The organism is Gammaproteobacteria bacterium, from assembly GCA_035501935.1.
Classification (GTDB): domain Bacteria; phylum Pseudomonadota; class Gammaproteobacteria; order JAJPIJ01; family JAJPIJ01; genus JAJPIJ01.
This window is the reverse complement of the sequence record DATJVC010000017.1, coordinates 57,672-114,926: the sequence shown is the minus strand read 5'-3', so window position 1 is coordinate 114,926 and position 57,255 is coordinate 57,672. Positions and strand designations below refer to the sequence as shown.

Sequence of the window (57,255 nt, the reverse complement as noted above, 5' to 3'; positions counted from 1 at the left end):
ACTCTCCGCTTCCGGCTGGTCGTACAATTCCCTGACTTTCTTGAGAAACTGCTCGGGTTCCTTCAATTGATCCAGGACAAAGGCCAGTGCCTGGTTATCGTCGCGCAAATCAATAACGGCGGCGGAGAGCCGCCACATTTCCACAAACTGCTGGTTGAAGCTGATGATGCGGCCTTCATGGTTCACCACCAGAATGCCGTCGGCGGTCGATTCCAGGGTGGAATGCAGCAGCGAGACCGAGCGCTCCAGTTCCTCAACCGCGCGCCTGCGCTCGGTGATGTCCTGGGACTGGGCGATGAAACCGCACGGCCTGCCCCGGGCATCGCGCACCACGGCGACGCTGGCATGAACCCAGACCGGATGCCCTTGCTTGTGGAGGTAGCGCTTTTCGACAAAAAAAGATTCCATCTCACCAGCCATCAATTGCTTGACTGCCGGCAGATTCTTCTCCAAGTCCTCGGGATGGGTGATCTCCAGGAAGGTTTTGGCGCGCAATTCATCTTCCGAATAACCCACGAGTGCGCAGAACGCCTGATTCACACGCTGAAACCGGCCGCCGGCATCGATCATCATCATGCCCACCGCGGTGTTCTCAAATGCGCTTCTGAAGCGGGCCTCGCTTGCCTTGAGCGCCTCTTCCGTCCGCTTCCGTTCGGTGATGTCGCGCACTATGGCGAGAGCATAATCACGATCAAGATGGATGTTGACGCAGTTGACTTCGACCGGGAAAGCCGAGCCATCCTTGCGCCGGTGCAGACTTTCGAGGACGATGGAACCGGAGCCCGACATGTCCTTTTTGATTTGCTCCCAAGATTTGTCGGCCACCACAGGGTCGAGGTCGGCAACAGTGAGAGCCAAGTATTCCTCACGGGTATAACCATGGGCAAGGCAGGCCTGGTTATTCACATCAAGAAAGCGCCCGGTTTCCGGATCTATGACTTCGATAATATCGTTTGCGTGATCAATAAGTGTACGGAAGAGCGTCAATGCCTCCTGTGCCCGCTTCTGTTCGGTTATATCGTGAACCTGGGCGATGTGTATCGCATGATCGCCCACGGTGATGAACTGGCATAAAACCTCGACCGGAAATTCACTGCCGTCCTTGCGACGATGACGGCTTTCCACGCGTACGACGGAATCGTGTTTTGTACGTTCGTATTCCTCCCAGCGCTTGTTCCACTGCTCCCTGGGATAGACCGGATCGATATCCCACAACTGCAGGCGCATCAACTCTTCACGATCGTAGCCGAGCGAGCGGCAGGCGGCTTCGTTGACGTAGGTGAATCCGCCCCGGTGGTCGATCCAGAAGACGGCGACGAAGGCCTGCTCGATCGAATGCCGGAACAGTGCCAGTTGCTCATCGGCACGTTTGCGCTCGGTGATGTCGATGCTGGCGCCCACGGTGCGCTCCGGGCGGCGCGCGGCCCCTTCAGCCTTGAAAAATGTTTGTGACCGGGTGGAGACCCACCGGGTCTCGCCGTCCCGGCGCACGATGCGGTGCTCCTGATCGAAAGCGCCGGCACCGGCCGGGTCATGGGCCCGCAAGATTTCCGCCCCGATCCGCTCCAGATCGTCCGGGTGCACACTGGCGAGAAACGTCGGCGGTGACGCCGGTTCATCCGCGCTGTAACCGTAGATTTCCCGGTACTTCGGCGACCAGTAGACGGCGCCGGTGAGATGGTCGTGATCGAAGATGCCGAACTGCGCGACCCGGACGGCCTGCAGCAACTGATCATCGCTGCGGCGTAATTCCTCCTCTGCGCGCCTGCGATCGAAGATCGTCGCGTTGTTTTGAACCGGGTTCGTCGACAATTTTTTCATCTTTAGGGCGAATCCCGTAACTACCAGCAAACAAGAATAAATATAAGGTTATGGTTTTTCTGTGAATTACTTCCATAACCTATACATATATATTAGGTGAGAAACGGGGTTATTGCGGGTCTTTCCCGACGTCATGGGTCCATCCTGATGAACTGGGCGGCGGGAAAAGGGCGGCCGGAGACGCCGGCGGTGACGGCATATCCTCATGAAATACAGGGAATTTTTCCTGAATTACCGTGCCAGGGGCCCATTGCACTCGCCGAAATCGCCCCGGATAACCGTCCTCCGGTTAGGCAGGCTGTTCCTGCGTCTGGGTTTTGGGGCGGAAAGGCTGATAGCGCGGAGTCCACATTCGCGAGTCGATGACCTGCTCCAGGTTGCCGGCAGGCGGGCGTGTGGCGAGTCCCTGCGCGATGGCCTGTGCGGCCACGGCCAGGGCTATCCGCTTGGCGACCGAACGGATTTGCGAGAGCGGTGGCAGAATGCCGGCGCCATTGGCCCAGAACCCGCCGGCGCACTCCGCCAGCGCCTCCGATGCCGCCATGAACATCTCGTCGGTCACCCGTCGCGCGCCCACCGCCAGTATGCCCAGCCCCATTGCCGGGAACATATAGTGATTGTTGCATTGGGAAATGACGCAGGTCCGGCCGTTGTACGCCACGGGCCTGAACGGGCTGCCGGTCGCGATCACTGCCCTGCCGTCCGTCCATTGGATCAGATCTTCCGGCGTCGCCTCACAGCGCGTGGTGGGATTGGACAGCGGAAAGATGATGGGATGACCGACCTGGTTCGCCATCAACCGCACAATGGGCTCGCTGAACAGGCCGGGCTGGCCGCTGACGCCGAGCAGGATGGTCGGCCGCGCGCCGCGGACGACGTCGATTAACTGGATCGTCCCCGTTTGCGTCACATCCCAGTTGACCACGCGATCTCGCGGCTGTACGAAACGGCGCTGCGCAGGCGTGAAACCGGTCAGGCCGTCATGCAACAAACCGGGTTTGTCCACAAGGTAGAACCGCAACCGGGCCTCGTCCTCGGCCAGGCCTTGCTTCATCATCGTGACCAGAATTTGTTCGGCGATCCCGCAACCGGCCGAGCCTGCGCCGACGACGATAACGTGTTGATCCGCGAGCCGCTGTCCGACTGCGTGGGTGGCCGCAAGCAGCGCGCCCACGGTGACGGCGGCGGTTCCCTGGATGTCGTCGTTGAAAGTGCACAGCGAGTCCCGGTAACGTCCGAGCAGGCGGGCGGCGTTGTCGCGCGCAAAGTCCTCCCATTGCAGGAGGACATTTGGGAATTTTTTGTTCACTGCTTGGATGAAAAGCTCGATAAAATCGTCGTACTCCTGGCCGCGAATGCGTTCATGCCGCCAGCCCAGATACAGCGGATCGCCCAGATAGTCGGAGTTGTCGGTGCCGACGTCAAGCATGATTGGCAGTGTGGTCGCGGGATGGATGCCGGCGCAGGCTGTGTAGAGCGACAGTTTGCCGACGGGCACGGCCATGCCGCCCGCACCCTGGTCGCCCAGGCCCAGCACCCGCTCGCCATCGGTCACGACGATCACCTCCACCCGCGGCACCGGCGAATGGTCAAGGATCTCCTCGATGCGGTGACGGTTGGGATGGGACACAAACAACCCGCGCGGCCGCCGGTAAATATGGCTGAACTGCTGGCAGGCGGCGCCCACCACCGGTGTATAGATGATGGGCATCGTCTCCTCCAGATGTTCCACCAGCAACCGGTAGAACAGGACCTCGTTGGCGTCCTGCAACTGGCGGAGATAGATGTGCTTGTCGAGGTCGCTGACCCGCGAGGCATAAGCCTCAAAGGCCCGCGCCAGTTGCTGCTCCAGGGTCTCGACCTGTGCCGGCAGCAGTCCATGCAAACCGAATTCGTCGCGCTCCCGCTCGGAAAAGGCGGTGCCCTTGTTCCACAGCGGCTGCGACAGCAGCGCCTGCCCCGTGAGCGAGGCATCAGGCTGTATATCTTCAGACATGAATCAACCGCGTCGTTCCTTATGTTGAACTATGTCGCCATTTTCACCTGCCAGTCAACAATTGACATATCCGGGTGAGGCATAATACGAACCATGAATCCCAACGCACGGCGCTTTTTTTATTTCGGCGCCACACGCATCGACGGCGGCCGGGACATGCGGGCGCAACTCGGCGGCAAGGGCGCCGATCTCGCCGAGATGGCCGCGCTCGGACTGCCGGTGCCCCCCGGTTTCACCATCAGCGCACAGACCTGTGCTGATTTTTACGCCAACGGCAAACGATTGCCCGCCGACCTGCGCGCCGGCCTGCGCGCGCGCATCACGATGCTGGAAAAGGAAACCGGCAAGCGCTTCGGCGGCGAGGACCGGCCGCTGCTCCTTTCGGTGCGCAGCGGTGCGGCCGTCAGCATGCCGGGCATGATGGACACCATCCTGAACCTGGGCATGAACGATCGCGTGGTTGCGGGTCTGGCGCGGGCGACGGCGAACCGCCGTTTCGCGCTGGACGCCTACCGCCGGCTCATCGACATGTTCGGCGGCGTGGTCATGGGCATGGCGCATGCCCGTTTCGAAAACGCCCTGCAACGCATCAAACGCCGGCATGGCGCCGCGCAGGATACGGATTTGGACGAGCACGGCCTGGAAGAAGTGATCGCGGCCTACAAGGCCGTGTACCGCCGCCATGCCGGCCGCCACTTCCCGCAGAATCCGGAAACGCAACTGACGCTGGCCATCGCTGCGGTGTTCCGCAGCTGGGAGTCCCCGCGCGCGCTTGAATACCGCCGCATCCACGCCATCTCCGGCCTGCCCGGCACGGCGGTCAACGTGCAGAGCATGGTGTTCGGCAACATGGGCGGGGATTCCGGCACGGGGGTCGCCTTCACCCGCGATCCCGCCACCGGCCGCAACGCGCTCTATGGCGAATTTCTCGTCAACGCACAGGGCGAGGACGTGGTCGCCGGCATACGCACGCCGAGACCGGTGTCGGAAATCAAGCGCTGGCGCCCCGATCTGCACGCGCAACTGCTGGCGATCAAGGACAAACTCGAACAACACTATCTTGACATGCAGGACATTGAATTCACCATCGAACGCGGCAAATTATGGATGTTGCAGACCCGCACCGGCAAACGCACCGGCGCCGCCGCCGTCCGCGTCGCGGTGGAGATGGTGCGCGAGAAATTGATCGACGAGCGGACGGCGCTGCTGCGCGTGGCTCCCTCTGATCTCAACCAGTTGCTGCTGCCCTCCTTCGATCCGAAGGCGAAACGCGTGGTGCTGACACGCGGCCTGCCGGCATCGCCCGGCGCCGCGTGCGGCCGGCTCGCGTTCAGCGCCGAGGAGGCGGTGGCGCGCGCGGGACGCGGGGAGCAGGTGATCCTCGTGCGCCGCGAGACCAGCCCCGAGGACATCCACGGCATGCACGTGGCGCAGGGCATCCTGACGGCAACCGGCGGCACCACCAGCCATGCCGCGGTCGTGGCGCGGGGCTGGGGCAAATGCTGCATCGCCGGCGCTCCGCATACCGACATCGATGAACACCGGAAAGCCGTCACCATCAACGGGCGGCGCTACACCACCCGCGATGTCTTCAGCCTGGACGGCGCCACCGGCGAGGTCATGCTGGGGGAATTGCCGCGGGTCGAGCCCAAGTTGTCCGCCGAATTCGGCACGCTGTTGCGCTGGGCGGACCGGCACCGGCGCCTGGGCGTGCGCGCCAACGCCGACACCCCCGTGGATACCGCGCGGGCCCGCGCCTTCGGCGCCGGGGGCGTGGGGCTGTGCCGGACCGAGCACATGTTTTTCAACCCCAACCGCATCTCGATCATGCGCCAGATGATCATCGCCGAGACCGAGCCTGCGCGCCGGCGCGCCTTGCGCCGGCTGTTGCCTCACCAGCGGCGCGATTTCGAGGAGATCTTCCGCGCCATGCACGGACTGCCGGTGATCATCCGGCTGCTGGACCCGCCATTGCATGAATTTCTCCCGCAGGATGCCCGGGCCCAGTCGGCGCTGGCCCGCGAACTCAAGGTGTCGATCGCGCGCGTCCGTCGGCGGGTGGCGGAGCTGCACGAAGCCAACCCGATGCTGGGGCACCGCGGCTGCCGCGTCACCATCACCTATCCGGAGGTGCTGGAGATGCAGGTCACCGCGATCACCGAGGCCGCCATCCGCTGCCGTCGCCGGCGCATCGCGGTTCGGCCTCAGATCATGATTCCGTTGGTCGGCATCGACCGGGAACTCGCCACGCTCCGCGCGCAGGTCGAGCGCACCATTGCCGAGGTCCGCAGACGTCTGAAATTCACCGGCCGGCTGCACATCGGCATCGGCACCATGATCGAAGTCCCGCGCGCGGCGCTGACCGCCGATCAGATCGCAAAATACGCCGATTTCTTCAGCTTCGGCACCAACGATCTCACCCAGATGACACTGGGATACAGCCGCGACGACGTCAACACCTTTCTGCCCGATTATCTCAAGCAGGGAATTCTGGATCGCAGTCCCTTCCAGACCATCGATGCGACCGGCGTCGGCCAGCTGGTGAAAATGGCGGTTGAGAGGGGCCGTATGGCAAAGCCCGACCTGGAGTGCGGCATCTGCGGCGAGCACGGCGGCGATCCCGCCTCCATCGCTTTTTTCGCGGCCGCCGGATTGGATTACGTGTCCTGCTCACCGTTCCGCGTGCCGCTGGCCCGTCTCGCCGCGGCCCAGTCGGCGCTTCGTGATCATTAGAAGTTCCTAACCGCGGCAGGACAGTCCGGTTCAGGTCGTGAGCAGTTTTTTGATCAGTTCCAGGAACATGTTGGCGTTCATCGGCTTGCTCACCACGTGGAGATCCTTGTCGCGCTGCAGATGCCTTATCGCCGACGAGGTATCCCCAGTGAGCAGGATGGTCTTGAAATCGGGGCCGATGATCGGACGCAGGGAGTCGATGACCTGCGTGCCGGTTTCTTCGCCCCCGAGGTGATAATCGGTCACCAGCAGATTGATGTCGCCCTGTTCTTCCGCCAGCCGCAGCGCCTCACCCAGCGAGCCGACGGCGCTCACCCGGTAGCCCGCGATCTTCAGCAGCACGCGGGTCGCCTTGCGCACGGCGTCATCGTCCTCGACTATCAGGATGTGCGGCATTGATACCTGCCGGCTTGCGTCGACGTCCGACTGCGGCGTCGAGCGCGAGGTATCTGCATGCCTGTCGCTCACCGGCAGCTCGAGCGAAAATGTCGACCCCTTGCCCAGCTCCGACTGCACTTCGAGCTTCAGATTGAGCAAATTCGTGATCCGCTTGACGATGCTCAAGCCCAGACCGTATCCCTCGCGCGAAGTATTGGCCGGGACTCCAATCTGATAAAACTCGTCGTAGATGTAGGGGATATGGTCCACCTTGATACCCACGCCGGTGTCCAGAACCTCGATGCGTATGCAGGCCCGCTCATGCATGCAGCGCAGACCCACCCAGCCCTTGTGCGTATATTTGATGGCATTGGAAACGAGATTCCTGAGCACCTGGCCGACCAGTGAGGGATCGGTGCGGACCCATTCATTGCATGGCTGGACGGTCAGTTGCAGGCCCTTGCTGGCGGCGATGCCGGCAAATTCATTACGCATTTCCTCGAACAGGTTGGCCACCGTGATATCGGTAATTTCGGGCCGTATGGCGCCGGACTCGAGTTTGCTGATGTCGAGCAGGGCATTCAGCAGCCGTGACATCGCCCCGATGGCTTGCTCCTGTTGGGCCAGGATTTCCTGTACATTCCGACCCTGCGCCATGTGTTGCAATGTCCCGTTCAGCAGGGAGAGGGTTTGCAGCGGCTGGCGCAAATCATGGCTTGCAGTGGCAAGAAACCGGCTCTTGGCCTGATTGGCGCGATCGGCTTCATCTAGTGCCACCTTGAGTTCCATCTCAATGCGCCTGCGGTCGGTCACATCGCGAATTGCCGCGGCCACGAGCCTCCTCTCACCATCGCGGATGGGACTCAGGCTGATTTCAACGGGGAATTCCGTGCCGTTCTTGCGCAAGGCAAAGAGATCAAGGCCGATGCCCATGGGGCGCAACTGGCCGCCATCCATGTAACGTTCCCGATGAGCAACATGGCGGCCGCGGAAACGTTGCGGCAGCAACAACTCCACGCTCTGGCCGATGACCTCCTCCTGCTCGTAGCCGAACAAGGCGGAAACCTGGTGATTGGCAAACTGGATCGAACCAGACTCGTCGATGATTAACATCGCATCCGGCGCGGAATCGAGCACACTGCGAACCAGATCGGAAGAAAGTAACGTCGTTTCCCGCATAAGAGGCCTCTACTCCAGCCTGTGCATTAAGGGCTCGGGAAATTCTTGATATTATTTAATCATGATATCACGCTTTATAATTAAGCGTGCCCAATAGACTGACGGTGAGATCGATATCGATGTCTCAACAGTATCTCAACAGTTCGCAGCAGGTAACTCGCTAATTTTCATCAGATAGTGTCCCTGCCCATGATGGAAAACGCCATCAACGCCTTCATCCTGCTGTTCGTGGTCGTCGACCCGGTCGGGGTGGCGCCCATGTTCGCGGCGATGACCCGTAATTACCCGCGCGCCGCCTCCCGCGGCACGGCTTTGCGCGGCGTGACAGTGGCGCTGGTGATTCTTGTTTTCTTCGCCCTGGGCGGCCACGCACTGCTGCGTTATCTCGGCATCGGCATGCCGGCGTTCACGATTGCCGGCGGCATCCTCCTGTTTCTGCTGGCGGTCGACATGGTGCTGGTGCGGCAGACGGGTTTGCGCACGGCCATCCCCAGCGAACAACTGGAGGCGGAACACCGGGATGACATCAGCGTGTTCCCGCTGGCGATCCCGATGATCGCCGGCCCGGGTTCGCTTACCACCGTCCTGCTGCTGACCGGCATCCACGGCTGGCAGTCGGCGCAGACCTGGATGGTGCTGGGCGTCGTGACCGTGATCCTGTTCATCACCCTGCTTATGCTGCTCGCGGCGCAACACATCAGCCGGGTGCTGGGCGAGACCGGGGTCAACGTGGTGGCGCGCCTATTCGGCATCGTGCTGGCGGCACTGGCGGTGCAATACGTGAGCAACGGCCTGCATGCCATCACGCAACCCTAGCGAATGGTTTCGAAAACCGGTCGTGCGCCGGGGAAATCCCGCGATACCACCGGTGAACCCGAGTTGATCCAGGTCAAAAACCTGCTGTCACATTTCGGCTATTTTGAAGCAAGGACACAATCAGGAGATAGCCATCATGACCATGTTGAAAGTGATAGAGGTACTGGCCGAATCGGACAAAAATTGGGAAGACGCCGCTCAAAATGCGGTCAAGCAGGCGGCGAAATCGGTGCGGAACGTCAAATCCATCTACATCAAGGACATCGAGGCGACCGTACAGGGCGACAAGATCGCGAAATACCGGATCAATGCGAACATTTCCTTTGTCCTCGAATAGGGCAACCGCGAACATCAGTCGGGCGTTACCGTCATTGATGGATGAATGAAGCATGACGCACAAGCAGGTGCTCTTTCGCAACGCCGCCCGTGAGAAGGTGCTGCGCGGCACCTCGCAGTTGGCGGATGCCGTGCGCATTACGCTTGGTCCCAAGTCCAAGTCTGTGCTGATCCAGAAGAAATGGGGCACGCCGATCGTCTGCAACGATGGCGTGACCATTGCCAAGGAATTTGAACTGAAGGACCTGGAGGAAAATCTTGGGGCGCAAATGCTGCGCCAGGCGGCGGAGAAAACCGGCGAGGCGGTCGGCGACGGCACCAGCACTTCGACCATACTCGCCCATGCCATTTTTTCCGACGGTGCGCGCAACGTGGTCGCGGGCGCCAGCGCCATTGATCTCAAGCGGGGGCTCGATCACGGCCTCAAGACCGTCATTGATTCGCTGCGCGGACAGTCCCGGACGGTGAAAACGCGGCTGGAGAAGGCGCAGGTCGCCACCATCTCGGCGCACAACGACGCTGTGATCGGTGAACTCGTGGCCGAGGCCATGGAAAAGGTGGGCGGCGACGGCGTCATCACGGTCGAGGAATCGAAGACCACCGAGACCGTGCTGGAAGTCGTGGAAGGCATGCAGTTCGATCGCGGCTATCTTTCCCCTTATTTCGTCACCGCGCCCGAGAAAATGGAGGCGGTGCTGGAAGACGCCTACGTCCTGCTCGTCGATCGCAAGATCAGCCTGCTCAAGGACATCATTCCCCTGCTCGAACAGGTGGCCAAGGCCGGCAAACCCGTCCTGGTCGTCGCCGAGGACGTGGAGGGCGAGGTGCTCGCCACGCTGATCGTCAACCAAATCCGCGGGATCCTGCACAGCATCGCAGTCAAGGCGCCGGGCTTCGGCGATCGGCGCAAGGAGATGCTGCAGGACATGGCGGTGCTGACCGGCGGCCAGGTAATCGCCGAGGAGGTCGGCCTCGAGCTTGAGAACGTCAAACTCGCCCAACTTGGACGTGTGAAGCGTGTGGTCAGCAACCGTGACACCACCACGCTGATCGGCGGCGCCGGCAAGCACGATGCCATCGAAGGCCGCATGCAGCAGATCAAGAAACAAATCGAAACCACCACCAGCAGCTATGACAAGGAAAAACTGGAGGAGCGCCTGGCCAAGCTTTCGGGCGGCGTGGCGGTGATCAAGGTGGGCGCGCCTTCCGAATCCGAGATGAAATCAAAAAAGGAGGCGCTGGATGACGCCATCTCGGCCACCAAGGCCGCCGTCGCCGAAGGCATCGTGCCGGGTGGCGGTCTAGCACTACTGCGCGCCATCGGTCCTTTGATGAGCGAAGAGGCCAAGACCGAGGGCGATGAGAAGACCGGCCTGCAAATCCTGCGCCGGGCCTTGGAGGCGCCGGCACGCACCATCGCCAGAAACTCCGAGATGGATGACGGTGTGGTGGTGGCGCGCATGCTGGCGGAGGGGGGTAATATTGGCTTTGACGCCGCCGCGAAGCGCTACGTGGACATGTACGAAGCCGGCATCATCGATCCCACCAAGGTGGTGCGCATCGCGCTGGAGAACGCCGTTTCCGTGGCGAGCATATTGTTGCTCACCGAGGCCACATTGACGGAAGTTCCGGAGAAAACCAACGAGAAAGAACCTCCCCTGCCATCGATGTAATCTTTGTCATTGAAACATCGCCTTCAGCATCGGGCGCAGAACGGACAGTGGACGGCTATTGAGCACGTCCTTCTTCTCCAGCCAGCCGCGCCGCGCCTGGCCGATGCCGAAGCGCAGGTTGGCGAATCCAAGGGTACTGTGCGCGTCGGAGTTGACGCTGAGCAAGACACCCGCCTCCTTCGCCTCCCGGCAATAAATATCGTTCAGATCGAGACGCTCCGGCCGGGCGTTCAATTCCAGACAGCAGCCGCGCCGGGCGGCCGCCCTGATGACCGCGCTCATATCCACATCGATGGGATTGCGCTTGTTGACCAAACGACAGGAGGGATGCGCCAGGATGCTGAAGTAGCGGTGTTCCACGGCGCGCAGGATGCGCCTCGTCTGCCGGGCGCGCGGCAGGTCGAAGCGGCTGTGGATCGCGCCCACGACAAGGTCCAGCCTTGATAACACACGATCGGGCAGATCCAGCTCCCCGGATTCGAGAATGTCGACTTCGATCCCCTTGAGCAGCGTGACGTCGCGCAGTTTCTCATGGAGCCTGTCCATCGCGTCGATGTGCCGCAGCAATCCATCCTCATCCAGGCCGTGCGCCACGGTGAGATGGCGGGAATGATCGGTGATGGCCAGGTATTCCAGCCCGGCACCGCGGGCCGCCACGGCCATCTCCTCCATGCTGTTCAGGCCGTCGGTGGCGCTCGTGTGCGCATGCAGATCGCCGCGTAAATCGCCAAGCTCAATCAGGCGCGGCAGGCGGCGGGACCGGGCGGCTTCGATCTCGCCGTTGTTCTCGCGCAACTCCGGCGGGATCACCGGCAGGCCGAGAACGTCATACACCGAGGATTCCGTATCACCGGCGATGCGCCGATCGCGGCGGAAGACACCGTACTCGCTGATCTTGAGCCCCTTCCGCTGGGCCAGCCGGCGGATGGCGATGTTATGGGCCTTCGAGCCCGTGAAATACACCAGCGCGGCCCCGCTCGCCTCCTCCCCCATCACGCGCAAGTCGGCCTGCAGGCCGGATCTCAGAACCACGCTGGCGCGCGTCGGCCCGCTGGCGATCACCTCCGTGACATCCTCATAGTCGAGGAAGTGATTCACGACCGAATTCTGTTTCTTGGCAATCGCCAGGATGTCCAGATCGCCGATCGTGTCGCGCATGCGGCGCAGGCTCCCTGCGATCCTGACCTCGCTCACGCCCGGCGCGCGCCGCAGGTAGGGCACGAGGCCCTCCGCCGCCGCGGTGGCGACGGCGATGGACACGCGCGGCTTGCTCTGCAAGCGGGATTCCACCGCAGCCAGCAGTTTTCTCTCGGTCTTCTCGCCGAAGCCGTGCAGCCGGCGTATTTTCCCCCCGCGCGCCGCCTTGAGCAGTTGCGTCGGGGTCTCGATGCCGAGGTCGTGGTAAAGCAATTTGACACGCTTGGGCCCCAAACCGCCGATCTGGAGCAGAGTGACGATGGCCGGCGGAACCTCGTGGTGCAGTCTTTCCAGCAACGGGCAGGTGCCGGTGTCAGCGATCTCGTGGATTTTGCCAAGCAGGTCGTCACCGATGCCCGGCAGTTTCGGCAGTTCCCCGCCGTCCTTGATGATGCAGGCGATGTCCCGGCCGAAGGCCTCCACCGCGCGCGCGCCGTTGCGGTAGGCGCGGATGCGGTAGGGATTGGCGCCCTCGATTTCGAGTATGTCCGCTATTTCATTGAAGACGCCCGCAATATCCACGTTGCGCACCTTTGCCGGTTTTTTTGAGGCGAGTGGGGGTGCCACGGAACGCGTTCTTCTGGAGGGAGGCATGAGTTTTGCCGGTCCGCTTTTTACCACCTCACTGGCGGGACCTGCGATCATCCGACGGCGATTCTTTTCCACGCTGCCTGCAAGCGGCAAGTTCGCGCAGCACGTCATCGTCGGAAAGCTGCTGGAAGTCCCGATAATACGCCCCCACCGAACCGCCGAAATATTCCGGTAAATGGGCGATGACGCAGTCGTCCGTTTCGCGGGCCAGTGTTCCCACCGTTTCCCGCGGCGCCACGGGGACGGCGACGATCAATTTCGACGGTCCGTCCGCGCGCACCTCCCTGATCGCGGCCAGCATGGTCAAACCGGTGGCCAGCCCGTCATCCACGAGCACGGCGCATTTGCCGGCGGCGGACAGACGCGGTCTGCCGCCGCAGTACAACTCGCGGCGGCGGCGTGATTCCTGCCGCTGTGATTCGATTTCCGCCGCCAGCCACCTTTGATCCAGCCTGCGGCATTCCCTTTCATTGCACACGGCCCCGCCCTGCTCCGTGACCGCGCCGATGGCGTATTCCGGATGCCCGGGGTGGCCAATCTTGCGCGGTATCACCAGATCGAGCGGCAGATTGAAGGTCATGGCGATTTCGGCAGCCACCGGCACGCCGCCGCGCGGCAGCGCATAGACGACGGCCGGATTGGAGATGCGGGTCCTCAGGACCTGGGCCAATTCCCTGCCGGCATGATGACGATCGGTGAACATCATGACTCTGCCTCCTTGGAATAGAATAGCCCCGGCATGGCGGGTAATATTGATCCAAATCAACGCCGATTACCTGGATTTCACGTAATTTTACTCATTAGAATTACAGTGACAAAATTGAGGATATGACATGCCAATCCCGCTGGAAATCGATTTTCGCAACATTGAACGCACGGAGGCGCTGGAAAGCGCATTGCGGAAAAAAGTCGACAAACTCGAGCATTTTTGCGACCGCATCACCAGTTGCCATGTGACTCTGGAAGCACCGCATCAACATCACCACAAGGGCAAACGATATCAGGTTCACATCCGTCTCTCGGTGCCGGGAAAGCTGCTGGCGGTGAGCCATGAAAGCGGCGAACAGTCGCACGAGGATGCCTACGTGGCGATCCGCGACGCCTTTTCGGCCGCGCGGCGCCAGCTTGAGGACCACGTCAGGATCATGCGCGGAGACACCAAAGCAGCGCGCCGCCGTGCGCGTCGCGGGGAAAATGAGGGATGACCGGAGTCGTCGACTGAATCCATGCCCTTGCCGCAAGAACAGGAGATTTGCCGCCAAACCCTGCTTGAAAAATACGCCACGGCCGGGGAACGGTCGATGGGGGAAATACGCCGGCGTGTCGCCAGGGCACTGGCTGCGATTGAACCTTCCAAAAAGCGCGCTTACTGGGAAAAAAAGTTTTTCGAGGCGATGGAGTCGGGTTTCGTGCCAGCCGGACGGATCAATTCCGCGGCCGGCACGCAATTGCACGCAACCTTCATCAACTGTTTTGTCCAGCCGGTGGGAGATTCGATTTCCGGCAGGTGCGACGGCAGGCCGGGCATTTACGTCGCCCTGATGGAATCCGCCGAAACCATGCGGCGGGGTGGCGGCGTGGGGTATGACTTCTCCGCGATCCGCCCGAGGGGCGCGCTGGTCAGGGGCACCCGCTCGCGCGCAAGCGGCCCGCTTTCCTACATGCGGGTGTTCGACATCTCCTGCGAGACGGTCGAGGCCGCCGGCACGCGGCGCGGGGCCCAGATGGGCGTCCTGCGTTGCGACCATCCCGACATCGGGGAATTCATCCACGCCAAGGACGCCGGCGGCCTGGCCAATTTCAATCTTTCCGTCGGGGTGACGGACGCGTTCATGGCCGCGGTGGAGAGTGATTCGGAAATCGAACTGGTCCACAAGGCGCAGCCGCATCCTGATTTTGCCGCGGCAAATATCCACCGGCGTAGTGACAAGCTGTGGGTGTACCGCAAGGTCCGGGCGCGCGAACTGTGGGACCAGATCATGCGTTCGACCTACGATCATGCCGAACCCGGGGTGCTGTTTCTGGACAGCATCAACCGTGACAACAACCTTCACTACTGCGAAACGATCGCCGCCACCAATCCCTGCGCGGAACAGCCCCTGCCACCCTACGGTTGTTGTTGCCTGGGTTCCATCAATCTCACCCGCTTCGTGCGCGCACCCTTCACTGAAGCGGCAAGTCTTGATTTTGCCGCGCTGGCGGACGTCGCCAGGGTGGCGGTGCGGATGCTGGACAATGTCCTTGACGCAAGCACCTGGCCGCTGGCGGCGCAGCGCCGGGAGGCCATGAATAAACGCCGCGTGGGGCTCGGCTTTCTCGGACTCGGTGACGCGCTCATCATGTTGCGACTGCGCTACGATTCCGCGGCGGCGCGCGCCATTGCGGTGAAAATCGCCGAATGCCTGCGCGATGCCGCCTACCGGGCTTCCGCCGCGCTCGCGCGCGAGCGCGGCTCGTTTCCCTCGTTCAAGGCCGGCAAGTATCTGTCCGGCGCGAGTTTTGCCTCGCGCCTGCCGGCGGAGATCAAGGCGCTGATCCGCAGACAAGGGCTGCGCAACAGCCACTTGTTGTCCATTGCGCCGACCGGCACCATCAGCCTGGCATTCGCGGACAACGCCTCCAGCGGCATCGAACCACCGTTTGCCTGGACCTACCGGCGTAAAAAACGCATGGCGGAAGGCTCGACAAAAGAATTTGAGCTCGAGGATTATGCCCACCGCGCGTACCGCCTTGCCGGCGGCGATGTGAAAAACCTGCCCGGCTACTTCGTCACGGCGCTGGAGCTCTCCGCATCCGCGCATCGTGAAATGGTCGCGGCCGTCGCGCCCTGCATCGATTCCAGCATCTCCAAGACCGTTAATGTCCCGGAGAATTATCCCTTCGAAGATTTTCAGGATTTGTATTTCGCCGCCTGGAAATCGGGATTAAAGGGGCTGGCCACCTACCGGCCCAACGTGATTACCGGCGCGGTGCTGACGCCGGACGCGGCCCTGAGGGGCGCGCGGTTCTGCCAGCTCAACCTGTAAGACCAGACCGCCGCATGAATCGACCCGCCGCCTAATCGATCATCGCCGCCTGGATCGCATCGTCGACCGATTCCAGCCAGACGAATCCAATCCGGTCGCGCGCATCCTGGGGTATCTCTTCGAGATCCTTTTGATTGCGCGCCGGCAACAATACGGTCTTGATGCCCGCACGCAGTGCGGCCAGCACCTTCTCCTTGATGCCGCCCACCGGGAGCACCAGGCCGCGCAGGCTGATTTCTCCGGTCATCGCACAGTCGCTTCGAACCACCCTGTTTGTCGCCATCGACGCCAGGGCAGCAAACATCGCCACGCCGGCGCTGGGGCCGTCCTTGGGAATGGCGCCGGCAGGGACATGGATGTGAACATCGCTCTTTTCGAATATCGCCGGATCAACTTTCAACGGTTCGCTGCGCGCCTTCAACAGCGTCAACGCGGCCTGCGCGCTTTCCTTCATCACGTCGCCCAACTGACCCGTCAATATCAGCTTTCCGCTGCCGGGTGTACGGCTGGCCTCGATGAAAAGGATGTCGCCGCCCACGGGCGTCCATGCCAGACCGGTGGCCACGCCCGGAACGTTGGTTCGCATTGCCAGTTCGCTCTCGAACTTCCGGGGCCCCAGGATGGGGGCGACCTCCGGGCTGTCGATCTGCGCATGTATGGCCTTGCCTTCCGCCACCTGCATGGCCACATGGCGGAACAGCGTGCCGATGTTTCTTTCCAGATTGCGCACGCCGGCTTCGCGGGTGTAGTCCTCAATGACGGTCCGGATCGCGGCATCGGTAATTCCGCATTGCTCAATGGTCAGTCCATTGGCCTCCAGTTGCCGCGGGACGAGATAACGCCGGCCGATCTGGACCTTCTCCTCTTCGGTATAGCCCGGCAACTCGATCATTTCCATGCGATCGCGCAACGGGCCGGGAATATGATCCAGGACATTGGCGGTGCCGATGAACATGACCTTGGATAGATCGAACGGCACGCCGAGATAATTGTCGCGAAACGCGGCATTCTGCTCCGGGTCGAGCACTTCCAGAAGGGCCGCCGAGGGGTCGCCCTGTATGCCGGCGCCCAGCTTGTCCATCTCATCCAGCATCATCACGCAATTGCGCACGCCAGCCTTGCGGATCGCCTGGATGATGTTGCCCGGCAGCGCGCCGATGTAGGTCCGCCGGTGGCCTCGGATCTCGGCCTCGTCATGGGTTCCGCCCAGACTCAGGCGCACGAACTTCCGCCCCGTCGCCCTGGCGATGCTCTGGCCCAATGACGTCTTGCCGACGCCGGGCGGGCCGACGAAACATAAAATAGGACTCTTGCCCTGCGGGCGCAGCTTGCGCACCGCCAGATATTCGAGAATCCGCCGCTTGACCTTCTCCAGCCCGAAATGGTCGGCATCCAGGATCCGGCGCGCCTCGGAGATATCGATGCGATCTTCGCCCGGCGCCGCCCACGGCAGTTCCACAAGCCAGTCGAGGTAGGTGCGCAGCATCGAATATTCACCTGACATGTCCGGCATCCGCTCCAGGCGCTTGAGCTCCTTCCTGGCCTGGTTCTCCACCTCCTCCGGCATCTGCGCCTTGCCGATGGCGCGGGCGAGTTCGGCGAGTTCCTCGGAGGTGCCCTCCGTTTCCCCGAGTTCCTTCTGCAGGGTCTTGATCTGTTCGCGCAGTAGTAGGTCACGTTGATGTTTTTCAAGACGTGTCTGCGTCTGCTGGCTGATTTCCTGCGACAACCGCAGTACCTCCAGCCGCGCCGAAAGAAAGCGCAACACCCTGTCCAGCCGGTCGCGCAGATCGAAGGTTTCCAGGATATCCTGCTTCTCCTGCGGCTTCAGATCCATCAATCCTGCGACAAAATCAGCGAGCGTGGACGCGGAGGTGATTTGTTCGAGGGATCCGATGAGATCAACCGGCACTTGCGGCACCAGTTGCAGCAGCTCTGCCGCACGCTCTTTGACTTGCATGACCCGCGCCTCGATTTCCGCCGAATCGACCTCGGTTTCCGTCACCAGATTGATCCGCGCAACGTCAAAGGGGAATCCGTCGAGAAATTCAACGACCTGAAAGCGCTGTTCGCCCCGGCAGATGACGTTGTGGGCCCCGTCCGGCGTGGTCACATATCGCAGAATCGCCGCCACTGTGCCGACCGAATGAAGATCCTGAGAGGACGGAATGTCCGCCTCGGGATTGCGTTGCAAAAGTATGCCGATGCGCAGGGAGCGACGCGCGGCCTGTTGGGCGCCGGCGATGGAGCGCTCCCGGCCGATGCTGAGCGGCACGACCAAACCGGGAAAAAGAACGATATTGCGCACCGGAATAATGATCAATGAATCCGGCGGGAGTTCGGGAATCCCCGACGGCGCCGGGGATTTCTGAACGCGTTCCCCGCCTTCAGGCGCTTTGTTTTTCAATTCGTCGTTCACGGATGCCCGACCTTGAACTCAAATCAGCTTGGCCAGCGTCAATACCAGGCATCCGTTTGCAATCTCGCTCCCGGCCACGTCATAACGGCCGGGCGGCAATTCGATGCGACGCTCAAAGCGGCCCTGTGGAATCTCAATGCGATGGATGAAATCCTCGGGGCCGGCGGGCATATGGCGCTCGGCCACGATGCGCACACTGGCGCCATCAGTCACTACCTTGACCGCGTCCGGCGCCACGCCGGGCAGGGCCACCAGGATGATGATGGCCCGCTCGTTCTCAATGATATCGATCGGGGGTTCCCAGCAGGGACCGCCGCCGGCGGCCTGGTGGAGATCGCAAAATTGCCGGTGCAGTCGATCGGCCTGCCTCAGAAGCTCCAGGGCCTCCGCCAGCATTTCTGTGCCGGGATTACGCGAAGTCATGCCTTATATTCCTAACATTTCCCGCAGGTTTGGCGGGATTTCCAATTTTCTTCCAATTTTTAGAGTTTAGGTCAAATTGCGAAGGCTGTCCCCCGGGATTTGGCTCGAACTTGATCCACGTCAGGTGAAGATATAGAACCAAACGACATGGTGATCTAGCATTATTTTCATGCACACCGTTAAAAAATCCATCCGGACGCGGCGATCAATATGGCGGCCGATCATCGAGTTGACAACATCGGAGAATACTTATGCCCAAGTCTCCAAAAGCCCCCAGCCTTGAGGACGCCATACAGCAACGACGTTCAGTCCGTTCCTACACCGCCGATAAACTCGACCGGGATACCATCGATGCCCTGCTCAAGGCCGCCGTGCGCGCCCCCACGGCCGTGCATCAGGAACCATGGTCCTTTGTCGTCGTTCAGAATCCAAAAACCCTCCGACGCCTGTCGGATCGTTCAAAGGCGCTTTTTTTGGAAGAGGCGCATCGCACCCATCTCGACCGCGGAGGCCATGCTCTCGACGTCTTCGAGAAGCCGGATTTCAACATCTTCTACAACGCCGGTACGCTCATCGTCATCTGCGGACCGGAGTCGGGACCATTTGTGGTCGCGGATTGCTGGCTGGCGGCGGAGAACATGATGCTGGCCGCGTGCGCGATGGGACTCGGAACCTGTGTCATCGGCTCGGCGGTCACCGGCCTGAATACGCCGGAAATCCGGGCGGAACTCGGCATCCCGGCCGGAATGCGGGCGGTGGCCCCGATCATCGTCGGTGTGCCTGGTGACAAGGGTTCCGCGACGTCCCGAAAAGAACCCAGAATCCTTGCCTGGAAGTGACGGCCCCGTGTTCGATTGGACAATGAACATCCCAGATCGGCAGCCGTTGATGAACCGGCCGCAATGACGCGCATGAAAAAAACATTTCCCCTGTCGCGGGTCTATCGCCTGCTCGAGCCGGGACCGGTCGTGATGGTGACCACGGCCCACAAGGGACGCACCAACATCATGACGATGTCATGGCATACGATGATCGATTTCGAACCGCCGATTGTCGGTTGTGTCATCAGCAACCGGAACCATACCTTCCGGGCATTAATGGCGACCAAAGAATGCGTGATCAACATTCCCACGGAGGAACTGGCGAAAGCGGCGGTCGGCTGCGGCAACACATCGGGGAGGAAAATCGATAAATTCAAAACCTTTGGCCTGACCGCAACAGCGGCTTCCCGCGTCTCTGCGCCACTCATCGCTCAGTGTTACGCCAATCTCGAAGCCAGGGTCATCGATGCGCGGCTGGCAAACAAGTACAATTTCTTCATCATGGAAATCGTCAGGGCTTGGATCGACCCCACAAGAAAGCGCCCGCGGACGATTCATCACCTCGGCGGTGGCACCTTCATGGTCGCCGGCAGGACGATCAAGCTGCCTTCCAAAATGAAATAGCCGCTACTTGCCCTGGAAAACGTCATGTCCGACCCTGTAATTTTCGCGCTGCAAGCATCCCATGATTTTGGTGCCCGCGTGGCGCAGCGGCTGGGCCTGCCCTTGGGCGCGCATGAAGAACGCGAATTCGAGGATGGCGAACACAAATCGCGGCCGTTGATCAATGTCCGCAACCGCGACGTATATGTCATTCAATCGCTCTACGGCGACCGCAGCCAGACCGTCAATGACAAGCTGTGCCGGCTGCTATTCTTCATCGGCGCGTTGCGCGATGCCTCGGCGGCATCGGTGACGGCCGTCGTCCCCTATCTCTGCTACGCCCGCAAGGACATCAGAACCCAACCGCGGGATCCGATCACGACCCGTTACGTGGCCACGCTGTTCGAGGCGGCAGGTATCAATCGGCTCGTTGCGCTCGATGTACATAATCTGGGCGCCTTCCAGAATGCCTTCCGCTGCCCGGTCGAACACCTTGACACGTCCGTGCTGTTTGCCCGGCATTTTGCCTCGGCCCTGGCGGATGTTCGGCAGATTGCCGTCGTGTCGCCTGATGCGGGTGGCATGAAACGCGCCGAACGACTGCGGCGAAGACTCATACGGGCGCTGCAATGCGATGTGCCCATCGCGGTCATGGAAAAGACGCGTGGCAAGGGAGTGATGACCACCGGGAGACTGGTCGGTGACGTCGGCAACGGCTGCGCCATCATCGTTGACGACATTGTGAGCACCGGCGGCACGCTGGCCCATGCCGCGCGGGCATGCCGCTCGCAGGGCGCCGCGCGCGTGATCGCCGCGGCCGCACATGGACTGTTCGTGGGGAAGGCTGCGGAAATTCTACGCGGCGGCGATCTGGATCAGGTCATCGTCACGGACTCCGTGCCGTCGTTTCGTCTATCCGCCGAGGCAGCAGTGAGGGTGACGGTTCTGTCGTTGGCGGAATTGTTCGCGGAAGCCATCCGCCGGCTGCACGATGGCGGTTCACTGGTCGAATTGCTCGAAAATTAGCGATTGCGGTGCTCCATCCGCCGTCAGCAGGATGCTTCAGCCTGTATTTCAATAAGGTGAATATTTATGAATGCACCACGAGCCACGGTCGTTGAAGTGGAAGAGGCTTTGTCCGGACGCTACGTTCAGACCGCGAAAACCGGTCGCCATACGCTGACCGTGGACGAACCACAAGCACTGGGCGGGGATGATGCCGGGCCCGGGCCCTACGAGTATCTGCTGATTGGCCTGGGCGCCTGCACCGGCATGACCTTGCGCATGTACGCGACGTTGAAACAACTGCCACTGACCCGCGTACGCGTGCGCCTGTCCCATCACAGGATACATGCGCGGGATTGCGCCGATTGCACGTCAAAGGACGGCAAGGTGGACGAAATCACCCGTGAAATCATACTTGAGGGCGATTTGAATGCGCAGCAGCGCCAGCGGTTGCTTGAAATCGCCAACCGTTGTCCGGTACATCAAACACTGACGTCGGAAACGGTGATCCGCTCTAATCTGAAAGAATGAATGTACGACGGTGATCCATCCCGTTTTCAGAGATTGCCGGGAAATGTGAGGCTGCTGCGCGGCTGGTTTCGGCGGCACGTTGTTGGGTGGCAGCGAACAAGGGTGCCGGTCCGTGGTCTTAATGAAGGCGGCGATCACGTTCGATTCCCGGAAACATTCCTGAATACGGAGGAGTCATCATGAAACGACTGCAAGGAAAAGTGGCACTGGTTACCGGCGGTCGCCGGGGGATCGGCAAGGCCGTCGCCATCCTCCTGGCCGGCGAAGGCGCCAAGGTGGTGATTACCGATCGCAAGCCGGAAGGGTCGGAGGCCGTGATCGAAACAATTGAGAAAGGTGGCGGCGAGGTCATCTTCATCGAGCATGATGTCGCGAAGGAAGAAGACTGGAAACGGGTGATCGAGAAAACGCTGGAACGCTTCGGTCGTCTCGATGTGCTGGTGAACAATGCCGGCGTCGGCGCTGGCAAGAACATTGAAGAGATTACCCTGAAGGACTGGCGTTGGGTCTTGAGCGTCAACCTCGATGGTGTGTTTCTCGGCACGCAGTACGCCATCAAGGCCATGAAACCGGGAGGCGGCGGCTCGATTATCAACATGTCGTCCATCGAGGGCCTGGTGGGTGACCGCCGCCTGCCGGCCTATGACGCCAGCAAGGGTGGCGTGCGGCTGCTCACCAAGTCGGCGGCGCTGCACTGCGCGCTTGCCCGCTACAACATCCGCATCAACAGCGTCTGTCCCGGCTTTCTCGACTCCCGCATGGTGGATGGTTTCCTCGGTGCACAGAAGGATCCCGAGCAGGCCCGTCGTGAACTTGTGGCGATGCATCCCCTCGGCCATCTGGGCACGCCCGAGGATGCCGCCTATGCGGTTCTTTATCTCGCCTCGGACGAATCAAAATTCGCGACGGGAACCGAACTGGTGGTTGATGGCGGTTACACCGCACGCTGATTGCCGGGAAGGCGGGCAGATGATGGAGATGAGTCGTCGAGATTACGTGCGCATCATCTCGGCATTCAACATGATGACTTCGATCTCCTCGGTGATTTCCTCCTGATGCAGGCTGTTTCGTTTTCGCTGGAATTCCGAGGATTTTTGTTCGATGCGCCGCACGGCGGAATCCATGTGCTGTATGCGCCGCTGGTTCTCCGCCATCAATGAACTGTAGAAAATCTCATGCAGCGTCGCGAACAGATAATGATCGGCCAGTTGCGTGAGGAAAACCCGAGGATCGAGATTCAGCAACGGCGCATGCCCGGGACGCGGCTTCTGCGCCGCCCAATGGGTGAAAGGGTTCAACAGTGTGGTTTTCACCCCGGCATCTCCGGGCTGGTTGTGAAAAACGGTCAGGCGCAGCAGGCACGGCGCAGCCTGCATCGCCTGCCAATGCCCAAGCGCCTCCACGAGTTTCCTTAGCACGGGTTGCACTTCTTCCAGCGTGGCGGGTCCCTCCACCTGCATCACCACTCGCCGATCGTCCGCCAGTTTGGACGATAATTTGCTTCCGACAACAATGAGCGCGGGGGCGCCGATCCCCGGCGAATGGCCGTTCAGGTAACGCCGCATGGCATCATTGAAATCGCCGCAAAATCCCCGCTCGCTGCCGATGAGCAAAAAGACGTCGCGGGTTATTTTGTTTTCTGAAAAAAACTGCGCGTGGAAAGACAGAAAATCCTCGGCGGCCGCACGGATATCCTCGACTACGCGATGCTGAGTGGCGAGGAATCTCGTAAGCTTGTGCGTCTCCATGAGGGCGAGATTTTTCATCGCATTCATGATTTCCTTGATTTCGCCCAAGCCGTGAATGCGTCGTTCGAGATCCCGGCGTTTGCTCATGTCAATCTGTCCGGCTCGAAGGAGACACCCATCTTGTCACCGCCTGCAGCCACGCCCCATGGCTGTCGCCAAGCGTAAGGCCGCTGTCCCGCACCCGATCCGGGAATCGGGAAAGAGCGGCCGCAATGCCGGTGCTGTCCAGATTGTCGAAGAGCCCGGCGTTGAACGCGACCAACCATGCCATCTGGGTTTCGATCGTCAACGGAGAAAGACGATCCTGCTTCAGCAGTTCGCGCAAGACCCGCCCGCGCTTGATCCGGGCCTCGATGGAAGCCTCCAGGCGCGCGCCAAAGCGGGTAAAAACCTCCAATTCAAGAAATTGCAGGTAATCGAGCTTCATGCGCCCCGCTTCTTCCCTCATGCGCGGGTGCTGCGCCTTGCCGCCGATGCGGGAAACCGATCGAGTGACGTCGATCGCGGGCAACTGCCCGGCCGCGAACAGATTCGGGTCGAAATAAATCTGTCCGTCCGTGATTGATATCAGGTTGGTCGGAATGTAAGCGGCAATCTCGCCTTCCCTGGTTTCCACGATGGGCAGCGCCGTCATGCTGCCGCCGCCGTGACCTGCCGCCAGACGCGTGGAACGTTCGAGCAGCCGCGAATGAAGATAAAAAATGTCGCCGGGATAGGCCTCGCGTCCGGGTGGGCGCCGCAGCAGCAGCGACAGTTCGCGATAGGCCTGCGCGTGGGTTGTGAGATCGTCATAGACGATCAGGGTGTCCCGGCCCTGTCCCATCCAGAACTCCGCCACCGCGCAACCGGCGAACGGCGCCAGATATTTGAGGCCGGGCGTCGTCGTAGCCTCCGCCACCACCAGCACGGTGTGATCCATTGCGCCGGCCCTGCGCAGGGTTTCGATGGTACTCGCGACAGTCGATCGTTTCTGGCCAATCAATACATAAATGCACAGTACGTTCTTGTCCCGCTGGTTGATTACCGCATCGATGGCGAGCGCGCTCTTCCCGAGCCCATTATCGCCGATGAGCAGTTGCCGCTGTCCCTTGCCGATGGGGATCAGGGCATCGACGATCTTGTTGCCCGTATACAGTGGTGCATTGACAAAATCGCGCGCCAGGATGGGCGGCGACAATATGTCCAGATCGCGCCGACCGGTGGACTTCGGCGGCGACCCGCCGTCAAGCGCGGAACCCAGCGGGTCGACCACGCGTCCAAGCAGCGCATCCCCCACGGGAACACCGAGACGCCGACCGGACAGATGCGCGGTGGAACCTGCGGTCAGCGCCGCGCCCTGTTCCAGAAGAATCGCACCGAGCGCGTCCGCGTTGAGTGAAAAAACCAGCGCCCGGCTGCCGTCCTCGAAGTGAAGCACTTCGTCCATGGCCGCGGACGGCAGACCATGGATTTGCGCTATGCCGTCGCCGATAGACAGGATGGAGCCCTGTTCGGTCACCCGCAGACCGAAACGATACCGCCGCAGCCACTCCGGACCCCCGGCGCCTGCGTTTCGCTTTTCAGGCGACATGACGTTCCGCTGTGGCGAAGAATTTCAGCTCGTCCTGGAGGTTGGCGTGCAATACCCAGGGGCCGATGCTGATGCGCAGTCCCGCCATCAATCCCTTGTCTTCATCAAATTCCGCCGCGACGTCGGCATTGGCGACGCTGCGAACTCCCCGGATAATGGCCTGGCGCTGCAGTTCCGAAAGCGGAAAGGCGCTGGTGATTTTCATCGCGTGGCCCGCGTTCTGACAGGCGGCGCGTATGGACTGCAGCCGGTCCTGGGAAAGGGCGGTCAGATCCTCCAGTGCCATTTCCACCAGCCGCGTTTCCAGTCCGGGGGTCGCGACGCGCGTCAGTAATCGTGCGGCAAATTGCGCCCCGTGAGAGACGGCTTCCTCCTCCGACTGATTCCGGAGCTCTTCCCGTTGCCGTTCCTCCACGACGCGGCGTTTCTCGCGTTCCTGGTCCAGTGCCTGCTGCAATGCCGCCATCCTGTGCATACGTTCAGTCTCGATCTCCTGGAGCGCCTGCATACGAAGCCTTTCCTTTTCCCGCTCCCACTCGGAAAGCCGCTCTCGATATTTTCGCTCCAGTCCCCGGGCATCGGTCTGTTTGGCGTTGGCATCGGCCAGTGTTTTCTCTATGGCCGCCTTGCGCCGGGCGATGGCCTGCAATACCGGTTTGTACAGAAAGTGCTGAAGGATCCAGATCAGGACCAGGAAGTTGATGATCTCGAGGATGAAGGTAAGCCAGTCGAGTTGCATGGCGGGCACCTACTTGAGCATGTATTCCAGCAGCGGATTGCGGAAAAGAATGATCAGCGCGATGACCAGCACGTAGATCGCCAGCGATTCAATCATCGCCAGACCGATGAACAGCGTGCGCGTTATCGACTTTTCCGCCTCGGGCTGGCGCGCCAGCGCGTCCAACGCTTGGGAGATGGAGCGTCCCATCGCCAGTGCCGGGCCGATCGCGCCGATGGCGATGGCCAGGGCGGCGACTACCGTGGAAAGAATCGTAAACAAGGCCATATCGCTCATAATGTCACTCCTTCTCGTGCGTTGCTTTGGGTTCCAGAGACTGAATTCCTCCGGCGATGTATATCAATGCGAGCATGCCGAAGATGTAGGCTTGCACCAGCGCTTCGACGATGTGCAGCAGCAGTACCGGGACGGGTGCCAGGAATCCGGCAACCAGCAGTACCAGCAACGCCGCCATCTCCAGGCTGAAGATATTGCCGAACAGACGCACGGCCAGCGCGACCGTGCGTGAGATTTCGCTGATGACATGAAATGGGAGCAGAATCGGGTTCGGCTCGAGATAATGGTGCAGGTAGTTGCGCAGGCCGTGAATGCGGATGCCGAACCAGTGCACCGAGAGAAACACCAGGATGGCCAGCGCCGTGGTCAGCGACAAATCGCCGGTGGGTCCGCTCAAGCCCGGCACGATGCCGGTGAGGTTGGCGATCACGATGAAGATCCACAGCGTACCGACGAAAGGCATCACTTGGACGGCGTGATCGGGCAGCACCGCGGCGATGGCATCCTCGATGCTGGAGACGATGCCCTCCAGCGCGACCTGCCATGGGCCTGGATCCCTGCGCATGCGACGCGTCAAAAGCCGGCACACGATGAACAGCGCCGCCATGATGCCCCATGTCGTGATCACCGTTTCCGTAATCGGGCCCAGATGAAGGCCGTTGGTGCCCGGCATGTTGCTACTCCCGGATGAAAAAATAAACATTCACCGCGCCGATAATGATGCCGAGGAAAATCATGCTGACTGTCCAATGGACGGCGAAATGCTGCAAACGTTCGTCCAGCCAGCTGCCCAGGTAGGCGCCGGCGATCACCGGCAGCACGAACAACAACCCCAGGGTGCCGAGATAGACGGATTGGCTTAGGATCGTGCGCCGGTTTTTCTCAGCAAGCTTCATACGCTCGACCTGCCGGTCGATGCGGTTTTCCAGCCGTCGTTGCTCGCTGTTGCTGTCCCGGGTATCCAGTTCCATGGCCGTGCCTACAGTGCCGCCTCACCGCCATGCTGCAGCTTCCAGAGACGCTTGAACATTTCCTCTTCTAGATGACGCAAACTTTGCTTCACCGCGCGCAGGGATTCCTCTTCCACCAGCAGCTGCTCGCGTAATGCGGTGCTGATGAGTTCGTAATCCGTTCCCCGCAAATAACGTCGCGCACACACATGGAGTTGATTGTCCTGCTGGTACAAGACGGCCCCCGGGACGGCCAGGTATTGCCAGTCTTCATCGGCGATACGAAAGCGGGCCAGTCCGAACTCCAGCAAGGTCATCATACGGGCATGCCCGGGCAGAATGCCGAAGCTGCCGGATGCATCCTCTCCCACGAAGCTGATTACATTGTTGATCCGCTCGTATTGCGTCGCGCTTTCGAGGTGCAGTGCAAAAGTGTTCATGCGTGGCCGCCTTTCATGCTGGCGCGCATATAACACCGCTCCTCCGGCACCTGATCGTAGTCCCCGCGCAGGAACGCCTCGCAATCGTCCAGCGTATCAGCCAGCGACACGGATGTACCGGGGATGCCGGTATGCTCGCTCACGACGTGGAACGGTTGTGACAGATAACGCTGCAGCTTGCGCGCGCGCAATACGATGCGGCGATCCTTCTCGGACAGCTCCTCGATTCCGAGCATCGTCAAAATGTCCTCCAGTTCGCGGTAGCGGGCCAGATGTTCACGCACGCCCTCCGCCAGCGTGTAGTGCCTGTCGCCGAGGACGTGGCGATCCATCATCTTGCTGCCCGATTGCAATGGGTCCACCGCCGGGTAGATGCCCAGCGCCGCCTGTGAGCGTGCCAGGATGACCGTGGTGTCGAGGTGATTCAGGAGGGTGCTCACCGCTGGATCGGTCATGTCGTCGGCGGGCACGTAAACCGCCTGCACCGAGGTGATGTTGCCGCGCGTCGTGGAGATGATGCGGTCCTCCAGCTCGGCGACCTCGGTCATCAATGTCGGCTGGTAGCCGACCGTGGCCGGCATGCGCCCCAGCAGGCCGGAGATTTCGCTGCCGGCCTGGACAAAGCGGTAGGCATTGTCCATCAGGAACAGGACTTCCTTGCCCATGCTGTCGCGCAGGTACTCGGCATAGGCGAGCGCGCTCATGCCGACGCGAAAGCGCACGCCCGGAGATTCGTCCATCTGTCCGAACACCATCAATGTGTGCGGCATGACGCCGGCGCTTTCCATCTCGCGCCACAATTCGTGGCCCTCGCGGATGCGTTCGCCGACCCCGGCGAAGACCGACACGCCGTGATGCAGCTTCACGATGGCATGCATGAATTCCATGATGAGCACCGTCTTGCCCACGCCGGCACCGCCGAACAACCCTGTTTTGCCACCGCGAATAAAGGGACAGAGCAGGTCGATGGCTTTGATGCCGGTTTCCAGTATCTCGGTCGCCGCCCGCGTCTCGTGCAGGGGCGGTGGCTTGGCAAGGACGTCATGAAATAACTGTTCGGGGATCGGCGGAGCGCCGTCCAGCGGCTCACCGAAGACGTTGAGCAGGCGGTTCAAGCATTCCGGGGCAACCGGTATACGGAGCGTAGAACCGGTATCGAACACCGGGGTGCCCCGGCGCAGCCCTGCGGTACGGTGCAGGGTGATCGCGCGCGCATGCGTTTCGTCAAGGTGCTGATGAACTTCAAACTTGTAGGTTTCGTGATCGACCTTGCTGCACAAGGCCCGATGCATCGGGGGCAGGACCTTACAGGCAATATCAACCACTGGTCCATGGACCGCCTCAATCCATCCGACAGTAGGCAAGCTTGGGGGCATTTTTCTCTGATGGATTGTGTGGGTTGAGAGTGTCTGCTTCATCCCCCAAGCCGTTCGACCAGCTTCTCCAACTGCTGCGCGACGATGTCCCAAACCGCCAGCGGACCCGTCGAGGTTATTTCCTTTTTTCGCCAGTCTTCAGGTGGCTTCCGTTTCAATGCCTCGACTTCGTTGGCGAGCGTCTCCCGTTTCCCCTTTAACTCCGCGAGTTCGCCGTGGACCTCGGGCGGGGGCGATGCCCCGTGGGCCCGCCTGAGGAGTTCATCAATATGCTTGAGTCTCGATTCATATTCCAGAATTCTCTGTTCGACTACCTGATCAATCTGGGGCATAACCTTCTCTCCGGAGTATTTTTTCACAATCTATCGATGTATTTTGACTAAATCCAGCATTATCAACGTCATCCACCTACAGCTCCCCGTCTTGGATAAGCTCGCTGCAGCTCGTGCGATTTGAACATATTACTCAGACACCCACACAGTCATTTGACATTTACTGGTGCTAATCATCTTAGTCCGTTACGAATCGAATTGGTGGCATGTTTTCGTTTTGCGATATGCCGATCAAAGGCCCGGAGACTCATCAAGATGAGGCCTTGATCGTGCCATTTGATGAATTTTTTCGTTCTCATGATGCCTGGCAATTGGAAAAGGCGCGGCAATGCTCCTGCGCGATCCGCAGATAGTTTCCCGCCTGCGTCAACCAGCGGGGCCAGGCGGTGCGGGGACGATCGCGGATGTGCATGGCCGAAAGTCGCGCGCGCAGGCTGGCGCGGTAGGCCATGTAATACTCGCGGACCATTGATGGGGGCTGATCGCCGGCGTATTCGGCATAAATATCCAGCACCCGGCCACCGATTTCGGCCCGGCCGAAGCGCTCGCATTCCATCGCCAGATAGGACAATTCGTCCACGGGATCCAGCAGCCGGAATTCTCGGTTGAACTCGAGCCGATCAAAAATCACGGGTGGCGTTTCCAGGCAAATGTGCTCCGGACGCAGATCACCGTGGCCCTCGACGATCCGGGCGGCGCGCGCGGCAAACTGGTTCCGTGCCCGCCGCAACACGGACAGCAGGGCGGCGTGGACGGCGTTAATCTGATCGTGGGGCAGTTCGAGCAGGGGATCGGACAACAGCCCCTGATTCAGCAGCACCGCCGCCTCGCAGCGCCGGCTGTAATCCTCTCCGCTCATGCCGACCGCGGGCTGCTCCCGGTAGAAGGCCGCCAGCATTTCACCGATGCGGCGGATCTGCCCTTCCGGCGGAGCCCGGTCCCGAATGACGTTGTCCAGCATGTCGTCACGATGCAGCCGTCGCATCTTCACCAGCCATTCAACGACCTCGCCCTTGCCGTCGAGTTGCAGCTGCCCGCCCGCGTCTTTCGTGAGCGGCACCACTCCCTGATAAACGCCGGGAGCAAGACGCCGGTTCAGGCGTACTTCTTCATGGCAATAATGTTCGCGCAATTGCAGGGTGCTGTAATCGAGAAACGGCTCGCGCACCGGCTTTTTCAGCTTGTAGGCGAAATGTCCCTCCAGGAACACCCACGACATGTGCGTTTCGATGACGATAACGGCGTCTGGCCGATCCGCGTACGCCTGCGGCTGCCGCAGCCGGTCGACTTTGGCCGCGAGTCCCCGGTTTGAATCGGCCGCGCGATATTCACGATTCACGATGGCGCCGCTGTCTTCCCCAGATATTTGCGGAACCAGGCGCCGGCGAGAAGCGCCACCTGTTCAAGAGCGCCGGGCTCCTCGAAAAGGTGGGTGGCGTTCGGAACGACTTCAAGCGATTTCACCGCATTGAGGCGGGCGTGCGCCTGGCGGTTCAACTCAAGCACCTGCCAGTCAGCGCCGCCGACGATGAGCAGGGTGGGCGCGCGCACCTCCGGCAGATCCGCCATTGCCAGATCCGGCCTGCCGCCGCGTGATACCACGGCATGGATGCGGTCGGGAAGCGCAGCTGCAGCCCTGAGCGCCGCCGCTGCGCCCGTGCTGGCGCCAAAATAGCCGATGGCCAGTTCGCGCAATCGCTGCTGTCGCCCGAGCCAGTCCGTGGCGCTCACCAGCCGGCGCGTCAGTAATTCGATGTCAAAACGCGTTTCGTAATCGCGATCCTCCGACTCGGTCAGCAGATCGAACAGCAGCGTGGCCAGCCCCTTTTCGTGCAGCGCGCCGGCAACCATGCGATTGCGGGGCGAGCGGCGGCTGCTGCCGCTGCCGTGCGCGAACAGGACGATACCGGTGGCGCCGGACGCGGGCATGTACAGATCGCCCGCGTGCATGGCGTTGTCGAGTGGAATACCTACGCTGGTTTCTGTCGGCGCCGTCATGCGGCCGCCCCCGCCGCGGGAGTGCCGGCAAGGATCGCCACGACCTCTTCGTCCGTGACCTGCCTGAAATCGTCGTAATACGCCCCCACCGCGCCCAGAAAATACTCCGGCGTGCCGACCGCGACGAAATCATCAACCATGCGCGACAGCCGGCCGGCAGTGTCACGCGGGGCCACGGGGACCGCCAGCACGAGGCGTGACGGTTTGCGCCGCCGCGCGTCCTTGATGGCGGCGGTCACGGTGAGGCCAGTCGCGATTCCGTCGTCCACCACGATGGCCACCCGGCCCTCGGCCGTGACCCCGGGCCGGTCACCGAGATAGCGCCCATGCCGTCGCTGCGCCTCCTGCCGTTCCGCCACCACCGCCCGCCGGTACCAGTCCTCGTTCACCCCTTCGACCTCCTGGGGATTGGCGGCCAGTTCTCCGGTTTCGGTGACGGCGGCGATAGCGTATTCGGGATTGTCGGGGTGGCCGATCTTGCGGGCAATGATGAGATCCAGCGGCATGTCGAGTGCGCGCGCCACTTCGGCGCCCACAGGCACGCCGCCGCGCGGCAGGGCAAAGACCACACCCTCCTTGCCCCGATATTTCTGTAATAGAGCAGCGAGACGGCGTCCCGCATCGGCCCGATCTTTGAAACGCATGAGGCGATTTTCCGCTGGATGATTTTCAGTATAACGGCGTGACGAACCCCGACATTGATTTGAATCAATCCGGCGGTGGATCCCGGCGGAGCCGGTCCGGCGGGCACCCCCCCCGCTAACGCCACTCTGCCGCCAGTGAACCGTCGGACGCAAGCCGAAAACGGGTGCCAAACCGGCGCCCCTCGCGGTTCAGCATCGCCTCGAGCCAGTGCATGTCCTCCCCACCCGTGCGATTCACCCGAAAATGGCGAATCTGCATTGGCGTCAACGACAGTTGCCGCAGCCGTCCGGTGCCGGGATCGAAGGTGGGGAAATACATCAGTGTAAGATCGGAGCGGTACGATTCGTAGCCGCCGATGCCCTCGTAGTCATTAATAAAGTCGCCGCAGCCGTAGAGAATGAGCTTGTCGCGATAAACCTCGATGGCCTTGGGGTGGTGAGATGAATGGCCGTGGACAATGTCCGCACCCGCGACATCGATCAGGCCGTGAGCGAACTCCATCTGGTCCCGCGGCACGTCGTAGCCCCAGTTGTCGCCCCAGTGCAGGGACACCACGACAACGTCGCTGCTGCGTTTCACGCTGGCGATTCGCCGGCGGACGTCCTGTAGCGACCTGGAGGAAAAATCGTCCAGCACATTCACGCCGGGCCGATTTTCCGTGGCGAGCCATGCCGGAAATACGCCGGCAGTGCCGCTGCCGAAGGCGAAGACCAGCACGCGGCTGCCTGACGGCAGCTCGAAGACGGCCGGCGCCGATGCCTCGGTCCAGTTGCGTCCTGCACCGGGTGTCTTGATGCCGGCGGCATGCAACACTGTCAGGGTCTCCTCAAGACCCTCGATTCCCCAGTCCATGACGTGATTGTTGGCGAGGCCGCAGCAATCAATCCGCGCCGCCGACAGGCACGGCACGTTCGCCGGATGCATGCGGTAATGGATGCCCTTGCCGCGCCATGCGGAATCGCTCGTGGTCACTGCGGTTTCGAGATTGATAATCCGCACCGCCGGCTGCCGGCGTTCGAGTTCGGCCAGCGCATCGCCCCAGATGTAGGCAAAGTCCACGGGATGCTTGATCGGCCCCGTCGCCTCCTCCGCCAGTTCGAGATAGCCGAGCGCGGAATGCATATAGAATTCATGCAGGCGCGGGTTGCCGGGATGTGGCAGGATTTGATCGACGCCGCGGCCGGTCATCACGTCGCCGCACAGAAACAGCGTCACATCCTTCGTTGATTCCGCCGCCGCCATCGCCAGCGCCGCGCGCGTCAGCAGGCCGCCGAGCAGCGCGCGCCCGGCCATGGCCAGAAAACGCCGGCGATCTCCAGAGATGGGTCGGTGAATTCGATCACGACCCTTCATCCGCGCTGCCGGGAGCGTCCCCGGCCTATCCCTTGATACATATGAGTGGCTCGACGCGGGCGATCTTGCGTGCCAGCCCCGCTGCATCGGCGGCATCCACCACCGCCGATACATCTTTATAGGCCCCCGGCGCTTCTTCCGCGACGCCCCGTCCCGAGGGGCTGCGGATCAGGATGCCGCGCCCCGCCAGTTCGTCGATCACCTGGCGGCCCTTCCACGTGCGATAGGCCTGATGGCGGCTCATGGCCCGCCCGGCCCCGTGGCAGGCGGAACTGAAGGACAATTCCTCGGACGCCGCAGTGCCGGTCAGCACGTAGGATCCGGTGCCCATGGAGCCGCCGATCAGAACCGGCTGCCCGGCGGCGCGCAGCGGCTCCGGGATGTCGGGATGTCCCGGCCCGAAGGCGCGCGTGGCGCCCTTGCGATGGACGAACAGTTCTCGGGAAACGCCGCCGATCCGATGCGTTTCGACCTTGCAGGTATTGTGGGAGACGTCGTAGAGCAACGGCATGCCCGCCCGCGGCAGAACCTCGGCAAACGCCTCGCGCACCAGATGTGTCAGGATTTGCCGGTTGGCCAGCGCGCAATTGATGCCGGCGCGCATCGCGCCGAGATACCGCTGGCCGACTTCCGAATTGATCGGCGCGCAGGCGAGTTCGCGATCGGGAAGCCGGATGCCGTAATCGCCCGCCGCGATCGTCATGTGCTTCAAGAACTCCGTGCCGATCTGATGGCCGAGCCCGCGCGAACCGCAGTGAATCATGACCACGACGTCGCCCTGCTTGAGGCCGAAGACCCCGGCGACCGCCGCATCGTACACGGCCGTGACCTCCTGCACTTCGAGGTAGTGATTGCCGCTGCCCAGCGTCCCCATCTCATCGCGCTGGCGTTTTTTCGCGTGCAATGACACGTTGGCCGGTCTGGCGTGCCGCATCAGTCCGCGCTCTTCGGTGCGTTCGAGATCCGCCGCGGTGCCCCAGCCCTGCGCCACCGCCCACTGGGCGCCGCCGACGAGCATGGCGTCCATCTCCTCGGCATTGAGGCGGATGGCGCCGGTGCTGCCCATCCCCGCCGGGATGCGATGGTAGAGCATGTCGGCGAGTTCCTTCTGCACCGGCATGATGTCGGCGCGCAGAAGCCCGGTGTGCAGACAGCGCACGCCGCAGGAGATGTCGAAGCCTACGCCACCGGCGGACACCACGCCGCCCGCATCCGGATCGAACGCCGCCACGCCGCCGATCGGAAAACCGTAGCCCCAGTGCGCGTCGGGCATGGCGTAGGCAGCCTGCACGATGCCGGGCAGCGTCGCCACGTTGACCAGCTGTTCGTAAACCTTGTGGTCCATGTCCCGCACCAGCGCCTCCGAGGCATAAATGATCGCGGGCACGCGCATGTCCCCATGTGGGGCGATCTCCCATTCATGTTCTGACCGCCGCTTTAACAGGCCGAAATCCACGGTTCAAACGTCCACGACCGTCTGCGCCATCCATTCGCCGGCGGCGTCCCGGGAGACACGCAGGGCGGTATAGGTCGCGCCCTTGATTTCCACGGCCGGCCGGTGCCTCTCCATGTCGATGCGTTCACCCCACGCCCGCGCGTTCAGTTTGCCGCCGTCGATGCGAACGGCGAACCGGCTGAAAAGCATTTTGTTCACGGCCATCTCATAGACAAGGGCATTCAGCCATTCCGCGAACAGCAACTCATCGTTGGGCGCCTCGCAATAAAGTGCGACCTCGTCATGCGGCTCGACGGTATCGAGATCCACGATCACCGCCATCAGCGCCAGCGCCGCCTGCTCGAAGGCTTCGTCCCTGGTCGCCCCAAACCCACGCACGCCCATGTCGGCCTCATGCGGAAAATGCTCCCAATGGCCGGTCCCGGCCGGCGTCTTATTTTCAACTACATTCGTCATCGCGTGCTGCCCGTCCTGTCATTTGTTTGCATCGCATCCATGCGCTTGCCATCGCCTGTTCAAATCCGCGCTATTTACCTTCCCGCGCTTCTCAACCGGGGCGGCCGTCGGCGCGCGGACGCAGCAGCATGGGTGCATAGACGATCAAATAAATCAGAAACGCTCCCGCCCACAGACAGCTGGCTACATGGGTCATCGCCACAATGGTGGCCGCAGACAGGCCCACGGGGGTGATAATCCTCAGGATCGCGGCCAGCGAAATCATCAGATAGGCGATGGCGATGACCGGCCTGACCTTGAGCGGCCGGCCGGTGTGGCCCAGCGCCACCCGCGACATCATGCCGAGCGTAAAGGTGCCGATGGCGCCGGCGGTCAGTCCGTGGATGGCGTCCTGCCACCGCACCCAGTCCGTCAGCAATGCCGCCGCCTTCAGCAGCAGCCCGATCACCACCCAGGCGTAGCCGAGGTGCAGCACCCACAATATCGGCTGTCCCGCCGTCTTGATCGTCTGCCAGCCACGCATGCGCCAGGCATTGACCACGCCGGCCGCCAGCGCCGCCAGGCCCTGCGCCCCCGCCATGACGGGGGCGAACTCCAGCCCGGTCAACACCAGCATGGCGTACAACGACCAGCGGTCGGTCCAATTAGACTGGCGCGGCGGACTGCCGACCGCATTGGCGGTAAAGCTGGGCACGACGCGCCCGCCCATGACCACCATCAGCAGGGTCACCAGATCGATCGCCGCCTTGAGGCCCACTTCCTCGCCGATCGGAACCATCCGCATGCCTCCCAGATGGATCAGCATATCAACGGCGGCCAGCGCCAGCAGCACCCGCGGGAACAGGAAATTGCGCGCCTTTCCAGCGGCGACCAAGGATGGACGGATGGCCCATACCACCGCCGGAAAGAAAGCTGTGTCAACGATTGCGACCAGCCACGCCGGCAGCCATCCGCTCAGCAGCATCACCGCGCGGCCGGCAAGCCAGATCGCGGACAATGCCACCAGGATGCCGCCCCGCTGTCCCGGCACACCGGTCCAGTTCGGCACCGCTGTCAGCAGAAACCCCGCGATAACGGCGGCGGTGAAGCCAAAGATCATTTCGTGGCCGTGCCATACCGGCGCCGAGAAATGCATCGGCAGCGGCAGGACGGCGGCGTAGATCAGCGACCACAGCGGCATCCACACGACGGCGGCCAGCGCCGCGAGCAGAAAAAACGGCCGGAACCCCAAAGCCCAGACTGGATGCGCCCGAAAAGACATCAGCCGCTCATTTGAATTCCGCCGGCCTGTCCACGACCCGGATCGGCACGAGGTTGATCCCCTTCCTGGCAAGAAGACCGTTTGCCGTCCGCAATACCGCATCAAGCGGCACCTCGGTTGCATTGAAGGCAAAAGCGAGCGCCGCGTTTTCCGGTGAAACGCGCGTCGTGCCGGGATCCACCCCCGCTGTCGCTTCCAACGAGCGCACAATTTCCCGTTGCCGCGTTTCATCCGTCATCAGGCGGCCCTCGATGAGGCAATAGGCGATTGCGTGTCCCGCGGCCGCCGCCCTGTTCACCATCTCGTAGTCGTATACCGCCGCGATTTTATCCTCGACGCAGTGGCCGCAGCCGAAGGCCGGGCTGATGCCCGCGGAAATCAGCAGAGCAACGATGGCTGCGGGATGTCTCCGCACAATCGTCATTCCGCGCGTTCGCTTGATTCAGCCGCACCGCTGGCGGGTTTTGCGCCAGCCGGCGCGCCAAGATGTTCGTCGGACCAGTGGAAATATTTGATGTATTGCCGGATGTCGTTTTCGGACAGATTCTGATTCGGCATGGGGAAATTGTTCGCCTCCTTCAGGATCGCCTGCGCGTCGGGATCGGATTGCAGCATGGTCTCCGGCGATTTCAACCATTTCACCAGCCACTCGTCGCTGCGCCGCCGGGTGACGCCCGCAAGATCGGGGCCCAGCTTCCTGCCCTGGCCGATGGAATGGCAGACAAGGCATTTGCTTTCGAAATCCAGCTTGCCCTTCACCGCCTCCGGATCGTCTGGCGTGGCCGTGGCCGCCATATTGTGATGCTCGATGTCCTGCTTTTCCCCGGGCTTGCCGCCGGCGTCGATGAGGCCGACCGCGCCCTGCGAGGCATTGGCGAAATGGTGGTCCACCATGATGTACTGGCCGGCCTCCGGGATCATGAACTCGACGATGGCGCTGCTGGAGGATCCGAGCAGCACCGTCTGCATGCCGCGGAACTGGTTGTCGGGATTTCCGTCCATCCATACGCGATCGAAGATCGTGCCGACAACGTGGAAGCTCGAGGTCCTGCTCGGCCCGACGTTGAGCACGAACAGGCGCACACGCTCGCCCGGCCTGGCCTTCAGCGGTTTTCTCACCATGCCATTGTGCACGCCGTTGAACACGGTGTAGTTGGGCGTCGCCTTGCGCACGCTTTCGCCGTCGAGCACGTAGAGCGGTTCGCCGTCCACCTTGCGGTTCTCGGGATCGGGCCTGGCGTAGAACTCGCTCTGGATGACGACGTACTCGCGGTCCACCTTCGTGGGATAGCCCTCGCGCGGTTCGACAATGAGTGCCCCGTACATGCCCGAGGCGATGTGCTCCAGAATCATCGGTGTCCCGCAGTGGTACATGAAGACGCCCGGATAGTTGGGCGTGAATTCAAACTCCATCGTCTGCCCCGGTGCGATCGAGCGGTACTTGTCCTGCGGCGAGACCATGGCCGCATGAAAGTCCATTGAGTGCATCATGGGCGCGGCGGTCAGGCGCAAGCCGGGCGCCGCCTCGTCGCTGCGATTGGTCATGCTGAACTTGATGCGATCGCCGACGCGGGCGCGGATCGTCGGCCCCGGCACCTGATCGCCGAAGGTCCAGGCGCTGAATTTCACGCCGGGGGCGATTTCGATGATCTTATGCGTGGTGTCGAGCCGGACGCTCTTCACCGGCGAGGGATCGAGCGGCTTCAACTCGGCGCCGAAACTGAGCGCCGCGCCCTCGGCAAAGGCGCCGGTGTGGCGCTCCGATGTCACCCTGGCCGGCGCCGGTTTCAAGTCCATCCTGCCGGGGTCATAGGCGCTGGTCGCCGCAAACGGATTTTTTTCGCAGCCGGCGAGCAACAAAATTACCACTATGAACGAGCAGGCGAGACATGAAAGCAGGCGAGACGTGATCATGCGCGGTCCTCCATTCCTCCGAATGATGCCGGGTGTTGCACAGTCGACCAAACGACGAAAGCACGAGGCGACGGTGGCCCCGCAAGTTTAGGACAGATCATTCGGGATGTCCCGCGGAGTCGCGCCCGCCTGGCTTTGGGGCTTCCGGATCCCCGATGGGAGTTCCCGGGCTGCTTTTGAAACTATACAACCATGATGCTGTCTCACCTTGAGGTCAGGAAGACCGGGGCACTACGCCACGACACATATATATATATGTATGCCCGAGCAAAGCACCGGCGGGGACGGGCTAGATGAACCGATCCTGAACGCGACCCGGCGGCCCGGAATCTGAAGAGCCGGCGACCCTTGATTTCATATCGCCGCATCCCCAATTCAAATTGAAGGACTGGCAGTCCAGCAGAGAGGTGAGCATGAAAAAGCTATTGTGGGTTATTCAATTATTCGCAGTCGTCGCCGTCTGCCCGGTAGCGGTACAGGCGGCATCACTGACGCCGGAGAATGTGGTGGTCTCGACCACTGACCAGGTTCTCCAGGTGCTGCGCGGGGCGGACGCCGGGGAAAACCCGCAATCGGCCTATGACACGATCGATCATTTAATCGTCCCGCATATCGACTTTCAGCAGATGTCGCAGAAGCTGCTCGGCGAGCACTGGAGCAGCGCCACCGCCGAGCAGAAGGAAAACTTCGTCACTGAGTTCCGCAAGCTGCTGGTGAAAACCTACGCGACGACTCTTCAACAGTATGCCAAGGAAAAGATCGCGTATCTTTCCGAGCAGGTGAAACAATACGCCAATGTCGCCACGGTGAGGAGCCAGGTGATCAAGGATGCGGGTTCGCCCGTTTCGATCGACTACCGGCTGCATCAGCAAAACGGGGAATGGAAGGTCTTCGATGTGGCGGTCGATGGCGTCAGCCTGGTGGCGAATTACCGCGTCATGTTTGATCAGGAAATCTCCACACTGGGGATCGACGGCCTGATCAGCACCCTGTCAGCCCACAATCAGCTGCTCTGAGGCTCATGCCGGCGAAACGGGCAAGGGCGAGCGAAGCCACGCCCTCCCGACGGCGATGATTGCCATCACCGCGAGAACCCCGTTGATCAACAAGGCCTCGCGCACACCAATCAGACTCACCGATACGCCGGTCAGCAGACTGCCAAGCGAGACGCCGCCACGCATGGCCAGCATGAACAGGCTGACGGTCTGACCGCGGATCCGCGCCGGCGCCGTGGCCTGCAACAGGGCATTCGCCGAAGCATTGCTCGCGGTCATCGACATGCCTGCAAACACGAAGACCGCCGGCAACCCCCAGGACCACGGATTGAGCGCAGCGAATACCAGAATCGCCCCATAGCCGGCTGCGGACCATGAACTGAGCGGCCGGCGATCGCGTTTCGGGTCGACCGCGAGCAGTCCGATGGCGCCGAGCAGGCCGCCGGCGCCAAAGGCGCCAATCGTGATGCTGAAGTGACCGATATCGCCATGGAAGGCATCCTTCACGATCACCGGACAAAAGGTGATGAGTGGCGCGCATAGCGTGCTGGTCACGAGCACCGTAAGAAGCGCACCGCGCAGAGACGGTTCGCGCGCGATCTCGCGCACGCCGGCGAACAGCTGGCTGCGAACGAAGCCACCACCGTCGGACAGCGCGATCCCCCGGTGCGGCAGTATCCACAATGCGACCATAATGAACGGCAGGTATGATGCCGCGCTCACTGTAAATGCCCCCACGGCCCCAACGCTGGCCATCAAGACGCCGGCGACGGCTGGCCCAAGAATCCGGGAAAGATTGAACTGGGTTGAATTCAACGCGATCCCTGCGGGGATCTGTTCGCGCTCGACGATGGAGGGCACAATCGATTGAAATGACGGCATGGAAAGCGCGTCCGTGACGCCCACCACCAGCGACAACACGATGATCACCCACGGTTGAATCGTACCGGCCAACAGCAGCACCACGATCAGCGTCGGACACAGCATTTGAATCGACTGGAAGGACGCAATCACACGGCGGCGGTCGGCGCGGTCCGCCAGCACACCGCCCACCAGCGTCAGGAGGAAAACCGGTGCGCTCATCGCAAACGAGTCGAGACCTATCAGAAATGACGACGCGCCGAGACTGAGGAGGAGCCACGGCTCGGCCACTTGCTGGGCCCACGTGCCGATGTTGGAAAGCAGACTGGCGATCCAGAACGTACCAAACCGTCTCGTGCGCAAAAGTTGGAGCGATTTTCTGAAGGCGTCGTTTGGCATGGATGGTCGAGAATATTGCCAACTCAAGGCGAGGAAATGATCCACCTCAAAATGAGAAACGTCCCGGATTCGATGCTGCCGCCCTTCGGTGGGATCGTTCGGTGAAAATCTGGTTTTTATTATCGGTGCGCATGTTGATCCAGATCAAGTTACGGATCGGAAAGCTGGCTATTTTTATGTCAACTAAATTGGTTTTTGAACCGGGTTGATAAAAAAAGAGGGGGGTCACATGCTGATTGAGGATCGCTGCCATTATCACGGGGTTCGGATGCCTCCCGCCAATTCCTCCAGATGGAGGGAGTTTGTTCTGAAACAACGGCAGATCTCGATGCGACCGGATATGGTGCATAACTTGTCCATGCGAAAGTCCGGAAGCTGACCCCACCCACGGTCAAACGCGTCAGACTGCGGGTTCTCGAACGCGATTCCCCCCGCGTTTCTCCCGGGGCTTGGGCATCCGGTCAATCAATGCCGATCGGTGATTTTTATTGATCGGGATCAAGGCAAGCACGCCGTCATGAATCACAATACAAATTGTCTTAAAGGAGAGAGTGCGGGCACTGTCCGACCATGGCGCATACGGCAATCAGGGCAAACGAACTGGTCAAATGGTTCGGAGTGGGCAGCACCAGGACGTACGCGGTCAAAAAGGTCAGTTTTGAAGCGTATTTTGGAGAAATGCTTTATGTAGTGGGGCCGTCGGGGAGCGGGAAAACCACTTTGCTGAGCATGATCTCGGGAATTCTGCGGCCGAATTCCGGCAGTGTCACCCTGAAAGACAGGGACATCTGGCAATTGAGTGATGACCAGCTTGCCGAGTTCAGGCTCAACACGATCGGATTCGTATTTCAGGACTATCATCTCTTCCCGCGACTGACCACGGTCGAAAACGTGGCGATCCCGTTGATCCTGAAAAGACGCGATTGGAACGAGTCGATGAGTGAGGCGGCGCATTATCTCGAAATAGTCGGTCTAAAGGACAAGGCCGGGATGCCACCCATCAAGCTGAGTGGCGGCGAGCAGCAGCGCGTGGCGATTGCAAGGGCAATAGTCAGCAAGCCGGATATTCTGATACTTGATGAGCCCACGGCGCAGCTGGACGGCGATACCGGGAGGAGTATCGTGAGTTTCGTGCGGAGTAACATTCTTGATGAGAACCGCTGCATCGTGATTATCACGCATGACGCGCGGATTCTGGAATTCTCGGATCGGATCATGGAGCTGGAGGATGGATCGATCACGGGGATCGAACGGAGAACGAAATGAAAAACCATACCCTGTTCGTGCTCGCACTGCTGGGCGTTCTGGCCGGCCTCATCAGTGCATTCATCTACGGACGGGAAAAGGTGCCGCAGCCGCCGGTGTTCAATCCAGCCACAAATCCCTACGCCAAGGGCATCTATGCCGAAGGCATCGTTGAAAGCTATCAAACGAGCGGCGAGAACATAAACATTTATCCTGAGGTCGCGGGGGTGATTACGCGGATTCTGGTGACCGAGGGACAAATCGTTGCAAAAGGCGCCCCGCTCATCACGCTCGACGATTCCGTGCAACGGGCCACGGCCGAACAGCAGAAATCCCAGGCGGAGGCCGCGCTGGCCCTGTTTCAGGAATTGAAGGCGCAACCGCGGCCTGAAAACCTCGAGGTTGCCGGGGCGCAGGTGGACGCCGCCGGGGCAAACCTCAAAAGCGCGCAAGATGAATCCGACAAGCAGAACAGATTACACAGACTGAATCCTCAATTGGTAAGCCAGGAAACGGTGGACAATGCCACCAACGCATTCAACGTTGCAAAAGCGAACCTTGAGGTTGCACGGAAACAGTACGAACTGACCAAAGCGGGCGCATGGCTCTACGACATCCAAAATCAGGAACACCAATACGACGCGCTTGAGAAGGCATACGCGGCGTCGAATGCCCTGCTTTCCAAATACACGGTGACCGCGCCCGAAGATGGCGTGATCCTGTCGATTGCGGCTGCCGTCGGCAGTTACGTCTCGCCGCAGGGTATTTATGACACATACAGCCAGGGCGCGGCCCCGGTCATCGTCATGGGCGGTTCGCAGGATGTTCTCGGCGTCAGGGTTTACGTCGACGAAATACTCGTCCACAGGCTGCCGGATGCGGCGCACATGCGCGCCACGATGTTCATCCGCGGCACCGGCATAACCGCCCCTCTGGAATTCGTGAGGGTGCAGCCGTATGTGTCTCCCAAAATAGAGCTTTCGAATCAAAGAACGGAACGCGTTGATGTCAGGGTATTGCCGGTGATCTTCAAATTCCGGCGCGCCGGGAACCTTCACCTCTATCCCGGCCAACTGGCCGACGTCTACATTGGCGAGGGCTGAAAGACGTGTCATGAAAGGCATCCTGCGCATCGCCTATGAGTTGCTGGTGAACGACCGGGGGAAATTCGCCACGCTGGTGCTCGGAATCACGTTTGCGGTGTTCCTGATGGTGCTGATAACGTCGATGTTTTCCGGCGTGCTGCGCCGGTCCGCATCGACAGTGACCAACATCGGAGCAACGATCTGGGTGATGGATCCCGCCGTCAACACGATCGCCAACAGCATCGGGATGCCGGCTTACGTGCTGGACGCCGTGCGCAGCATCGAGGGCGTGAAATACGCGGTGCCGCTGTTCTCCGGCGGCGCGCTGGTGAAACTGCGCAACGGTACATATCAGCCGGTGACCGTGATCGGACTCGACGACACGAGCCTGCTCGGCCGTCCCGCGCTCATCGAAGGGCATATCGAGGACATCTACGCCGAGAATGGATTCATCGTGGTGAAGGATGCCGAATTCTCCAAGCTCGACAATCCGGTGCTCGGCGCGGACTTCGAGCTGAACGACCATCGCGGCAGGATCGTGGGCATCGCCCGGGTCGCGACGACCGGCCTGTTCGGGATACCGACCCTGTACACAACCTATTCGCGCGCGATTCAATACATTCCGTCGCCGCGCTTCACGATATCCTACGTATTGGTGGAACCGAAAAGTACGGGGGCGATCGCGCGCATCAAGGAACAGGTCAACCACCTCGGCTACGAAGCCTTTACCAAGGAAGAATTCATCCAGAGGACCTCCGACTTCTACAAATATCAGACCGGGTTTGGCATCAACTTGCTGCTGATGACCGTATTCAGCTTCATCGTAGGTCTGTCGATATCGGGTCAGACCTTCTACGCGTTCGTCCTGGAAAATCTGGACAAATTCGGTGCGTTGAAAGCGATCGGCGCGAAAGGCCGCGAACTCGTCTACATGATCCTGTTCCAGGCGGGACTGACCGCCATGCTCGGCTTCGGGCTCGGCACCGGCTTGTGCACGGTGCTGGTCACCATCGCGAAACTCCGGCTACCCAGTTACGCGGCAATGGTCACCTACGCCAACCTGCTGCTGGCTTTTGTAATGGTGCTGATCATGGCGGGCGTTTCGAGTTACATCGGCGTGCGGCGCGTCCTCAAGATCGAGCCGTTCGACATATTCAGGGGGTGATCAAGATAGGGTATTTATTGCCGGCCAAAATCGACAAACTTGACAGATTATCGGCGATTGGTCTCAATTGTTCCGGAATCGTATCGTTTCGTGGAGCTGAATATCCATGTACAAGCATATCCTTTGCCCCATTGACGGAAGCACGACTTCGAATCGCGGCATGACTGAAGCCATCCGCCTTGCGAAGGATCAGAAGGCGAAACTCGGTTTCCTCCACGTCGTGGATGCCTTCCTTCCAATGCCTGATGCGGGTGGAGGCGTCAATCTCGCAGATATCCTCGACAGCTTGCGCCTGTGGGGAGAAAAGGTTTTGAAAGATGCACAGGCGGCGGCACGCGCGCAGGGCATCGAGGCCGACGTGGAGATGGCCGAAACCATCGGTGGCCGGGCGTCAAAGTTTATTGTTGAACAGGCAAGGAAATGGCCGGTGGACATCATCGTCATGGGAACTCATGGGCATCGCGGCATCAGTCACCTTCTGCTGGGGAGCGATGCCGAGGCTGTGGTCAGAACAAGTCCGGTGCCCGTGCTGCTGGTCAAGGGGGCGCAGGAAGGGATGGGCGGGGCCACATGATGGATTTCGTGAAATCAGGATCGGGCACCGTAAGGTCGACAATTTTAGTCAAAATGTAATTAGAAGCGGTTAGTCTGATGATAATGACCTGACAAAGCCCGGGTGCCCGCGCAGCACAAAAGTACAATCAATGGACCGTCCGCAGCCCCTCTTTTGGAATGTATCCTCTGCAACCCTCCTGTCACAGCTGGAATCTCCTCCGAATGGGCTGAGCCAGGAGGAAGCCCGGCGGCGGACCGTTCGTTTCGGTCCAAATACATTGCGGATCCGCGGCAAACGGGCGCTGATCGTCCAGTACCTCGCCCATTTCAGAAATCCCCTGGTGCTGATTCTGCTTGCCGCGAGCGTGGTATCGGCGCTGACCGGCGAGATCATCGGATTCGCGATCATCTGGGCCATTGTGCTCATGAGCGTGACCCTGGACTTCTACCAGGAATACCGGGCCGGCCGGGCCGCGGAACGGTTGCAGCAGGCGGTCGCCGTGCGCGCGATGGTGATGCGTGACGGCCATCCACGGGAAGTCCCGATGACGGAGTTGGTGCCCGGCGACGTCGTCTTGCTGGCCGCGGGCTATCTCATGCCGGCCGATTGCCGCCTGCTGGAGGCAAAGGATTTCTTCGTCAACCAGGCGTTGCTGACGGGCGAGTCCTATCCCGTGGAAAAGCACGCGCGCGAGCTGTCCGTGCCGGTGGAAGATCTCAGCGGGGCCGGGAATGCCGTGTTCATGGGGACGTCCGTCGTCAGCGGGATGGCCAGGGCCATGGTTTGCCGCACCGGCGCCGACACCGCCGTGAGCAGGATCGCCAATGTGCTGGAGGCGAAGGCGCCGCCCACCGAGTTCGAGCTGGGAACCCAAAGCTTCGGCATGCTGATCATGCGCCTGACTGTACTGCTGGTGCTGTTCGTTTTGCTGGTCAACACCCTGTTTCACCGGCCGTTGCTCGAATCGTTCCTCTTCGCCATTGCGCTGGCCGTCGGCCTGACGCCGGAGCTCCTGCCGATGGTGGTCACGGTGACGCTGTCGCGCGGTGCTCTGCGCATGGCACGGGAGCAGGTGATAGTGAAACGGCTTGCCGCCATCCACAATCTGGGCGGCATGGACGTACTGTGCACCGACAAGACCGGCACCCTGACCGAGGCGCGCATCCATCTTGAGCGCCACCTGGACGCACAGGGACGCGACAGCGCGCAGGTGCTGAAGCTGGCCTACCTCAACAGCCATTTCGAAACCGGCCTTAGAAGCCCCTTGGACGAGGCGATCCTCGAGCACGAGGAAATCGACATAAACGGATGGCGCAAGATCGACGAGGTGCCCTTCGATTTTGAGCGGCGGCGCGTCTCCGTCCTGGTCGACGACGGGCAGAAACGGCTCCTTGTGGTCAAGGGCTCGGCCGAGGATATCCTCGCACTCTCCTCGCAATACGCCTCGGATGAAGCGAAAGGCGCGCAGCCAATGGACGATCAGGCATTGGAGAAGATCCAGGCCCTGCACGACGATCTCGGGCGTGAGGGCTTCAGGGTGCTCGGCATTGCCTGGCGGTCGGTGACGTCAGATCACCCGCACGCCGTTGTGGACGATGAAACCGAACTCATCTTCGCCGGATTTGCCGCCTTTCTGGATCCGCCAAAACCAAGCGCGGCACATGCACTCGAGGCGCTGGCGGCAAGCGGGGTGAACGTCAAGATCATCACCGGCGACGGCGAACAGGTCACCCGCCACATCTGCACCCAACTGGGCGTGCCGATCACGGGCATGCTGACCGGAGGCGAGATGCGGGACCTGAGCGATCCCGCCCTGGCGGTGCGGGTAAAAGAGGCCAATTTGTTCTGCCGCCTCACACCGACGCAGAAGAATCGCGTCATCCTGTCTCTTAAGGCCCAGGGACACACCGTTGGTTACCTCGGCGACGGCATCAATGACGCGCCATCGCTCCATTCCGCGGACGTCGGCATATCGGTGGACAGCGCCGTTGATGTAGCCAAGGCGGCTGCCGACATGATTCTGCTTCGACAGGACCTGAACGTGCTGCACGCGGGCGTGATGGAGGGACGCCGTACGTTCGCCAACATCTTGAAGTACATCATGATGGGAACGAGCTCCAATTTCGGCAACATGTTCAGCATGGCCGGCGCGACTTTGTTCCTTGCCTTTCTGCCCATGCTGCCGGCGCAGATTCTGCTCAACAACCTGCTCTACGACGTCTCGGAACTCCCGATTCCGACGGACAACGTGGACGACGATGTCCTGTCCCATCCCAGGCGTTGGAACACGGCCTTCATCCGCAACTTCATGTGGGTGATCGGCCCGGTCAGCTCGGTATTCGATTTCCTCACGTTCTTCATCATGCTGCGAGTGTTCGAGGCCGGAGAGGCGCTGTTCCACACGGGCTGGTTCATCGAGTCCATTGCCACCCAGGTTCTCGTGATCTTCGTCATCCGCACCCGTGTCAGCCCGTTCAAGAGCCGGCCCAGTATCATGTTGACCCTGACCTCGCTGTCGATCGTCCTTGTGGCCATGGCGCTGCCTTTCATGCCCTTTGCGAGGTTTCTCGGCTTCGTTGCACCGCCACCGCTTTTCTTCCTTGTTCTACTGGCGATGGTGACGTGCTATCTGATCGCGGTGGAGTTCATGAAGCAGTTGTTCTACCGCGTAACGTCCAGAATCCCCACCGAGGCCGTTCATGCTGCCATTCGATAACAGAAATCGAGGATACCACACAGATTGCCTACCGAAATCCGATTGCGGACGCCATCGATCTGCAGGACGTGTCAATGCTGCACACTCGTACACCACCGGATGAATCGGCGCGGAAGATGAAGGACGTGGAGTCGCTGCCAACTCTCCTTTTTACTGGAGGTACGCATGGATCTGCGACACGACCGCCGCGCCTTCTCCGATCGCGCCGCCGACCCGTTTCACCGAGCCTGCACGCACGTCGCCGATCGCGAAGACGCCGGGCACGCTGGTCTGGAGCGGCAGCATGGCATCATGTCCGGTCGTAATGAAGCCTCTGCCGTCGACCGCCACAGGACAGTCCTTCAGCCATTCGGTGCTCGGGTCTGCGCCGAGAAAGAGGAAAACGTGGTGGATCAGCCGCTGTTGCGTCTCGCCTCCATGGCTTCGCCAGGAGACCGACTCGACGCCCGACTCGCGTGACCCTGACACGTGTGTGATCTCGGTGCGCGTCAAAAGCTCGATATTCGTTGTGGCGGCGATGCGGTCGATGAGGTACTTGGACATGCTGGCGGCGAGGGACGGCCCGCGCACGAGCATCCAGACTTTCGACGCATGCTCGGAAAGGAACACTGCGGCTTGCCCCGCAGAATTGCCACCGCCGACCAGCACGACCTCGCCGCCCGCGCACAGCTTCGCCTCCATGGGCGAAGCCCAGTACCAGACACCATGGCCTTCCATCGTCATGAGATTGCTGCACTCGGCCGGCCGGCGGTAACGGGCGCCGCTGGCAATGACCACGGTGCGGGCGCGCACCGTGCGGCCGTCGCCAAGTTCGAGCGTCATTGGCTCGCCCCGGTCCGCGGGCTCGCAGTCGAGTCGCCGCGCATCCATTGGGATGAGCATGCGCGCGCCGAATTTTTGGGCCTGGGTGTAGCCGCGGGCCGTGAGCGCCTGGCCGGAAATACCGGTCGGAAAACCGAAATAGTTTTCAATGCGCGCGCTCGCGCCCGCCTGCCCACCGAAGGCGCGCGCATCGATCACCAGAACGGACAGGCCTTCCGAGCCCGCGTAGACCGCGGCGGCGAGCCCCGCCGGACCCGCCCCGACGATCGCGACATCATAGACCGTGTCGGCCGGGTCGGTGTCAAGCATGCCGATGCAGCGAGCAAGCTCGTTCTCCGCCGGATTCCTCAGCACCTCGCCGTTCGGACACACCGCGAGCGGCAATTGCCCCGGCTCCGGCGCGTAGCGCTCGACGAAGGCCTGCGCATCAGCATCGCTCGCCGGATCCAGCAACTGGTGCGGGATGCCATTGCGGTTGAGGAAGCCGCGCAGTCGCGCGACGTCGTGCGATGCGGCGGCTCCGATCAGCACCGGGCCGCCGGCGCCCGCCTCGATCAATGCCACGCGGCGCAGGATCATCGCGCGCATGATCTTCTCGCCGAGCGCCGCCTCGGAGATGAGCAGCGCATGCAGCCCTCCGGCGTTGATCTCGATGGCGTCGACTTCACCAACGGCGACACCGTCGACGAAGGACGGCTTGCCGGAGAGCTGCGATAGTTCCCCCGAAAAAGCACCGGGGCCATGCTCGACCACCGGGAAGTTATGGCCGTGTGCATCGCGCCCCGTGATCCTGATGATGCCGGAGAGCACCAGATAGATTCCGGGGCTTGCCTTCCCGGTCCGCAGCACCTGCTCGCCTTCGATGAAGTGCCGCGGGATGCCGAAGCGGCTCATGCGCGCGATCTCCTCCGGCGCGAGCACATAGAACATCTGCGCCTGCCGCGTCGACGATACCGGCTCGCTCATCTCAGCTCCATTGCCACTTCGTCCACAAAGCACCAACTCCAGCTTTCTCCAGGCTCGAGAGAGGTCATGATCGGGTGCTTCGTCTCATGAAAGTGCTTGGTGGCGTGCTTGTTCTTCGAGTCATCGCAGCAACCGACGTGACCGCAGGTGCGGCACAGGCGCAGGTGCACCCAGGTGTCGCCCATCGCCAGGCATTTCTCGCAGCCCGTGGTGCGTGGCCGGCTCGTCTTCACCGCGCTCAGGTGGCTGCAACTCATCCCCCATGCCTCTTCACCAGGTCCACGCCCCGCGCTCGACGAGGGCAACGCGAGGCCGTCTTCGGCCGGCACCGCCGCGCGGTGCTCGCCCGGGGAACGGCTCGGTCAAATTGAGCATATTTGCCTTGTTTAGAACCCTATGTTTTTAATTGAGAGCCTGCTGCCCCAGGACAGGATGTCCTCGCTTAAGGCGGCCGGATGGCGGTGCGCAGACTCAATACGGCGCAGATGGCGAGTCAGAAGCGAGGAATGCCGCCGCTTGCCGCACGAAGGACTCATGAAATTGGAACAGGGAGCCGTGTCCGGAGTCGGGATAGGTTAGAAGAACAGCGTTGGGGAGATTCGCGCTCAGCCAGTAGGAGTTCGAGACCGGAATCATCTCGTCATGAATGCCGTTCACCACGAGGGTGGGTTGGCGGATGCCCTTCAGCCCCGCGAAGCGCTCGCCAGTGAAGCGTTCCCAATCACGAAACGCTGACATCTGGGCTTGGGCGACTGCGGGCCCGGAGACCGGCTCCCGATCTTCCTTGCGTCGCATGAGGCGGCTGATAAAGGCCGCGCCCGCCGCTTGGCTCGACTCCGTCGGCGTAAAAAAGATCTTTTGCAGGATCGAATATCCCTTAAGTGTCGGATCCCTGAAATACTTGGCCAAACTGGCTTTATCGAGGTGCATGATGTCCTCTCCACCTCTTGGCGCCGTCCCTACGAGGATCATCCTCCGAAAAATGGAGGCGCGATCCTGCGCAATCTGCTGCGCCACCATGCCGCCCAGTGAAAAGCCGAGGACATCGCAGGTCTTCAGGTCGAGACCGTCCAAGAAGGCCAGGGCATGCACCGCCATGCCGGCAATCGTTTCCGGCACCGTGCCGGTGGAGCGGCCAATGCCAGCACTTTCAAACAAGATCACTTCCCGCCCGACTGCGAGCGGGTCGGTGACCGCCGGATCCCAGTTGTCAAGTGTCCCGGTGAAGTGCTGAAGACACAGGAGTGGAAGTCCCGAGCCCGCTCCAAAACGACGATAGGCATATTTCTCGTTCGCCGTCTGGAGAAATTGCGTGGGTGCGCTTACGTTACTTGCGGCTTTCTCGGTCGGCATCTGTGCTCCCTGGTGATATTGCTACGCTGATTCCGATATGCGGGTGATACATGAGAATCGACATTTTCTTCCAATGAGCACTGATCAAGGGTCATCCGCAAAACCCTTACTTGCACCGATAATGTTGTAACACACCAGGCGACGTACCATCAAATAGTTTTCGGTTGATCCCCCTAAAGAAATTAAAGGGGTCTGGCTCGAAAAAAATACTAGGGGACGTACCACCGATATTTTCCAGCAGTGAAACTAAATGGCGGAGAGGGAGGGATTCGAACCCCCGGTGCCTTGCGGCACTCCGCATTTCGAGTGCGGCGCGATCGACCACTCTGCCACCTCTCCGCGGGCGCATAGAATAAAGGCCTCAACCCCTGTTCACAAGATTATTCTTCGATGAGTTGCGGATTTTCGCGTTCCACTTGCGCGCGCAGTTGGGCGAGCATTTCCGGTGAGAGGCGCGCCGCCAGACGATCCGCCCTCGCCCGCATGCGTTCGTCGCCAGTCACCAGCGCCGCACTGTAGATGCAGCGGTAGGCTTCGGCGTCATCACGCGCGCCGCCCATGCCCCTGGCCCACAGCATGCCCAGATAGTAGCGCGCATAAACGTGCCCTTGTTTGACGGCGGTTTCGAGCCAATGGCGCGCCAGTTCGAAGTTGCGCTCCGCACCCTGGCCCAGATACATGCGGCCCAGGCGGTATTGCGCCTTGGGATGGCCAAGTGCCGCCGCTTGTTCCAGCCACTGGCGCGAGAGGGCGGGATTGCGTTCCACACCGGTGCCCGCGGCATAAGCGCGGGCCAGCGCATACTGCGCGCGGGCGTGCCCCTGCTCCGCCGCCGCGCGATACCAATGCGCCCCCGCCACGGGATCCCGCTCGATGCCGAGCCCGGTGGCATACAGCGTGGCGAGATGAAACTGGGCGCGGGCGTAGCCCCGCTCCGCCGCCTGCTGCGCCCAGTGCGCAGCTTGAGTTTCGTCGGGCGCCAATCCCCGTCCGCCGCTGTAGAGCAGGGCCAGATTGTATTGCGCCCTGGCGTGTCCGCCGGTGGCGGCGCGTTCCAGCCAATGGACGGCCTCCGCCTCATTCGCGGCCACGCCATGACCACGGAGACAGGCCAATCCAAGTTGCAATTGCGACGGGGGATACCCCTGCTCCGCCGCCCGCCGGTACCACTCAGCGGCCTGAACGGGATCGCGCGCGACGCCTTCGCCGTGCGCGTACAGCCAACCCAGATTATGGCAGGCAATGACCTGGCCGCCAGCCGCCGCCTGTCGATACCAATGCACGGCGGCGGCCAGGTCGCGTTCCACGGCGATGCCCTGCTGATAACACCAGGCCAGCGCCGCCTGGGCGCCGGGATGGCCGTGTTCCGCCGCCGTCCGATACCAACGAAATGCTTCGGCCGGATTGGCGGGTACGTCCTCGTCGCCTTCGAAATAAACCTGCGCCAGTGAAAACTGCGCCGGCGCGTAACCGGCTTCCGCCGCCTTGCGGTACCACTGCTCGGCCTTCGCCGGATCGCGTTTAAGGCTCCAGCCATGCAGATAGTTGTCGGCGAGGCTCACCATGGCGCCGACGTCGCCCGCTTTGGCGCGCTCCAAGTGCATCGAAACGTTGACGGTCAGATCAGACATCGCGGATCGCTTCGTGCGACATGCAGGGGCACGTTCACTTTCTTTTTTAGTTTAGCAACACCGGCGGGAACTGCTGCGAACTATTGCGCAATTGCCACGCGGAATTTATTCCGCTTTGGTGATGTAGTCCTTCGTCAGCAGGGCCGCCACGTCCTCGGCCTGTTTGACTTCGCTGCTGCTCATATCCTTCACCAGACTGGCGCGGGTGTCGGTGGCCTCCTTGGAGCCGCCGGCCACGGCGATGTCGCACCACGCGTAGGCCTTGATCTTGTCCACGTCCACGCCGTGGCCCAGACGATATGCCAGGCACAGAAGATATTGCGCGTCGGTGTTGTTCTGCCGCGCCGCGCGCGTCCACCAGTAGACCGCCTGCGCGTAATCCTGCGCCGTGCCGCGGCCTTCACCGTACATCGTGCCCAGCAGATATTCGGCCTCGGCGTGTTTCTGATCCGCCGCCGCGCGCAGCCAGCGCAGCGCCTCGGCGTCATTGGCGGTCACGCCGTCGCCGTCGCGGTACATTTTCCCGAGCGCGTTCTGCGCCTCTGCAAGTCCCTTGTCAGCCGCTGCACGGTACCGGCGCTCCGCCTCGACCGCATCGCGATCGACACCCTGCCCCCTGGCATACATGACGCCGAGATCGTAGATGGCCTGTGCCACGCCCTGATCCGCCGCCTTGCGATACCACTGCATGGCCGTGGCGTAATCGCGCTGCACGCCCTGCCCCGTCGCATACATGTAACCGAGGCTGGCCTGGGCCTGCGGATGGCCGGCCTCCGCTGCCTTTTGATACCAGTGCGCGGCCTCGGCGGCATCGGCCGGGGCGCCCTGCCCGTTGCGGAATAAATTGCCGAGGTTGAACTGCGCGCCGGTGTCTCCCTGTTCCGCGGATTTCTGATACCAGTACATGGCCTGCGCGTAATCGATATCCACCCCAAGACCGCGTTCGTAGAGCACGCCGAGGTTGTATTGCGCGCGGGCCTCGCCGCTTTCCGCGCGGGGCTTCCATATCGCGTAGGCCTGTACGTAGTCGCCGCGCTGCGCCGCCGCGAGCGCAGTCTGATTGTCGGCATCGGCCGCCTGCGCGGTTGCCAGCAGCAATCCACACAACCCGGCCATCACCATTCTTGTTATTGAATCACTGCGCATGGGGGTATTATAGGCCTACATTAATTCCCTGCATTCCAAATGACTTCACAGCGGCTGCGCACCGTCATTTTTGCCGTGCTGATCCCGGTCGGCGTCGTGGCCGCGGATTTTGGCAGTGCCATGTTGCTCTACCAGCAGGGTAATTACGCCGCCGCACAGCAGGAGTTCCTCGTGCTCGCCAATCAGGGCGATCCCGAAGCACAATTCATTCTTGGCGACATCTACGCCAACGGTCAGGGTGTGCCGACTGACGTGGTGCAGGCCTATCGTTGGTATACGCTGGCGGCAAAAAACCGCGCCAAGGGCGCGGCCAAGGTCCGCGATCAACTGGCCGCGAAAATGACGCCCGGGCAAATCGAACAGGGCGAACAGCTTGCCGGCAGCCCGCCCGCCACAACCACCCCGGCACCAGCCAACGCGCCGGCGAACCCAGTGGCGCCAGCCGCGCCGCCTCCTCCGCCACCGCCTGCTCCGCCAGCCGATACTGCCGGAACGTCTCCGTCTCCGCCTCCCCCGCCTTCCGGAGATAATTTCTTTGCACGGCTGTCGCGCGGCACCACCGGCCTGCTGGGCAGTCACTCCCGGGCGCCGGATACCAATCAAGGCGTCACACCCAGTCTTGGCATCCGCGGTCTGAGCGCCGAGGATTTGCGCACGGCCACGCCCAACCCTCAGGCCTTGCAGCAGATGGAGGGCTATCAATCCAACCCCGGCGAAGCCGCCAGCTTTGCCCAGATGGCGCAATTATCGGCGCAGAATGTGCCCTATCTGCAAACCGCGCCGGAGACACCGGCCAATGCCCCGTCACACAATCCGTTGATGCACTGATATGCGTACTCTTCGCTTACTGTTGCTTTCTCTGCTCTCTGCCGGCGTGATCGGCATTGCATTCGCCGATGGCCTCAACCTGAACGGCCTTGATCTGGGCCGCGTGGTCGACCTGGGGCAAAAACTAGCCACGGCCGCAGCCGACGTACCGGAAGATCGCGAGATCGAGATCGGCCGTGGCATGGCCGCCTCGCTGCTTGGCGCCACGCCGCTGGTCAGCGATGACGGCGTGCAACGTTACGTCAACCGGATCGGCATGTGGCTCGCCGCGCAGACTGAACGCCCCAATCTGCCCTGGCACTTCGGTGTCCTCGACACCGAGACCGTCAACGCCTTCGCCGCGCCCGGCGGCTATGTGTTCGTGACCCGCGGCCTGCTGCGCATCGCCGGCGGTGAATCCGATCTGGCCGGCGTGTTGTCGCATGAGATCGGCCATGTGCTCCGCCGGCACCATCTGGAAGCCATCCGCAAACAGGCGATGCAGGGCCTGGCGCTGGATCTGGTCGGCGAGGCCGTGAGCCGCAGTGCCCATTTCAACGCCGCGCCATTCATACAGGCCGGCATGCAGATTTATGCCCGTGGGCTGGATCGCGATGATGAGTTCGAGGCCGACGGCATCGGCGTCGTGCTGGCCGCGCGTGGCGGCTACGAACCCTATGGCCTGCCCCGGGTGTTGCTGGCGATTAATCAAACCCGGCCGGGCGCCGCCGATCTCGCCCTCCTGAATGCCACCCATCCGCCGACGATGGACCGGCTTTCACGGCTGGACAAGCTCATGACCGGCAAGTTCGAAATCTACGAACACAACCCCGCCGTTGCCGAACGCTACCGCCAGGCGACCCGGTGGTTATACCAATGAATCGGGATATCCGCGCCGCGAACTGATCCGGATCAATTCCATTTCATCACCGCGGGTTAGAATTACCTTCATTTCATACCCATCTGGTGAAGAGGGCAATCATGGATCGGCAGGAACCGGTGGCTCTGGGCGTAAGTACGGACAAAATTTGTTTCATCATCCAGAAGGCGCGTGAATTCCATGCCAAGGAGGAGGTTGTGATCCCCGAGGAGCCCTCCGCACCGGCCGACGACTGGGCCCTGCAGGTACTCGCCGATCACAGTGGCGATCCGTCCTATCAGGAATTGCACGCACTCATCGGCGCGATGGATGCCGAGGAACAGGTGAATCTGGTGGCGTTGATGTGGCTCGGCCGGGGCGACTATGCCGGGGACGAGTGGGACGCCGCGCTGGCTGACGCGCGACAGCGATTGAGTTCGCATACCGCCGCATACATCATCGCCACGCCGATGGTTTCGGACTATCTCGAAGAAGGTCTGGCGATGCTGGGTTACTCCTGCGAGTAATAGCGGCTGCTCGCGTTGGGGCGCTGATCCATCCGGTAATTGGCCAAACGCCGGCAAAAGTGTTACCGTGATTGCACCCAAACGGTATTAACCAGCCGCGCAGGCATCCGGTACCTGCCCTCCCGGACGCGATCCCACAGTTGGCGATCGCTCCTGAAGTGTCCACCCGATACCCAGACCTACTGCGGGTGTTCTGACCGCCAAGGCCAGTCCCTCCGCCCCCACGGCGAAGGTCATTCCTCATCATTCCGCCTGCGAGCGGAGACGGAGCTTCAGTCATGACCATCATGAGCATTTATGTCGGTAATCTTTCACCCACCACCACCGAAGAGGAAGTGCGCAACCTGTTCACGGAATTTGGCGCTGTCGAATCCGTGAACCTGCTCACCGATCGCTATACCGGCGAATCACGCGGCTTCGGCTTCGTAAAGATGTACAACAAGGCCGCCCTTGCCGCCATTGAGGCGCTCAGTAAAAGATCGATCGACGGCCGCACCCTCAAGGTCAGTGAGGCCAAGCCCCGCGAACCGGGTGGCGGTTTCCGCCAGCACAGTCGCGGCGGTGCCTTCGGCGGTGGCGGCGGCGGTGGTCGGGGGCGTTATTAATTTCGGACCCAAGAGGAGCGGCGGCTGGCGCGTCCGGCCGCTGCCACTGGTCCCGGGACGAGCAATCATGGAACATTCACCGGATTCAAATACCGTCTTTGCGCCCAGCGCGGCTTTTGTGCAGACCTGCGGCTCCTGCGGCAGCACCTTCCGCGTCGAGATCGAGAGGCAGCGGTTCAACGGCGATCAGCAGGAGTACGCGTGCCCGCATTGCCGGCATCATGTCTGCCGGGTCGCCACTTCAACACCACCCCGCATCACCCTGCTCAGCACCCGTTCGCACAAGCGGCTTCAGTCGACTTGATTCAGCCATGCCCTGGGAAGTCATCCTGGACCTCCCAGGGCACAGAAGGCAAAACTGAAATCTCAGGCTTCTTCAGAGATCCCCTGGCTTTCAGAATCGATCGCTCTGGAGCGACGCGCGGTCAAATCGTAGTCCTGCGCACCCATAATTTTGACGTCGATGAAGTCACCCGCTTTTACGCCCTGCGCTGGCGCGATTAATACCTGACCGTCGATCTCCGGCGCATCGGCGTGGCTCCTGGCGATGGCCGTGCCGTCGTCACGCAGTTCATCAACGAGCACTCGCAGCGTTTTTCCCACTTTGGCGGCCAGTCGCTCGCGGCTGATGAGCTGCTGCACTTCCATGAAACGCGCGTAGCGTTCCTGTTTGACCTCTTCCGGCACCGGATCGGATAGGTCGTTGGCGCGTGCCCCCTCCACCGGCGAGTACGTGAAGCAACCGACACGATCCAATTGCGCCGCACGGATGAAATCGAGCAACTGCCGGAAATCGCCCTCGGTCTCTCCAGGGAAACCGACAATGAAGGTGCTGCGCAGGGCGAGGTCCGGGCAGATCGCGCGCCATGCCTCGATGCGCTCAAGCGTGTTTTCCGCAGCCGCGGGGCGTTTCATCAGTTTCAAGATGCGCGGACTGCCGTGCTGAAATGGCACGTCCAGATACGGCAGGATTTTACCCTCCGCCATCAGCGGAATGATGTCGTCGACGTGCGGGTACGGATAGACGTAATGCAACCGCACCCATACGCCGAGTTCGCTCAAACCCGTGACCAGCCCTGCAAGTGAAGTTGCGTATTCCCGATCATGCCACCGGCCGGTGCGGTAACGGATGTCGGCGCCGTAGGCGCTGGTATCCTGCGAGATCACCAGCAGTTCCTTCACGCCGGCGGCAACCAGCTTCCCGGCTTCCTTCAGGACTTCATCGATCGGCCGGCTCGTCAGATCGCCGCGCATGGAAGGGATGATGCAGAATGTGCAGCGGTGATTGCAGCCCTCGGCGATCTTTAGATAGGCATAGTGCCGCGGCGTGAGCTTTACCCCCTGTGGCGGCACCAGATCGAGATACGGATCGTGTCGCGCCGGTAAATGCTCGTGCACGGCGCCGACGACTTCCTCGTAACGCTGCGGGCCGGTAACCGCCAGCACATTGGGATG

The 57,255-nt window shown here is 61.4% G+C and carries 53 protein-coding genes, 1 tRNA gene and 1 pseudogene (1 of these 55 cut by a window edge); 22 read left to right on the top strand and 33 right to left on the bottom strand.

Features of this window, described 5'->3' with window-relative positions:
* Nucleotides 1–1,821: PAS domain S-box protein (locus tag VMH34_04625; GenBank protein ID HTT08055.1), on the bottom strand; the 1,821-nt coding region annotated here is incomplete at its 3' end.
* 289 nt (nt 1,822–2,110) lie between these two features.
* Nucleotides 2,111–3,817, bottom strand: a complete 1,707-nt coding sequence (locus tag VMH34_04620) for an NAD-dependent malic enzyme (protein HTT08054.1) — start codon at nt 3,815–3,817, stop codon at nt 2,111–2,113.
* Nucleotides 3,818–3,910: 93 nt separating this feature from the next.
* On the opposite strand from VMH34_04620, the gene ppdK reads away from it, so the two are divergent.
* The gene (gene ppdK / locus VMH34_04615) at nt 3,911–6,550 is read left to right on the top strand and encodes a pyruvate, phosphate dikinase (GenBank protein HTT08053.1); all 2,640 of its coding nucleotides are present in this window, start codon (nt 3,911–3,913) and stop codon (nt 6,548–6,550) included.
* A 30-nt stretch (nt 6,551–6,580) separates the two neighbouring features.
* Here ppdK and VMH34_04610 read toward each other — a convergent pair whose 3' ends face one another.
* Complete coding sequence (locus VMH34_04610) at nt 6,581–8,107, bottom strand: PAS domain S-box protein (GenBank protein ID HTT08052.1); 1,527 nt, start codon at nt 8,105–8,107, stop codon at nt 6,581–6,583.
* Between the two features lie 189 nt (nt 8,108–8,296).
* Here VMH34_04610 and VMH34_04605 point away from each other — a divergent pair, with 189 nt between their 5' ends.
* The 3 genes from VMH34_04605 to groL all read left to right on the top strand — a co-directional run bounded on the left by VMH34_04605 (nt 8,297) and on the right by groL (nt 10,932).
* Complete coding sequence (locus VMH34_04605; GenBank protein ID HTT08051.1) at nt 8,297–8,923, top strand: MarC family protein; 627 nt, start codon at nt 8,297–8,299, stop codon at nt 8,921–8,923.
* Between the two features lie 136 nt (nt 8,924–9,059).
* Nucleotides 9,060–9,260, top strand: coding sequence for a dodecin family protein (locus VMH34_04600; GenBank protein ID HTT08050.1), 201 nt, complete (start codon nt 9,060–9,062; stop codon nt 9,258–9,260).
* A gap of 52 nt (nt 9,261–9,312) precedes the next feature.
* Complete coding sequence (gene groL / locus VMH34_04595; GenBank protein ID HTT08049.1) at nt 9,313–10,932, top strand: chaperonin GroEL; 1,620 nt, start codon at nt 9,313–9,315, stop codon at nt 10,930–10,932.
* 6 nt (nt 10,933–10,938) lie between these two features.
* On the opposite strand, the gene polX is transcribed toward groL, so the two are convergent.
* Entirely contained in the window at nt 10,939–12,696 is a 1,758-nt protein-coding gene (gene polX / locus VMH34_04590) for a DNA polymerase/3'-5' exonuclease PolX (GenBank protein ID HTT08048.1), read from the bottom strand.
* 55 nt (nt 12,697–12,751) lie between these two features.
* A complete protein-coding gene (locus VMH34_04585; protein HTT08047.1) occupies nt 12,752–13,426 on the bottom strand; it encodes a phosphoribosyltransferase family protein in 675 nt (224 codons plus the stop codon).
* Between the two features lie 127 nt (nt 13,427–13,553).
* Here VMH34_04585 and VMH34_04580 point away from each other — a divergent pair, with 127 nt between their 5' ends.
* Both VMH34_04580 and VMH34_04575 read left to right on the top strand, forming a co-directional pair.
* A complete protein-coding gene (locus VMH34_04580) occupies nt 13,554–13,925 on the top strand; it encodes an HPF/RaiA family ribosome-associated protein (protein ID HTT08046.1) in 372 nt (123 codons plus the stop codon).
* Nucleotides 13,926–13,946: 21 nt separating this feature from the next.
* A pseudogene (locus VMH34_04575) lies at nt 13,947–15,704 on the top strand (adenosylcobalamin-dependent ribonucleoside-diphosphate reductase).
* Between the two features lie 73 nt (nt 15,705–15,777).
* On the opposite strand, the gene lon reads toward VMH34_04575, so the two are convergent.
* Both lon and VMH34_04565 read right to left on the bottom strand, forming a co-directional pair.
* Nucleotides 15,778–18,093, bottom strand: coding sequence for an endopeptidase La (gene lon / locus VMH34_04570; GenBank protein HTT08045.1), 2,316 nt, complete (start codon nt 18,091–18,093; stop codon nt 15,778–15,780).
* Nucleotides 18,094–18,183: 90 nt separating this feature from the next.
* Nucleotides 18,184–18,588, bottom strand: a complete 405-nt coding sequence (locus VMH34_04565; GenBank protein ID HTT08044.1) for an Hsp20/alpha crystallin family protein — start codon at nt 18,586–18,588, stop codon at nt 18,184–18,186.
* A gap of 251 nt (nt 18,589–18,839) precedes the next feature.
* On the opposite strand from VMH34_04565, the gene VMH34_04560 reads away from it, so the two are divergent.
* The 5 genes from VMH34_04560 to VMH34_04540 all read left to right on the top strand — a co-directional run bounded on the left by VMH34_04560 (nt 18,840) and on the right by VMH34_04540 (nt 22,498).
* Nucleotides 18,840–19,427 carry a nitroreductase family protein gene (locus tag VMH34_04560; GenBank protein ID HTT08043.1) on the top strand — a complete coding sequence of 196 codons (588 nt, stop codon included), beginning with the start codon at nt 18,840–18,842 and terminating at the stop codon, nt 19,425–19,427.
* 72 nt (nt 19,428–19,499) lie between these two features.
* Nucleotides 19,500–20,033 (top strand): flavin reductase family protein, encoded by a 534-nt coding sequence (locus VMH34_04555; GenBank protein ID HTT08042.1) that lies wholly within the window; start codon nt 19,500–19,502, stop codon nt 20,031–20,033.
* A gap of 24 nt (nt 20,034–20,057) precedes the next feature.
* On the top strand, nt 20,058–21,038 hold the full coding sequence (locus VMH34_04550; GenBank protein ID HTT08041.1) for a ribose-phosphate pyrophosphokinase: 981 nt from the start codon (nt 20,058–20,060) through the stop codon (nt 21,036–21,038).
* 66 nt (nt 21,039–21,104) lie between these two features.
* On the top strand, nt 21,105–21,548 hold the full coding sequence (locus tag VMH34_04545; GenBank protein HTT08040.1) for an OsmC family protein: 444 nt from the start codon (nt 21,105–21,107) through the stop codon (nt 21,546–21,548).
* Nucleotides 21,549–21,727: 179 nt separating this feature from the next.
* Nucleotides 21,728–22,498 carry a glucose 1-dehydrogenase gene (locus VMH34_04540; GenBank protein HTT08039.1) on the top strand — a complete coding sequence of 257 codons (771 nt, stop codon included), beginning with the start codon at nt 21,728–21,730 and terminating at the stop codon, nt 22,496–22,498.
* 42 nt (nt 22,499–22,540) lie between these two features.
* Here VMH34_04540 and VMH34_04535 read toward each other — a convergent pair whose 3' ends face one another.
* The 18 genes from VMH34_04535 to VMH34_04450 form a co-directional block, all read right to left on the bottom strand.
* A complete protein-coding gene (locus tag VMH34_04535; GenBank protein HTT08038.1) occupies nt 22,541–23,383 on the bottom strand; it encodes a FoF1 ATP synthase subunit gamma in 843 nt (280 codons plus the stop codon).
* Nucleotide 23,384: 1 nt separating this feature from the next.
* The gene (locus VMH34_04530) at nt 23,385–24,866 is read right to left on the bottom strand and encodes a F0F1 ATP synthase subunit alpha (GenBank protein ID HTT08037.1); all 1,482 of its coding nucleotides are present in this window, start codon (nt 24,864–24,866) and stop codon (nt 23,385–23,387) included.
* Complete coding sequence (locus tag VMH34_04525) at nt 24,856–25,605, bottom strand: F0F1 ATP synthase subunit delta (GenBank protein ID HTT08036.1); 750 nt, start codon at nt 25,603–25,605, stop codon at nt 24,856–24,858. The genes VMH34_04530 and VMH34_04525 overlap by 11 nt, the downstream gene beginning before the upstream one ends.
* 9 nt (nt 25,606–25,614) lie before the next feature.
* Complete coding sequence (locus tag VMH34_04520; protein HTT08035.1) at nt 25,615–25,881, bottom strand: F0F1 ATP synthase subunit C; 267 nt, start codon at nt 25,879–25,881, stop codon at nt 25,615–25,617.
* Nucleotides 25,882–25,885: 4 nt separating this feature from the next.
* Nucleotides 25,886–26,554 carry a F0F1 ATP synthase subunit A gene (locus VMH34_04515; GenBank protein HTT08034.1) on the bottom strand — a complete coding sequence of 223 codons (669 nt, stop codon included), beginning with the start codon at nt 26,552–26,554 and terminating at the stop codon, nt 25,886–25,888.
* Between the two features lie 4 nt (nt 26,555–26,558).
* Complete coding sequence (locus tag VMH34_04510) at nt 26,559–26,852, bottom strand: AtpZ/AtpI family protein (GenBank protein ID HTT08033.1); 294 nt, start codon at nt 26,850–26,852, stop codon at nt 26,559–26,561.
* Between the two features lie 8 nt (nt 26,853–26,860).
* A complete protein-coding gene (locus VMH34_04505) occupies nt 26,861–27,271 on the bottom strand; it encodes a F0F1 ATP synthase subunit epsilon (GenBank protein ID HTT08032.1) in 411 nt (136 codons plus the stop codon).
* Nucleotides 27,268–28,647 (bottom strand): F0F1 ATP synthase subunit beta, encoded by a 1,380-nt coding sequence (gene atpD, locus VMH34_04500; protein HTT08031.1) that lies wholly within the window; start codon nt 28,645–28,647, stop codon nt 27,268–27,270. The genes VMH34_04505 and atpD overlap by 4 nt, the downstream gene beginning before the upstream one ends.
* Before the next feature lie 38 nt (nt 28,648–28,685).
* Complete coding sequence (locus tag VMH34_04495) at nt 28,686–28,979, bottom strand: hypothetical protein (protein ID HTT08030.1); 294 nt, start codon at nt 28,977–28,979, stop codon at nt 28,686–28,688.
* 295 nt (nt 28,980–29,274) lie between these two features.
* Complete coding sequence (locus VMH34_04490; GenBank protein ID HTT08029.1) at nt 29,275–30,318, bottom strand: hypothetical protein; 1,044 nt, start codon at nt 30,316–30,318, stop codon at nt 29,275–29,277.
* Nucleotides 30,315–30,977 carry an alpha/beta hydrolase gene (locus VMH34_04485; protein HTT08028.1) on the bottom strand — a complete coding sequence of 221 codons (663 nt, stop codon included), beginning with the start codon at nt 30,975–30,977 and terminating at the stop codon, nt 30,315–30,317. Before VMH34_04485 ends, VMH34_04490 begins: the two co-directional genes overlap by 4 nt.
* Nucleotides 30,974–31,621, bottom strand: coding sequence for a phosphoribosyltransferase family protein (locus VMH34_04480; protein HTT08027.1), 648 nt, complete (start codon nt 31,619–31,621; stop codon nt 30,974–30,976). The genes VMH34_04485 and VMH34_04480 overlap by 4 nt, the downstream gene beginning before the upstream one ends.
* A 115-nt stretch (nt 31,622–31,736) precedes the next feature.
* Nucleotides 31,737–32,975, bottom strand: coding sequence for a CapA family protein (locus VMH34_04475; GenBank protein HTT08026.1), 1,239 nt, complete (start codon nt 32,973–32,975; stop codon nt 31,737–31,739).
* A gap of 25 nt (nt 32,976–33,000) precedes the next feature.
* A complete protein-coding gene (locus VMH34_04470) occupies nt 33,001–34,368 on the bottom strand; it encodes an RtcB family protein (protein HTT08025.1) in 1,368 nt (455 codons plus the stop codon).
* A 66-nt stretch (nt 34,369–34,434) separates the two neighbouring features.
* A complete protein-coding gene (locus VMH34_04465) occupies nt 34,435–34,887 on the bottom strand; it encodes an archease (GenBank protein ID HTT08024.1) in 453 nt (150 codons plus the stop codon).
* 91 nt (nt 34,888–34,978) lie between these two features.
* Nucleotides 34,979–36,148, bottom strand: a complete 1,170-nt coding sequence (locus VMH34_04460) for an NnrS family protein (protein ID HTT08023.1) — start codon at nt 36,146–36,148, stop codon at nt 34,979–34,981.
* Between the two features lie 7 nt (nt 36,149–36,155).
* The gene (locus VMH34_04455; GenBank protein HTT08022.1) at nt 36,156–36,563 is read right to left on the bottom strand and encodes a hypothetical protein; all 408 of its coding nucleotides are present in this window, start codon (nt 36,561–36,563) and stop codon (nt 36,156–36,158) included.
* Nucleotides 36,564–36,568: 5 nt separating this feature from the next.
* Nucleotides 36,569–38,062, bottom strand: coding sequence for a multicopper oxidase domain-containing protein (locus tag VMH34_04450; GenBank protein ID HTT08021.1), 1,494 nt, complete (start codon nt 38,060–38,062; stop codon nt 36,569–36,571).
* A gap of 413 nt (nt 38,063–38,475) precedes the next feature.
* Here VMH34_04450 and VMH34_04445 point away from each other — a divergent pair, with 413 nt between their 5' ends.
* Nucleotides 38,476–39,078: an ABC transporter substrate-binding protein gene (locus VMH34_04445; protein ID HTT08020.1), complete on the top strand. Its 603-nt coding sequence runs from the start codon at nt 38,476–38,478 to the stop codon at nt 39,076–39,078.
* A gap of 3 nt (nt 39,079–39,081) precedes the next feature.
* Here VMH34_04445 and VMH34_04440 read toward each other — a convergent pair whose 3' ends face one another.
* Nucleotides 39,082–40,317, bottom strand: a complete 1,236-nt coding sequence (locus tag VMH34_04440; GenBank protein HTT08019.1) for an MFS transporter — start codon at nt 40,315–40,317, stop codon at nt 39,082–39,084.
* A 570-nt stretch (nt 40,318–40,887) separates the two neighbouring features.
* Between VMH34_04440 and VMH34_04435 the strand changes: the two genes are divergently transcribed.
* From VMH34_04435 to mgtA, 5 genes are all read left to right on the top strand, one after another.
* Entirely contained in the window at nt 40,888–41,583 is a 696-nt protein-coding gene (locus tag VMH34_04435; GenBank protein HTT08018.1) for an ABC transporter ATP-binding protein, read from the top strand.
* Nucleotides 41,580–42,665 (top strand): biotin/lipoyl-binding protein, encoded by a 1,086-nt coding sequence (locus VMH34_04430; protein ID HTT08017.1) that lies wholly within the window; start codon nt 41,580–41,582, stop codon nt 42,663–42,665. The genes VMH34_04435 and VMH34_04430 overlap by 4 nt, the downstream gene beginning before the upstream one ends.
* A gap of 10 nt (nt 42,666–42,675) precedes the next feature.
* Nucleotides 42,676–43,812, top strand: a complete 1,137-nt coding sequence (locus VMH34_04425; GenBank protein HTT08016.1) for an ABC transporter permease — start codon at nt 42,676–42,678, stop codon at nt 43,810–43,812.
* Between the two features lie 106 nt (nt 43,813–43,918).
* Entirely contained in the window at nt 43,919–44,386 is a 468-nt protein-coding gene (locus tag VMH34_04420) for a universal stress protein (GenBank protein ID HTT08015.1), read from the top strand.
* A 130-nt stretch (nt 44,387–44,516) separates the two neighbouring features.
* Nucleotides 44,517–47,084 (top strand): magnesium-translocating P-type ATPase, encoded by a 2,568-nt coding sequence (gene mgtA / locus VMH34_04415; protein ID HTT08014.1) that lies wholly within the window; start codon nt 44,517–44,519, stop codon nt 47,082–47,084.
* A gap of 150 nt (nt 47,085–47,234) precedes the next feature.
* Here mgtA and VMH34_04410 read toward each other — a convergent pair whose 3' ends face one another.
* The 6 genes from VMH34_04410 to VMH34_04385 all read right to left on the bottom strand — a co-directional run bounded on the left by VMH34_04410 (nt 47,235) and on the right by VMH34_04385 (nt 53,002).
* Nucleotides 47,235–48,872 carry an FAD-dependent oxidoreductase gene (locus VMH34_04410; protein HTT08013.1) on the bottom strand — a complete coding sequence of 546 codons (1,638 nt, stop codon included), beginning with the start codon at nt 48,870–48,872 and terminating at the stop codon, nt 47,235–47,237.
* Entirely contained in the window at nt 48,869–49,129 is a 261-nt protein-coding gene (locus VMH34_04405) for a UBP-type zinc finger domain-containing protein (GenBank protein ID HTT08012.1), read from the bottom strand. Before VMH34_04405 ends, VMH34_04410 begins: the two co-directional genes overlap by 4 nt.
* Before the next feature lie 214 nt (nt 49,130–49,343).
* Nucleotides 49,344–50,225 carry an alpha/beta hydrolase gene (locus VMH34_04400; GenBank protein ID HTT08011.1) on the bottom strand — a complete coding sequence of 294 codons (882 nt, stop codon included), beginning with the start codon at nt 50,223–50,225 and terminating at the stop codon, nt 49,344–49,346.
* Between the two features lie 251 nt (nt 50,226–50,476).
* Nucleotides 50,477–50,564, bottom strand: a tRNA-Ser gene (locus VMH34_04395).
* 41 nt (nt 50,565–50,605) lie between these two features.
* Nucleotides 50,606–51,856 carry a tetratricopeptide repeat protein gene (locus VMH34_04390; GenBank protein ID HTT08010.1) on the bottom strand — a complete coding sequence of 417 codons (1,251 nt, stop codon included), beginning with the start codon at nt 51,854–51,856 and terminating at the stop codon, nt 50,606–50,608.
* 105 nt (nt 51,857–51,961) lie between these two features.
* A complete protein-coding gene (locus tag VMH34_04385) occupies nt 51,962–53,002 on the bottom strand; it encodes a tetratricopeptide repeat protein (GenBank protein ID HTT08009.1) in 1,041 nt (346 codons plus the stop codon).
* Nucleotides 53,003–53,041: 39 nt separating this feature from the next.
* On the opposite strand from VMH34_04385, the gene VMH34_04380 reads away from it, so the two are divergent.
* The 5 genes from VMH34_04380 to VMH34_04360 all read left to right on the top strand — a co-directional run bounded on the left by VMH34_04380 (nt 53,042) and on the right by VMH34_04360 (nt 56,104).
* Nucleotides 53,042–53,830 (top strand): hypothetical protein, encoded by a 789-nt coding sequence (locus VMH34_04380; GenBank protein ID HTT08008.1) that lies wholly within the window; start codon nt 53,042–53,044, stop codon nt 53,828–53,830.
* A 1-nt stretch (nt 53,831) separates the two neighbouring features.
* Entirely contained in the window at nt 53,832–54,689 is an 858-nt protein-coding gene (locus tag VMH34_04375) for a M48 family metalloprotease (GenBank protein ID HTT08007.1), read from the top strand.
* A gap of 101 nt (nt 54,690–54,790) precedes the next feature.
* The gene (locus tag VMH34_04370) at nt 54,791–55,195 is read left to right on the top strand and encodes a DUF3775 domain-containing protein (protein HTT08006.1); all 405 of its coding nucleotides are present in this window, start codon (nt 54,791–54,793) and stop codon (nt 55,193–55,195) included.
* A 278-nt stretch (nt 55,196–55,473) separates the two neighbouring features.
* Nucleotides 55,474–55,800 carry an RNA-binding protein gene (locus tag VMH34_04365; GenBank protein ID HTT08005.1) on the top strand — a complete coding sequence of 109 codons (327 nt, stop codon included), beginning with the start codon at nt 55,474–55,476 and terminating at the stop codon, nt 55,798–55,800.
* Nucleotides 55,801–55,867: 67 nt separating this feature from the next.
* A complete protein-coding gene (locus tag VMH34_04360) occupies nt 55,868–56,104 on the top strand; it encodes a hypothetical protein (GenBank protein ID HTT08004.1) in 237 nt (78 codons plus the stop codon).
* A 62-nt stretch (nt 56,105–56,166) separates the two neighbouring features.
* Here VMH34_04360 and rimO read toward each other — a convergent pair whose 3' ends face one another.
* A protein-coding gene (gene rimO / locus VMH34_04355; GenBank protein ID HTT08003.1) for a 30S ribosomal protein S12 methylthiotransferase RimO crosses the window boundary here: on the bottom strand, nt 56,167–57,255 show its 3' portion. The gene runs 273 nt beyond the window's last position; 1,089 of the gene's 1,362 nt are visible here — the last part of the coding sequence; its start codon lies off the right edge, out of view; its stop codon occupies nt 56,167–56,169.

What these genes read in the sequence shown, in the direction of transcription:
- VMH34_04620 (HTT08054.1), bottom strand. Translation starts at nt 3,817, where the DNA reads ATGTCTGAAGATATACAGCCTGATGCCTCGCTCACGGGGCAGGCGCTG.
- ppdK (HTT08053.1), top strand. Translation starts at nt 3,911, where the DNA reads ATGAATCCCAACGCACGGCGCTTTTTTTATTTCGGCGCCACACGCATC.
- VMH34_04610 (HTT08052.1), bottom strand. Translation starts at nt 8,107, where the DNA reads ATGCGGGAAACGACGTTACTTTCTTCCGATCTGGTTCGCAGTGTGCTC.
- VMH34_04605 (HTT08051.1), top strand. Translation starts at nt 8,297, where the DNA reads ATGATGGAAAACGCCATCAACGCCTTCATCCTGCTGTTCGTGGTCGTC.
- VMH34_04600 (HTT08050.1), top strand. Translation starts at nt 9,060, where the DNA reads ATGACCATGTTGAAAGTGATAGAGGTACTGGCCGAATCGGACAAAAAT.
- groL (HTT08049.1), top strand. Translation starts at nt 9,313, where the DNA reads ATGACGCACAAGCAGGTGCTCTTTCGCAACGCCGCCCGTGAGAAGGTG.
- VMH34_04585 (HTT08047.1), bottom strand. Translation starts at nt 13,426, where the DNA reads ATGATGTTCACCGATCGTCATCATGCCGGCAGGGAATTGGCCCAGGTC.
- VMH34_04580 (HTT08046.1), top strand. Translation starts at nt 13,554, where the DNA reads ATGCCAATCCCGCTGGAAATCGATTTTCGCAACATTGAACGCACGGAG.
- VMH34_04565 (HTT08044.1), bottom strand. Translation starts at nt 18,588, where the DNA reads ATGACTTCGCGTAATCCCGGCACAGAAATGCTGGCGGAGGCCCTGGAG.
- VMH34_04560 (HTT08043.1), top strand. Translation starts at nt 18,840, where the DNA reads ATGCCCAAGTCTCCAAAAGCCCCCAGCCTTGAGGACGCCATACAGCAA.
- VMH34_04555 (HTT08042.1), top strand. Translation starts at nt 19,500, where the DNA reads ATGAAAAAAACATTTCCCCTGTCGCGGGTCTATCGCCTGCTCGAGCCG.
- VMH34_04550 (HTT08041.1), top strand. Translation starts at nt 20,058, where the DNA reads ATGTCCGACCCTGTAATTTTCGCGCTGCAAGCATCCCATGATTTTGGT.
- VMH34_04545 (HTT08040.1), top strand. Translation starts at nt 21,105, where the DNA reads ATGAATGCACCACGAGCCACGGTCGTTGAAGTGGAAGAGGCTTTGTCC.
- VMH34_04540 (HTT08039.1), top strand. Translation starts at nt 21,728, where the DNA reads ATGAAACGACTGCAAGGAAAAGTGGCACTGGTTACCGGCGGTCGCCGG.
- VMH34_04535 (HTT08038.1), bottom strand. Translation starts at nt 23,383, where the DNA reads ATGAGCAAACGCCGGGATCTCGAACGACGCATTCACGGCTTGGGCGAA.
- VMH34_04530 (HTT08037.1), bottom strand. Translation starts at nt 24,866, where the DNA reads ATGTCGCCTGAAAAGCGAAACGCAGGCGCCGGGGGTCCGGAGTGGCTG.
- VMH34_04525 (HTT08036.1), bottom strand. Translation starts at nt 25,605, where the DNA reads ATGCAACTCGACTGGCTTACCTTCATCCTCGAGATCATCAACTTCCTG.
- VMH34_04520 (HTT08035.1), bottom strand. Translation starts at nt 25,881, where the DNA reads ATGAGCGATATGGCCTTGTTTACGATTCTTTCCACGGTAGTCGCCGCC.
- VMH34_04515 (HTT08034.1), bottom strand. Translation starts at nt 26,554, where the DNA reads ATGCCGGGCACCAACGGCCTTCATCTGGGCCCGATTACGGAAACGGTG.
- VMH34_04510 (HTT08033.1), bottom strand. Translation starts at nt 26,852, where the DNA reads ATGGAACTGGATACCCGGGACAGCAACAGCGAGCAACGACGGCTGGAA.
- VMH34_04505 (HTT08032.1), bottom strand. Translation starts at nt 27,271, where the DNA reads ATGAACACTTTTGCACTGCACCTCGAAAGCGCGACGCAATACGAGCGG.
- atpD (HTT08031.1), bottom strand. Translation starts at nt 28,647, where the DNA reads ATGCCCCCAAGCTTGCCTACTGTCGGATGGATTGAGGCGGTCCATGGA.
- VMH34_04495 (HTT08030.1), bottom strand. Translation starts at nt 28,979, where the DNA reads ATGCCCCAGATTGATCAGGTAGTCGAACAGAGAATTCTGGAATATGAA.
- VMH34_04485 (HTT08028.1), bottom strand. Translation starts at nt 30,977, where the DNA reads ATGACGGCGCCGACAGAAACCAGCGTAGGTATTCCACTCGACAACGCC.
- VMH34_04480 (HTT08027.1), bottom strand. Translation starts at nt 31,621, where the DNA reads ATGCGTTTCAAAGATCGGGCCGATGCGGGACGCCGTCTCGCTGCTCTA.
- VMH34_04475 (HTT08026.1), bottom strand. Translation starts at nt 32,975, where the DNA reads ATGAAGGGTCGTGATCGAATTCACCGACCCATCTCTGGAGATCGCCGG.
- VMH34_04470 (HTT08025.1), bottom strand. Translation starts at nt 34,368, where the DNA reads ATGCGCGTGCCCGCGATCATTTATGCCTCGGAGGCGCTGGTGCGGGAC.
- VMH34_04465 (HTT08024.1), bottom strand. Translation starts at nt 34,887, where the DNA reads ATGACGAATGTAGTTGAAAATAAGACGCCGGCCGGGACCGGCCATTGG.
- VMH34_04460 (HTT08023.1), bottom strand. Translation starts at nt 36,148, where the DNA reads ATGTCTTTTCGGGCGCATCCAGTCTGGGCTTTGGGGTTCCGGCCGTTT.
- VMH34_04450 (HTT08021.1), bottom strand. Translation starts at nt 38,062, where the DNA reads ATGATCACGTCTCGCCTGCTTTCATGTCTCGCCTGCTCGTTCATAGTG.
- VMH34_04445 (HTT08020.1), top strand. Translation starts at nt 38,476, where the DNA reads ATGAAAAAGCTATTGTGGGTTATTCAATTATTCGCAGTCGTCGCCGTC.
- VMH34_04440 (HTT08019.1), bottom strand. Translation starts at nt 40,317, where the DNA reads ATGCCAAACGACGCCTTCAGAAAATCGCTCCAACTTTTGCGCACGAGA.
- VMH34_04435 (HTT08018.1), top strand. Translation starts at nt 40,888, where the DNA reads ATGGCGCATACGGCAATCAGGGCAAACGAACTGGTCAAATGGTTCGGA.
- VMH34_04430 (HTT08017.1), top strand. Translation starts at nt 41,580, where the DNA reads ATGAAAAACCATACCCTGTTCGTGCTCGCACTGCTGGGCGTTCTGGCC.
- VMH34_04425 (HTT08016.1), top strand. Translation starts at nt 42,676, where the DNA reads ATGAAAGGCATCCTGCGCATCGCCTATGAGTTGCTGGTGAACGACCGG.
- VMH34_04420 (HTT08015.1), top strand. Translation starts at nt 43,919, where the DNA reads ATGTACAAGCATATCCTTTGCCCCATTGACGGAAGCACGACTTCGAAT.
- mgtA (HTT08014.1), top strand. Translation starts at nt 44,517, where the DNA reads ATGGACCGTCCGCAGCCCCTCTTTTGGAATGTATCCTCTGCAACCCTC.
- VMH34_04410 (HTT08013.1), bottom strand. Translation starts at nt 48,872, where the DNA reads ATGAGCGAGCCGGTATCGTCGACGCGGCAGGCGCAGATGTTCTATGTG.
- VMH34_04405 (HTT08012.1), bottom strand. Translation starts at nt 49,129, where the DNA reads ATGAGTTGCAGCCACCTGAGCGCGGTGAAGACGAGCCGGCCACGCACC.
- VMH34_04400 (HTT08011.1), bottom strand. Translation starts at nt 50,225, where the DNA reads ATGCCGACCGAGAAAGCCGCAAGTAACGTAAGCGCACCCACGCAATTT.
- VMH34_04390 (HTT08010.1), bottom strand. Translation starts at nt 51,856, where the DNA reads ATGTCTGATCTGACCGTCAACGTTTCGATGCACTTGGAGCGCGCCAAA.
- VMH34_04385 (HTT08009.1), bottom strand. Translation starts at nt 53,002, where the DNA reads ATGCGCAGTGATTCAATAACAAGAATGGTGATGGCCGGGTTGTGTGGA.
- VMH34_04380 (HTT08008.1), top strand. Translation starts at nt 53,042, where the DNA reads ATGACTTCACAGCGGCTGCGCACCGTCATTTTTGCCGTGCTGATCCCG.
- VMH34_04375 (HTT08007.1), top strand. Translation starts at nt 53,832, where the DNA reads ATGCGTACTCTTCGCTTACTGTTGCTTTCTCTGCTCTCTGCCGGCGTG.
- VMH34_04370 (HTT08006.1), top strand. Translation starts at nt 54,791, where the DNA reads ATGGATCGGCAGGAACCGGTGGCTCTGGGCGTAAGTACGGACAAAATT.
- VMH34_04365 (HTT08005.1), top strand. Translation starts at nt 55,474, where the DNA reads ATGACCATCATGAGCATTTATGTCGGTAATCTTTCACCCACCACCACC.
- VMH34_04360 (HTT08004.1), top strand. Translation starts at nt 55,868, where the DNA reads ATGGAACATTCACCGGATTCAAATACCGTCTTTGCGCCCAGCGCGGCT.